This is a genomic window from uncultured Bradyrhizobium sp. (genome assembly GCF_947648125.1).
Taxonomy (GTDB): domain Bacteria; phylum Pseudomonadota; class Alphaproteobacteria; order Rhizobiales; family Xanthobacteraceae; genus Bradyrhizobium.
Genome location: NZ_CANSMR010000043.1, coordinates 1 through 44,934, shown reverse-complemented (window position 1 = coordinate 44,934; position 44,934 = coordinate 1). Strand labels below are relative to the sequence as shown.

Sequence of the window (44,934 nt, the reverse complement as noted above, 5' to 3'; positions counted from 1 at the left end):
CACCTCTCCCGCTTGCGGGGGAGGTCGCATCGCATCGAAGATGCGATGCGGGTGGGGGCTCTCTCCGCGATGTGACTCGCGGAGAGAGCCCCCACCCCAACCCTCCCCCGCAAGCGGGAGAGGGAGCGAACCGCCTTCGCGGTGCTATTCGACCTAATCTCATCGCGTTCTGATGTCGTCGCGATCTACGATTTGAGAATCGAGAGCAGCGTCGAGGTCGACTTGTAGTTCTTGATCGCGGCGTCCTGGAAATCCTGCGTCCAGTTGGCGGCCTGGCGTTCCTCCCCGCTCATCGAGGAATATTGCTTGAGAATACCGAGGCTGAACTGGCGCGGATCGCCGGCGGACTGGCTCTGCTTCAGCGCATCGAGCACCGCAAGACGCGTCCGCGTGTTGAGTTCGTGCTTGGCCGCGAAGATCTCCTCGCCCGAAAACTTCTTGTCCTGGTTCAGCGAGATCGCCGACAGCGAGCGGTTGTCGAGCGAGGACAGATCGGCGAGCTGTCCGGTCTTGCGTCGGGAATCGTACACCAGTTCCTTGCCGCTCTTCGCCGCCTCGGTCTTCTGCCGATCGAGGAAGGCGCGCGCATCGCTCGCCACGCTGCCGAAGTCGCGCGGCTTGCCCGTCGTGGGCGACGTGGTCCCCGCCAGCGCGGCCGCAACCGGGTCGCCTGAAATTCCCGTCGGCGCCTTGTTCGGATCCTGCTGCGTCGCCTGAACCCCCTTCAGCACCGCGGCGCGCTGGCTGGCCCAGGTTGCGGTGGCCTTTTCCTCATCGCTGGCACCGTCGAGATAGTCGAGCGCCGACTTGTAGCTGACGCTGTAGTCGCCGGTCAGGCGCGTGGTCGCAAGCGACGGCGCGAGCGCTTTGTCGAAGCGCTGCTTCAGCTCGGTGGCGGCGACCGCCTGCTCGTCCGGCGTGAACTTGCCGCCATTGTTGGTCGAGATCGCAAACAGCGAGCGGCGATCCAGTGTCGAGAGATCGATCGTGGTCTTGCCGTCGACGATCGGCTTCTTCACCCCCGCGACGGTGTAGAGCCGGTCGAGCGTAACGCGCGCGTCATTGGTGACGGTCGCAAAATCCGGCAGCGGCGCCTTGGCGAGCTGCGCGCGGGCGGCATCCGATAGCGTGAGGTTGGTTGCAGCGCTCGATGTGGCGGACGCCGACAGGTCGCCGGCGGTGCCATCGCCTGACAATGTCGCCGCCAGCGAGGGCGTCGCGGCGGCCCGCGCATAGGCCGAGCCATATTGGGCGTAGGGATTGGGCGTGGTACCGATCGAGGTCATCGGGGAGGTCCCTGCATTGGCGCGAGGGGCGATTTCTTAAGAAATCGTTGACTCGCCAGGACCCTCGCAGGGCATGGTTAATAAATTGCAAATTATTTCCAGATATTTCTGGCACGACACATCTCGCGACGGCAGCCCCTTACCTGTCGACGACCCAGGCGTGGCGGCGCTGCGTGAAAACCGACTGCGACGGCGCCGGAAAATCCGGGTCCGCAAAGGCGCCGACCGCAACGCCGATCAGATCCGGCGCGCGACCGGGCTCCCAATAGACCGACGATCCGCAATTCGGGCAGAAATGAAACACCACCGGAGACCCGCTGCCGCCGATGCGGCTGTATTCGCGCGCCTCGCCCTGCGGCTCGACATCGGCGCGCGGAAAGAACGCCGCGACGCCATAGGTGCTGCCGGTCCGCTTCTGGCACTCCAGGCAATGACACAGCGATATCGTGAGGGGCTCGCCCTGACAGGTGACGCGGAGCTGTCCGCAGGCGCATGTCGCGAGCCGCGCCATTATCGCCTGCCCTTGCTGGCGACCAGCCGGTGAATGACCTTGCCAGACGAGGCGCTGACGACCTCAGCATCGAGCAGCAATTCGGCCGCCGCCAGTTCAGCCCGCACCAGCGCGGTATCGAACGCCGCATAGAGCCGGCCGTGCGCATCGCGGGCATCGTCGCCGGCGGTGACGCGCCAGCTCAGATAGAAGATACCGCCGGGCTTCACGAGTTCGAACATACGGCGCACCGATGGCGCGATCAGCGGGTGATCCAAATGCATGATTACGGTCTCGCACAGCACATTGTCGAAGCTGTCGGCGGCGATGCCTGACAGATCGGGCAATTCGGCGCGCACAAAGCGCAGCGCCGGATGGCGGGCACGGGCCTCCGCGAGCAGGCCCTCGGAGGCATCGAAGCCTTCGGCCGGAAAGCCGTTGGCATTGAGCCATGCCACCTCGCGGCCGCTGCCGCAGCCGATATCGGCGGTCGCACCGCCCTTGATGAAGAATTGCCCGACGATCTCCTGCAGATCGCGAGGTGCCGGCTGGTCGTGCCAGTCCTGCGCAAACGCCGCCGCCTCCTTGTCGTAAGCGGCGAGCGTTGCACGGTCCATCGGTCAGCCCTCGATCCGGGAGAAATCCGCCACCGCGCGCGTCGCGGCGCGGATCTCGTTGAGCAGCTTCAGGCGGTTTTCGCGCACCTTGGGGTCATCGTCGTTGACCTTGACCTTGTCGAAGAACGCATCCACCGCCGGACGCAGCTTCGCCATCGCGCTCATCGCGCCGGCGAAGTCTTCTTTTGCAACCGCGGCGGAGGCCTCGGCCTTCACCTGGTCGATCGCCTTCGCAAGAATCTTCTCTTCGTCGAGCTTGTAGAGCGCGGCGTCGGGCGCGCCATCAAACGTACGCTTGTCCTTCTTCTCCTCGATGCTGAGGATGTTGCTGGCGCGCTTGGTGCCCGCGAGCAGGTTCTTGCCGTCATCACTGTCGAGGAATTTGCCAAGCGCCTCGACGCGGCGAACGACGAGCAAGAGATCGTCCTGGCCGCCGAGCGAGAACACGGCATCGACGAGATCGTGACGTGCGCCCTGGTCGCGGAGCTGGACCTTCAGGCGGTCGGCGAAGAAGGCGAGCAGGTCGTTCGGCAGTGTTCCGGCATCAGCCTTGACCGACAACCCGAGCAACGCGGATTTGGCCGCCTTCAGGATCGGCAGACGCAACGTGTTTTCGACGATCAGCCTGATTGCGCCCAACGCCGCACGACGCAGCGCGTACGGGTCCTTCGACCCGGTCGGCTTCTCATCGATCGCCCAGAATCCCGCCAGCGTATCCAGCTTGTCCGCCAGCGCCACAGCGACGCTGACCGGATCAGTCGGCACACGATCGGTCGGCCCCTGCGGCTTCCAGTGCTCCTCGCTTGCGGCGGCGACGGAGGCATCCTCGCCCTGCGCCAGCGCATAATACTTGCCCATCAGGCCCTGCAACTCCGGGAATTCGCCGACCACTTCGGTCAGCAAATCCGCTTTCGCGAGGCGCGCGGCGCGCTTGGTCTTCTCGACATCGGCGCCGACCAGCGGCGCGATCTCGGCGGCGAGCCGTTCGATCCGCTTGATGCGTTCGGCCTGGGTGCCGAGCTTCTCGTGGAACACGATCTGCTCGAACTTCGGCAGCCGGTCTTCCAGCTTGGTCTTGAGATCGGTCTCGTAGAAGAACTTTGCGTCCGACAGCCGCGGCCGGATCACGCGCTCATTGCCGGCGACGATGGTCTTGCCGCCGTCGGGCGCCTCGATGTTGGCGGTCAGCACGAACTTGTTGGTCAGCTTCCCCGTCTTGGGGTCTTTGACCACGAAGCACTTCTGGTTGTTGCGGATGGTGGCGCGGATCACTTCGTCCGGGATCGACAAGAATTCCTTCTCGAACGATCCCATCATCACGACCGGCCATTCGACGAGGCCGGAGACCTCATCTAGCAGCACCTGATCCTCGACCAGCTCGAGGCCCTGCGCGAACGCAAGTTCCTTGGCGTCCTCGAGGATGATGTCCTTGCGGGCCTGCGGATCGAGGATGACCTTGGCGGCCTTCAGCTTGGCCTCGTAATCCTCGAAGCGACGCACGCTGATCGCGCTAGGTGCCATGAAGCGGTGGCCATAGGTGGTCTGCCCGGCCTCGATGCCGTCGACCGAGAACTTGACGATGTCAGGCTCCTCGGTCTCCAGACCGAAGGTCGCGGTGATGGCGTGCAGCGGGCGCACCCAGGTCAGCGAGCCTGACTTGGCCGAGCGCGCGCCCCAGCGCATCGATTTCGGCCAGGGGAAGGTGCGGATGATCACCGGCAGCATCTCCGCGATGACGTCGATCGCTGCGCTGCCCGGCTTTTCGATCAGTGCGATGTAGAAATCGCCCTTCGGATCTTTCTGGATCTTCGCTTCATCCAGCGACTTGAGACCGGTCGCTTTCAGAAAGCCCTGCACCGCCGCATCCGGGGCGCCGATCTTCGGGCCGCGACGTTCGGTCTTCAGATCGGGCTGGCGCGCGGGAATGCCGTGCACGGTGAGCGCAAGCCGGCGCGGGGTCGCGAACGCCTTGGCGCCTTCATAGACGAGGCCCTCGGCGACGAGCTTGTCAGTCACCATGCGGCGCAGATCGTCGGCCGCCTTCGCCTGCATGCGGGCGGGGATTTCTTCGGAGAACAGTTCGAGGAGGAGATCGGGCATCAGACCGCCCTGCCCGTTTCAGTGTGGATCCAGGCCTCGCCGCAGGCCTTCGCCAGATCGCGCACACGCCCGATATAGCTCTGCCGCTCCGTCACCGAGATGACGCCGCGGGCGTCGAGCAGGTTGAACACGTGGCTCGCCTTGATGCACTGGTCGTAGGCCGGCAAGGCCATCAGATGTTCCTTGTGGTTGCTCCCCTCGCGCCAGCCGGCGGCGAGATATTTGCGGCAGGCCTCTTCGGCCATCCTGAACTGCTCGAACAACATCGCGGTGTCGGCGTATTCGAAATTGTGCCGCGAATATTCCTGCTCGGCCTGCAGGAAGACGTCGCCATAGGTGACCTTCTCGGCGCCCTCGCGGCCGTTGAAGTTGAGGTCATAGACGCGGTCGACGCCCTGCACATACATCGCGAGGCGCTCGAGCCCGTAGGTGAGTTCGCCCGCGACCGGCGCGCATTCGACGCCCGCGACCTGCTGGAAGTAGGTGAACTGGCTGACTTCCATGCCGTCGCACCAGCATTCCCACCCCAAGCCCCAGGCGCCGAGCGTCGGGCTCTCCCAGTCGTCCTCGACGAAGCGGATGTCATGGACGGAGGAATCGATGCCGATCGCGGCCAGCGACTTCAGGTACAGGTCCTGAAGGTTCGGCGGCGACGGCTTCATGATCACCTGGAACTGGTAGTAGTGCTGCATCCGGTTGGGGTTTTCGCCGTAGCGGCCGTCCTTGGGCCGCCGCGAGGGCTGCACATAGGCCGCGTTCCACGGCTTTGGCCCCAGCGCGCGCAGCGTGGTCGCGGGATGGAAGGTGCCGGCGCCCATTTCCATGTCGTAGGGCTGCAGGATGACGCAACCCTGCTCGGCCCAGAATCGCTGGAGAGCCAGGATGAAGCCCTGGAACGAACGTTCCGGGCGCATGTGGTCAGGCAGGGCGTCCATCGTCTCTACAGGTCTCGCGAGGGGGTTTTGAAGCGCGCGGGACCGTATCGGCGGCAGCCAATGGAATCAAGGCGATGCCGGAAAATCCGGCACCGCCATCTTGCGGTTTTCAGAGCAAACTAGCCCGGGCGATAGGCCCCGGTCACGGGGTCGCGGCGCAGGGTCTTGATTTCGCTCGCACGCGTGGTCTCGGCCACGCGGGACAATCGCGCCTCTTCCAGTTCCTGGTTGATCCGGACGGCCGTCTTGTATGCCCAGCGGACCACGGCCAGGCCACCCAGGACGCCTGCGAATGCAATCAGCGGCGGCATCGGTCGATCCTTGTCGTTCACGTCTGTCAGGCCCCCAATGGCAGGCATTCTCGCGCAAGGCGGCCTGCGCCGCAATCGCGGTTTTGGGGCAAAATGGCGCGCTCAAATCCCCGTGTTCACAGCCCGAATCTGGCCCAAATTGCCCGGGTTTCGACCGCTGAGATCAAATCGTCCGGCAAGCTTGCGAGCCCGTCCAGCGCCGCCATCGAGCCCGCGCCGGGCGCCCGCCGGCCGAGCAGGCCGGACAGCATGCCGCTCGCGGGCGCGATCACCGGGGTTAGCACCTTCTCGCCATAGCGGGCCCGCAGCGTCGCGCGCAGGTCGCCGATGCCATCGGCAAGCCCGAGCCCGATCGCGGTCTCGCCGGCCCAGTATTCGCCGGTGAACAACTCCTCGTCGGGCCCCTTCAGGCGGCTGCCGCGGCTCTGTTTCACCAGCGCAATGAAGATCGCATGGATCTCGCGCTGGATCGACTTCAGCCGGGCGACGTCGTCGGGGTTTTCGGGAAGGAACGGATCGAGCATCGCCTTGTGGCTGCCGGCCGTATAGAGCCGCCTCTCGACCCCGATCTTCTTGATCAACCCCTCGAGGCCGAAGCTGCCGCCGACCACGCCGATCGAACCCAGGATCGAGGACGGGTCGCAATAAATCTCGTCGCCGGCACAGGCAATCATGTAGCCGCCGGAGGCCGCGACGTCCTCGACGAACACCAGCACCGGCAGCTTCTTCTCGGCCGCCAGTTGCCGGATGCGCAAATAGATTTGGCGCGACTGCACCGGCGAGCCGCCCGGCGAATTGATCACCAGCGCCACTGCCTTGGCATTCCGAGTGCCAAAGGCGCGCTCCAGCATCTTGGCGACGCCCGCGAGCGACATGCCGGGCCGCAGCGGTGTCACCGCGCCGATCACGCCCGACAGCCGCACCACCGGCACGACGGCCATGCCGCGCCTGAACCGCGCCGGAAGCACCCCCTGCACGCGCTCGAGCAGTCCCGAACGTCCTCCAGAACGTGCTCCAGAATGTCCTTGGCGATCACTTAGTTGTTCACTCATGCCGTTACCTCGAATTAACCACTTTTTATCACGCCAGTGTCATTGGATTTCGTGGAACGCGTTTTGCATTTTGTCATTGGGGTTGCAACGCGCGGGCGAAGAGGGACCCATGAAGATCTACCTGCTGATTTTGCTGATCGGTACGCTCCTCACGGCGATCCACTTCACATCCAGGCCGGATCGCCAGTCGGAAACGGCCTCGCAGTAGCTTTGTGCCAGTGACGACGCGGGCAGTCCGTCTGCCCGTCAGCGCCGCGCCAGCGGCAATTCTCCCTTTCCAGCCAAAATCTCCTGCACCCATTTATTGGGCACACCTGGCTCTTCATTGAGCAACAGCGCGGCATGCAGCCGCGTCGGCGCACGGCCGCCCTTGGTGGCCCGCACCAGGATTCGGATCGCCGGCGACGTCACGTCGCCATGAACCGGCAGGATCTCGAGGCTGCCAAAGCCGCGGTCCAGCGCAGCCAACACCTCGGCAATCCCGTCGGCCCGCCAGATCATCGCAAGCTGCCCGTTCGACTTGAGGATCCGCCGCGCCACGTGAACCCAGCTAGCCAGCGTGGTCGGGGTCGCGACATGGGCGCGCTGCCGCACGCCGTCCGGCGAGGCACGGTGCCTGGTGGAATCGTTGAACGGCGGGTTCATCAGCACGACGTCGGCGGTGTCGGGCGTAAGGCCGAGATCATCGAAGGCGGAGGCGCCGGCCGCGACATCGAGCACGATCACGTCGGCCATGATCGCGTTGGCGCTGGCGTTATTCCGGGCAAGCTCGGCCAATGCAGGGTCGATTTCGACCAGAACCAGATCGATCCCGCTGACCCGCCGCGCCACCGCCAGCCCGGCGGCGCCGACGCCAGAGCCGAGATCGACGACCCGGTCGCCTGATCGCGCCGGCGTCGCCGCGGCCAGCAGGATCGCGTCGTGGCCGGCGCGATGGCCGCTGCGCGGCTGCCGCAGCCGCAATTGCCCGCCGAGGAATCCGTCTTCGGTGATCTCAGCGGCCGGAGACTGGTTTTTTGACGCGTTTTCTTCACGCGAACCGGGGCCCACTTCGCTTGAAAACGCTCTAGTCATCGGCCCGCAATTCGTGGCCAAGGCCGGCATCGGTCAGGAGCTGGCGGGCCTCGTGGTTGTCGTCCTCGTGCACCAGGATCCGCCGCGGCAGCACGCCGAGCGAGCCCTCGATGATGCTCATGTTCTGGTCCAGCACCAGATGATGGATGTTAGCGCTGTCGAGCAGCGCGCCGACGGCGGAGACCAGCACCACGTCATTGGTCCGTACCAATTCCCGCAAAATCCACTCTCCTCTCCGCCCGGCTGTGCGGCCAATGCGTCACATGTCAACAACTTCGTGGCCTTGCCGCATACCTTCGCAGTTTCTATTGTTATAGCTGAGCTAGTGCGAATTCGGCAAAATTGGAGACCAGCGTGGCGGTTATTGTACCCTTCGAAAGCCCGTCCAATGCTTCGATCGACGGGCTGGTGGGACTTGTCGCCGCCGACATGGAGCGCGTCAACGCGACCATCCTTTCGCGGACCGGCTCCGAAGTCACCATGATCCCCGAGGTCGCCAATCATCTGATCTCCTCCGGCGGCAAGCGGTTGCGCCCGATGCTGACCCTGGCGATGGCCCAGCTCGCCGACTATTCCGGCGACGGCCATATCAAGCTCGCCGCCGCGGTCGAGTTCATGCACACCGCGACGCTGCTGCATGACGACGTGGTCGACGAGAGCGAGCTGCGCCGCGGCAAATTGTCCGCGCGGATGCTGTGGGGCAACGAGGCCAGCGTGCTGGTCGGCGACTTCCTGCTCGGCCAGGCGTTCCGGATGATGGTCGAGGTCGGCTCGCTGCGCGCGCTCGACATTCTCTCCGCGGCCGCCGCCACCATCGCCGAGGGCGAGGTGATGCAGCTTGCCGCCGCCAAGAACACCGCGACCACCGAGGACGAGTATCTCGCCGTGATCCGCGGCAAGACGGCAGAGCTGTTCGCGGCGGCCTGCGAGGTCGGTCCCGTGATCGCCAACCGGCCCAAGGCCGAGCAGACCGCGTGCCGCTCGGTCGGCATGAACCTCGGCATCGCCTTCCAGCTCGTCGACGACGTGCTCGACTATGGCGGCAAGTCGGCCAAACTCGGCAAGAATGTCGGCGACGATTTCCGCGAGGGCAAGATCACGCTTCCCGTGGTGCTCGCCTTCCGCCGCGGCAACGACACCGAGCGCCAGTTCTGGATCCGCGCGCTGGAGCGCGGCGAGATCGGATCAGCCGATCTCGATCACGCGATCGGATTGATGACCAAGCACCGCGCGCTGGAGGACACCATCAGCCGCGCCCAGCACTACGGTGCGATGGCGGTCGACGCGCTGGCGCTGTTCCCGTCCTCGCCGATGAAGACGGCGCTTGAACAGGTCGTCGCGTTCTGCCTCGCGCGCTCGCATTAAGTTCGCAGAACATACCCGCGCCCGCATACACGGTGTCGTCCCTGCGAAAGCAGGGACCCATACGCCGCGGCGAGAGTTGTGAACGGCAGTCGTCGTTCCGGCGTGTTCAAGCAATAACCACTCGTGGTTATGGGTCCCTGCTTTCGCAGGGACGACGATGAGGATGAGGCGCAATTCAAGATATCAAACAGCGCGGTGTCATCACCCGCGCATGCGGGTGATCCAGTATTCCAGAGACAGGGTGCTTGAACCGAGGGGCCGCGGCGTACTGGATCGCCCGGTCGAGCCGGGCGATGACAGGTAATGTACGGCGCGCCCACCGGTGCTGGCACCATCGAAGCTGTCGTCCCTGCGAAAGCAGGGACCCCGCGGCGGATGTCGTAGGCGGGATTCGTCGTTCCAGCATCACGCACAATCCGCATCGGTGGTTATGGGTCCCTGCTTTCGCAGGGACGACGCCAGAGTTTGCTGCACCTGTGCGCACGCTACTCCTCGACCGGCACCCAGATCTCGAGCCCGCCGTTGCCGCTGTTCTTGTCGAACTTCTCGTCGTAGCGCTCGAAGTTCGGCGCGTCCGCGACCTTCATGCCGGATTGCGGCAGCCAGCGATTCCAGATCGTGTTGACGGTGCGGCGGATTGTCGAGATGTGGTCGGCATGGGTGAACACCACATACTTCTGCGCCGGAATCCGGACGCGCGCGAACTCGCGCGGCAGGTCGGAGAAATCGGCAACCTCGACACCTGCGATGTAGTCGAAATTGCCGGCATCGTCGCCGTTGCAGCAGACACCATAGGCAACATCACCGACCTGGCGGGGAATATGCACACATTGCTGGTGGAAGCCGTGCCACTGGTTAGGAATGCCGGCGGTGCTGTCATTGGCGTGGTTGTAGCGCTCGCCGACACCAGCGACGAGAAAGGCCCTGCCGGTCGCGATGCGCGGCGGATCGATGTGATCGAGAGCGGTCGAGATCATGGTGATCGGCTCCTGGAGCTTGAGCTTGGTCAGGCACGTCGTCGCGCGCACCGTCTCCGGCGTGACGCCGAAATGGTCGCGAAACGCGCGAGTGAATGCCTCGTGGGAGCCGTAATCCGCATCCAGCGCGAGCGCGAGAATGTCGGGCGCACCGGCCGCAAGCTCGCGCGCGGCCTCGCTCAACCGCCGGGCCCGCACGTAGCGCATCACCGAAAATCCGGTCGCCTCCGCAAACGCCCGCACCAGATGGAAGCGCGAGACCCCGGCAACAACAGCGATATCATCGAGCGTCAGCGACGTGCGCAGGTGGCTTTCGATGTACCAGAGCGCCTTCTGGGCTGGATTCATGGACGACGGCCTTCCTGCAAAGCTCGGGCATCATGCATGGCTGCGGCGCGCGGCATTTGACAGTCCTTGCTGCGCGGCGGCGAAACCGTGATTCCGCTCTGCGAAATTTTACCGCAAAGCCGTCGCTGGCAACACCGCTGCAATCGTGCATACTCGCAGTTGCATCGATCCGACGGCTCACCAAGCTGCCCGAAAATCAAGACTGCACGAGCCGCGGCCAGCATGTCAGGGAGGACAATGATGCACCACCACCGCCTGAGCTATGTCAACTGCGTCAAGTCTGCGGCGCTTGCGGGGCTTTTGACGATCGCCGTCGCCAGCGCAGCCAACGCCCAGAAGAAATACGATCCGGGCGCGACCGACACCGAGATCAAGGTCGGCAACATCATGCCCTATTCGGGCCCGGCATCCGCCTATGCCACGATCGGCAAGACGGAAGCGGCCTATTTCAACAAGCTCAACAGCGAGGGTGGCATCAACGGCCGCAAGATCAACTTCGTCTCCTACGACGACGGCTACAGCCCGCCGAAGATGGTCGAGCAGGCCCGCAAGCTGGTCGAGAGCGACGAGGTGCTCTTGATCTTCAATCCGCTGGGGACGCCGGGCAACACCGCGATCCAGAAATACATGAACGCCAAGAAGGTGCCGCAGCTGTTCGTCTCCACCGGCGCCGCCAAGTGGAACGATCCGAAGAATTTTCCGTGGACCATGGGCTGGCAGCCGAGCTACCAGGTCGAGGCGCGCATCTATGCCAAATACATCCTGCAGAAATATCCCGGCAAGACCATCGGCGTGCTCTACCAGAACGACGATTTCGGCAAGGACTATCTGATCGGCCTGCATGAGGGGCTCGGTGACGCGGCCAAGAAACTGATCGTCGTCGAATCCTCCTACGAAACCACGTCGCCGACGGTGGATTCGCAGATCGTGCAGATCAAGGGCGCCAACCCCGACATCTTCGTCAACATCGCAACCCCGAAATTCGCGGCGCAGGCGATCAAGAAGGCCGCCGAGCTGGATTGGCATCCGGTCCAGTTCCTGACCAACGTCTCCGTCTCGATCGGCGGCGTGATGAAGCCGGCCGGCTATGAGGCGAGCCAGGACATCCTGTCGACCCAGTATCTGAAGGATCCCGCGGATCACGAGTGGAAGACCGATCCGGCCATGAACGACTGGCGCGCTTTCATGACCAAGTGGTATCCCGAGGGTGACCAGAACGACGCCTCGACCGTGTTCGGCTACGGCGTCGCCAAGGGGCTGGAGCAGGTGTTGCGACAATGCGGCGACAACCTCACCCGCGAGAACCTGATGAAGCAGGCGGCGAGCCTCAACTTCGAGATCGGCATCTATCTGCCCGGCACCAAGATCAAGACCGGGCCGGACGACTACGCACCGATCGAGCAGTTGCAGATGATGCGCTTCAAGGGCGAGAGCTGGGACCGGTTCGGCCCCGTCATGAGCGGCGAGAAGAGTTCGTAGCAGCCTTCTCCACAGCTTCGGAGTTCGTGATGCCCGGCGCCACGCCGGGCATCCACGTCTTCGACACGATTCACGAGCAACACTTGTCACGAGCAAGACTCGCGACAAGCAAGGCTTTACAACCAAGACTCTACAAGCAAGACCTGCGATGTGGCTGGAACCCAGGCGAGCCGAAGCAGCGCCATCCAGGCTGCCGCGTCCGGCCATCACGAGCTCAAGGACATCCTGCTACATCCTGCGATCGGAAGGACAACAACAATGAAAATCACCGACGTCCGCGCCCACCATATCCGCATTCCCTATGACGCTGGCCCTGCGAGCTTCCGCCAGGGCGCTTCCGCGATCTCGGCGCTCGACATGGTGCTGGTCGAGGTTTCGACCGATGCAGGCCTGACCGGCTGGGGCGATGCTTTCGCCTATGTCTGCCCGAAGACGAGCTGCGCGGCGGTGGCCGAGATGATCGCGCCGCAGGCCCGCGGCCTCGAGGTGCCTGATGCGGCCAGCATTCCCGCCGCGATGGAGCAGATCCAGCGCAATTTGCATCTGTTCGGCCGCTACGGCATCACGATGTTTGCGATCTCCGCGCTCGACATCGCGCTGTGGGATCTCGCCGGCAAGGTGAAGGGCGTGCCGCTGCATCAATTGATCGGCGGCGCCAAGCGCAGCACGATTCCGGCCTATGCGAGCCTGATGCGGATCGGCAATCCCGCGCACATCGCCGCCGAATGCAAGAATGCGATCAAGCTCGGTTACGCCGCGATCAAGCTGCACGAGACCACCGTGCCCGCGGTTGCCGCGGCGCGCGAAGCGATCGGCCCCGGCGTGCCGCTGATGGTCGACATGAATTGTCCGCTTGATGGACCGGCGGCGATCCAGTTCGCCCGCGACTGCAAGCAGGCCGCGCCGATGTTCCTGGAGGAGCCGGTCTGGCCGCCGGAGGATTTTGCGACGCTCGCCGAGGTTCGAAGAGAAGGCCGGCTCGATATCGCCGCCGGCGAGAACGCCTGCACCGTGCATCAATTCCGCCAGATGATGACGGCGGGCGCGGTCAGTCACGCCCAGCCCTCGGTGATCAAGGTCGGCGGCGTCACCGAATTTTTGCGCGTGGCCGTGCTCGCCGACGAGTTCGGCGTCCAGGTGATTCCGCACTCGCCCTATTTCGGGCCGGGCTTCCTTGCCACGCTGCATCTGATGGCGATCCGCGACGAAGGCCTGATCGAGGTGTTCTTCATGAAGCGCCCCGCCTGCCTGTGGGGCGACCGCATCGACGTCGACGCCCGTGGCCATGTCGCCGTGCCGCAGGGCCCCGGGCTCGGCTACGAGCCGGATCGCGATGTGATGGAGACGTATCGGGTGGCGTAGAAGGCGCGCTGCGAGCCACGACAATGGTGCGCCCCCTCTCCCGCTTGCGGGGGAGGGCTGGGGTGGGGGCTTTCTCCACGAGTCATTGCGTGGAGAGAGCCCCCACCCGGATCGCATCTCTCGATGCGATCCGACCTCCCCCGCAAGCGGGAGAGGTGAAGCGAGGTCGCGGATGGAATTCTTCTACTTCGTCCCGTCCTTCGCAACAGACGCCGCATCCTTTGCCGGCGGTGCGTCAACCTTCTTCTTCATATCCTCGGTCAGCTTGACCTGCGCCGCCTGCAGATCGGTGACGAGCTTCTGCAAGGTCGCGATTGTGCTCTTCAAGCTCTCGATCTGCCGGTTGGCGGCGTCGAGCTTCCGCTGATGATCCGACGTGAGCTTGCCGATCGTCTTCTGCAGGAAATCGACGTTGCTCTGCAGGCAGCTGGTGCGCCGCTCCATGGTTTTCTCGACGGTGCAGATCTCGATGCCGGGAACGTCCTGCGCATGCGCGGTTCCGACGACGCCGAGTGCAAGCGGCACGAGCAAGGCAACAACGAAGCGCGCGATCATCGACATCCCCAATCACATGCGTCATTCACAGATTTGTGCTCGCGACGCAGAAAGCCAGGCAGACATACCACACTGAAACCGCATTCAAGCGGTGTGCTTCACTCATTACGGGGACTCGTGGGGACGGGGGCCTTCGGAACTTGTTTGGTTCGACCCCTTTTGGCTCGACCTTGGGCAGTGGAGACAGATCGTATGGCTACGCGCGAAAAACGTCTGGCGCAATTCGACGGCAATGGCGAACCTTCGCCGGAACAACGCGTGGAAGTGCTTTGTGAGGATCACAGCGGAACGTATCAGCTGCCGTTCGCCTGCCGTTTCATCGACGGCCAGTGGCGCAACGACACGACCGGCGGCGCGCTGGAGGTCAATGTCATTGCCTGGCGCATGCCGCGCGTGAAGCAGGCGGGCATGGCTTGACGCGCCATTGGCGCGCGCTGTTTCAAAACGCGACGCGCACGCGCAGGCGTTTTAAGATTTGGAACGCGGATGGAACGAACCGCGTCCGAATCACTGATCGAGCAATGTACTCCGTTGTTCACGGCTAGATGTGGTCATCAGGCCGAGGCGGCGCACCACATACAGAAGCATGACGATCGGCCGCAGCCAGCGGCCGACGACAAAGGTTAATTCCTCGGCTGACGACATTTGCGGCCCCTCCTCGCGATCATTTCCACGGCGTCACCGGCGGCACCGTCTCGGTTGCCGGCGGCACATCCACGGTCTTGAAATCGGCGGGGCTGACGATCTCGAGGTATTCCATGTCCTTCGAGTAATCGAACAGATAGTGGGTGATGCCGGGCCGCTGATGGATCACGTCGCCGGCCTCGACCAGCGTCTCCTTGTCCTCGTACATGAAGCGCGCCCAGCCCTTGGTCATGATGACGATCTGAAAATCGCACAGATGCTTGTGCCAGCCGGTGCCCTCTTCCGGCGGCAGGTCGGGATTGGCCTTGACCAGATGGCAGATCACCTGCCCGCCGGTAGCGTCGGCGATGCCGAGATCGCGATACAGGAAGAAGTCGCGCAGACCTCCGCCCTTGAACTCGGTGTCACCGGGTTTGACGTGGGAGAATTTGCTGACGATGGCGTGCTGGTTCATTTCAAGCCTCCACGGTTCTCGTGTTCGCGAGATCGCGGCGCGGCTCAGCGTCCAAATTTTCGGCAGCGTCGCATCGTCGCGGTCACAGCTCGCACATTGCTATGCGAAATCCTTGCCAGCCCGGTTGTGCCGCGGCGATCGGTCTCGCCGGGCACGGCCATCGCGGCGGAAGCATTTGGAGCAAGACCTGAATTTGCGTTCGGCACGCGCTGCGCCCGATCGCCGCGCGGCGCCCGTGCCTGACGCCGACGGCACGTCCATTGAGCAAGGCTTGCCTGGAGCTTGAGCCGCCGGCGCCGGCAGGCCCGGCGCACGCTGCCTAATATTCGACCTCGAGCTCCTCGACGTCGGCAGGCTCGGCCTTCGCGGCCTCGATCCATTCCAGCATCTCGGGCATCGCCATGATGGTCGTGGCATACGCCGCCAGAACCGGGTCGAGCTTCACGTCATAGGTCATGAAGCGGGTCACGACGGGCGCGTACATCGCGTCCGCCATGGTGCGGCGTTCGCCGAACAGGAACGGCCCTCCTGATTTGCCGAGACAATCGCGCCAGATGGTGCAGACCCGGTCGATATCGGCCTGCGCCCGCGACCAGATCTTGAAGCCGGGAAAATGCCCCTTGAGATTGACCGGCAGCGACGACCGCAGCGTGGTGAAGCCGGAATGGATTTCGCCCGAGATCGAACGGCAATGCGCGCGCTGGATCCGGTCCTCGGGCAGCAGCCCGGCATGCGGCATGATCTCGTTGAGATACTCGCCGATCGCCAGCGTGTCCCAGACGGTCGCGCCCTCGTGGCGCAGGCAGGGCACCAGGATCGACGAAGACAGCAGCAGCAGCTCGGCCCGCGCCGTGGGGTCATCGGGCGCGGTGACCACCTCCTCGAACTCCAGCCCGGCGAATTTCGCCAGCAACCAGCCGCGCAGCGACCAGGACGAATAATTCTTGCTGCTGATGGTGAGTGTCGCCTTCGCCATATCAGTCCCTCACGCCCTGAACGCGTCCTGACCCCCGGACACCGCGCGCCGGTCCAAACCGCCGCGCCCCCGAAGCCGTTCATTTTTGCAGCAAGCCACGTGCCAATTTGCCGGGCAGCCCGCCCCCTCTCTGGCGTCGATATTGCATATCCAGCCTAGCCAGGGGCGGATGCGTATGATGTCAATGATGTACCAAGCCTACCAGAACCACATGGACCTCACGGCGCCATGGCGGACCGGGGCTGCAGCGGCGCTGAAATACCTCAATTTGGTACCGCAGGGCGCCGCCGACCGGGTGTATGGCCGGCTCGCGGCGGCGCTTGAGCTGATCTCGCGCTCCACCCTGACCTACGCCCGTCCCGACTACGCCATCGGCAGCGTGTCCGCCGGCAACCGGGAATACCAGGTGACCGAGGAGGTCGCCTATGCGACGCCGTTCGGCTCGCTGCTGCATTTCAGGAAGGTGGATGGACCGGAGCAGCCGCGGCTCTTGCTGGTGGCGCCGATGTCCGGCCATTTTGCCACGCTGCTGCGCGGCACCGTGAAGACGCTGCTGCAGGACCACGACGTCTACATCACCGACTGGCACAATCCTCGCGACATCCCGCGCAAGGAGGGCCGGTTCGGGCTCGAGGACTACACCGACCACCTGATCGACTTCCTCGGCCAGCTCGGCCCGCGCGCGCATATGGTGGCGATCTGCCAGCCGTCGGTGTCGGCGCTGGCGGCCGCCGCGATCATGTCGGAAGACAATCATCCGGCGCGGCCAGCGTCGCTGACCCTGATGGCCGGGCCGATCGACACCAGGATCCTACCGACCAAGGTGAACGAATTCGCCAAGAGCAAGCCGATCAAATGGTTCGAGGACAATCTGATCAACTACGTGCCGATGCAGTGCAAGGGCGCGCTACGTCAGGTCTATCCCGGCTTCGTGCAGCTGACGGCGTTCGTCTCGATGAACCTGGAGCGCCACATCAAGCAGCACATCGACCTCGCCGACCATCTCGCCAAAGGCGAGACCGCCAAGGCCGAAGTGATCAAGACCTTCTACGACGAGTATTTCGCCGTGATGGACCTGCCGGCGGAGTTCTATATCGAGACGGTACGCGACGTGTTCCAGGAGCATCTCTTGCCGCAGGGCATGCTGATGCATCGCGGCCGCCCGGTGAACCCGGCGGCGATCCGGCGCATGGGCCTGATGACGGTGGAAGGCGAGAAGGACGACATCTGCTCGATCGGCCAGACGCTCGCCGCGCAGGACCTCTGCACCGGCGTGCGCACCTATCGCAAGGTGCACCACATGCAGGCCGGCGTCGGCCACTACGGCGTGTTCTCCGGCAAGCGCTGGAACAACGAGATCTACCCGCTGCTGCGCGATTTCGTGCATGTGAATTCTTGAGGGCGTAACGCTGTTTCCCCGTCATTGCGAGCGAAGCGAAGCAATCCATCTTTCAACATATGCGGAAGGATGGATTGCTTCGTCGCTTCGCTCCTCGCAATGACGGCGGCGCAACCCTAGTCACGCATCTCCTCGCGCAGTAGTCTCCCCGGCCACGACGACCCACGCGCCCCAAGAATCGTCCAGGGAGAAACTCCATGCGCGCCACCTTCCGCACCCTCACGCTCGCCGTCATCGGCGCCCTCGCCCTCGCGTCAGCCGCATCCGCAGCCGAAGTCCATGTCATGATCTCGGGCGGGCTGACCGCGGCCTACAAGGCGCTGGTGCCGGAGTTCGAGCGCAAGACCGGCCACAAGGTGGTGACCGCCTTCGGACCGTCGATGGGCACCACGACCAACGCCATTCCGGTGCGGCTGGCGCGCGGCGAGCCCGCCGACGTGCTGATCATGGTCGGCTATGCGCTGGGCGACCTGATCAAGCAGGGCAAGGTGGTGGCCGACAGCCGCGTCGACCTCGTGAAGTCGCCGATCGGCATCGCGGTCAAATCAGGCGCGCCAAAGCCGGACATCAGTTCGGCCGACACCGTCAAGCAGGCGCTGCTGGCGGCGAAATCGGTCGCCTATTCCGACAGCGCCAGCGGCGTCTATGTCTCGACCGAAATGTTCGGCAAGCTCGGCATCGCCGACCAGATGAAGGACAAGGCACGGATGATCCCGGCGACCCCGGTCGGCGAGATCGTGGCCAAGGGCGAGGCCGAGATCGGCCTGCAGCAGATCTCGGAGCTGAAGCCGGTTGCCGGCATCGACATCGTCGGTCCCTTGCCCGAGCCGTTACAGAAGATCACGGTGTTCTCCGCAGGGATCGCGACCGTCTCGAAGGAGCCCGACGCCGGCAAGGCGCTGATCGGCTTCCTCGCTTCGGCGGATGCGCGCGACGCGCTGGTCAAGAGCGGGCTGGATCCGATTGCCTCCGGCGCGACGCATTAGCGACGACCGGCTCTCCGCGAGCTGGCTTCACCTCTCCCGCTTGCGGGGGAGGTCGTAGCGCATCGGAGATGCGCTACGGGTGGGGGCTCGCTCCACTCGAAGAATCCCTTCGCGGAGACACCCCCACCCCAGCCCTCCCCCGCACGCGGGAGAGGGAGAACAGTCCCTTCGCGGCTAGCCCTACCGCAAATGATGCGCACCGTAGGCGAGCAGCAGCACCACGACGAGCGTCAGCACCAGCGTGGTCGACTTCCAGAACAGCACCGGGTTGCGCTCGATCAGCGGCGTCGATGACGTCGTCAGATATTTTGCGTTGGGATTGCGCAGGTCGAAAAGGAACTCGGAAAAGCTGTCGTAGCGCTTGAGCGGACTGACGCGCACGGCGCGCTCCAGCGTGCCGTCGACCCAGTTCGGAATCTCGCGGCCGCTATGCGCAGCCGGACGGTACACCAGCCGGTTGAAGTCGGCTCGGGTCCGGGCACGCGCGATCTGCGCGCCATAGGGCAAGCGTCCCGTCAGCATCTGATAGGTGACGACGCCGAGCGAGAACAGGTCCGAGCGCGCGGTGCCGCCCTCGCTGAGGAAATACTCCGGTGCGGTGTATTGCTGGGTCCCCAGAATGTCCTCGACGCCCGCCGGCACCGCCTCGGCGACGCCAGAGATTCGCGTCGAGCCGAAGTCGATGATCTTCACCGTACCGGTGTTGTCGATCATGATGTTGTCGGGCCTGACGTCCTGGTGCAGCATCTCCTTGCGGTGGAACGCGCGCAGCCCCTTTGCAATTTGCTCGGTGATGTCGCGCACCGTCTCGAGCGACGGCGCGGGATTGTCTGTTATCCACTGCGTCAGGGTCTGGCCGTCGATGTACTCCATCGCGACATAGAGGAAGTTGCGCTTGCGCTGCGGCAGAAACGGCTTCAGCACATGCGGGCTGTCGATCCGCCGGGCGACCCACTCCTCCAGCATGAAGCGTTTCAGATAGGCGCCATCGTCACGCAGGTCGATCGAGGGGATCTTGATCGTGACCGTGGTGCCGCTCTCCTCGTCGACCGCGAGATAGATGTGGCTGCGGTGCGATGCATGCAGCTCGCGGACGATGCGGTAGCCGTCGAACAGCATCCTTGCATCGAGCAGCGGCGGCAGCGGCAGCTCGGTGGGCTGGCCGAACACCTCGCTGGCGTCGCTGTCGGGCAATTCGTCGATGCGGATGATCTGCGCGGTGAGATTGTCCAGGCTGCCGTTCTCATAGGCCTGCGCGACGATCGACTTCGCGGCAGCATCGAGATCGGCAGCGCCCTCCCTGATGGTCTTGGCGAGCTGCCGCGCCGGGACGTGCTCGTAGATGCCGTCGGTCACCAGCAGGAAGGTGTCGCCACGCTCGAGCGGGAGATTCTGGTAGTCGATCTCGAGTTGCGGGTTCACGCCGAGCGCACGGCCGAGATAGCTCTGCTGCGAGGAGATCACGACGCGGTGGTCGTTGGTCAATTGTTCGAGGCTGTTGCCCGCGACCCGGTAGATCCTGCTGTCGCCAACATGGAACAGATGCGCCGTGGTCGACCGGATCACCAGCGCGCTCAGCGTGCAGACGTAACCCTTGTCCTTGTCGTAGGGGTTCTGGCTGCGCCTGGTCTGCGCGTGCAGCCAGGAATTGGTCGCCTCCAGCACCCGCTGCGCCGAGGTCTTCACCGACCAGGATTCCGAGGTGCAGTAGTAATCGGTCAGGAAGCTCTTGACCGCGGACTCGGCGGCGATGCGGCTGACGCTGCTCGAGGAGATGCCGTCGGCAAGCACCACCGCGATGCCCTTCAGGCCGAGCAGCGGCTCGTCGGGGATCAAGACGCCGTGGAAATCCTGATTGGTGTCCTTGCGGCCCTGATCAGAGAATTGCCCGACCGATATTGTCAGCGCGCGCGGCATCGACCGTCCCAATGCGAATGGGGCCCTCCGTGACAGGAGAGCCCCATAAGCCGCCCGGGATCAAGCCGCGAGGCGCTGGCGCTTCGGCGCCGTCTTCACATGCGTCGTGTAGAGCGTGAGCCCGGTGAAGGCGAGGCCGCCGGCGAGGTTGCCGAGCACGGTCGGGATCTCGTTCCAGATCAGGTAGTCCATGATCGAGAACTTGGCATGCAGCATCAGTCCCGACGGGAACAGGAACATGTTCACGACCGAATGCTCGAACACCATGTAGAAGAACACCAGGATCGGCATCCACATCGCGATGACCTTGCCGGGCACCGTCGTGGAGATCATGGCGCCGACGACGCCCGTGGAAACCATCCAGTTGCAGAGCATGCCGCGGATGAAGAGAGTGGCCATGCCCGCCGCACCATGCGCCGCATAACCCAGCGTTCGCGCCTCACCGACGTTTCCGATGGTCATGCCGACCTTGTCGGGCTCCTGCGTGAAGCCGAAGGTCGTCACGAACGCCATCATGAACGCCACCGTGAGCGCGCCGGCGAAGTTGCCGATGAAGACGAGGCCCCAGTTTCGCAGCACGCCGCCGAGCGTGACGCCAGGGCGCTTGTCGAGCAGCGCGAGCGGCGAGAGAACGAACACCCCCGTCAGCAGATCGAAGCCCAGCAGATAGAGCATCACGAAGCCGACCGGAAACAGCAATGCGCCGACAAGCGGCTGACCCGTGTTGACGTTGATCGTCACGGCAAACCAAGCCGCCAGCGCGAGGATCGCACCGGCCATGTAAGCGCGGATCACGGTGTCGCGCGTCGACATGAATATCTTGGATTCACCGGCGTCCACCATCTTGGTGACGAATTCGGACGGTGCGAGATAGGCCATTCGTAAATTCCCCTTGCGCAATTCGGCCGCGCCGGTTGCCTACCGGAAGCGACGCGGGTTGGTTGAAATGCTCGTCCGTCCGGGGAGATGGGGGTGCAACGATTGCTCGCGGCGCCCGGCGGGGCGCCTTGATCCCCTCACCTCGGCCTGCATTGGCTTCGGCAATCCGGAGGACGGCAGTCGTCATTGACTGGTGCAATCAAAAGCAATGGATGTGCCAACCGGGGGCGCTCACGGATGCGCTTTAAATACGTGTAAATACAATGAGTTAGAGAGGCAACGCAGGAACCGCCCCGCGCGATGGCGCGGAATTATGCAGCATGCCCAGATGACGCCCACGCCCGGATGCGCCGGTCTACTTCACCTCGGTGCGGACCGGGGAGCCCTTCAGCCCGTTATTGTCATAGGCCTTGCGCAGCGTGCCGTTGGCGATCGCATCGGTCATGAACCTGGTGGCGAACGCCGCGGCCAGCGGATGGTTGAGCGGCACCGCAACCGCGGTGACGGTCTGCTTGAAGGTCTCGTCCAGCACGCGGGTGCCCGGAATCTTTTTGGCCATCGCATTGAGCTGATCGCGCGACAACGCGAAGGCGTCGATCTCGCCGCTCTTCAGGAGATTGAATATCTCGTCATAGGTCTGATAGCCCGTGACCTTGGCGTGCTTGAGATGCGCGATCGCGCCGCGCATCGTGGTGGTGGCGTTGACGGCAGCGACCTTGACGCCGTCCTGGTCCAGCGCTGCGAAATTCGCGATCGCCGAGCCCGGCTTGACGATGTAGGTGGCGTCGGCAACCTCGTAGATCGGCCCGAACGTCATCTTGGTCTCGCGCTCGGGGTCCTTGGGCAGGAAGGTGATGTCCCAGCTGTTGCTCGACGCTGCATCGGTGATCTGGCCGGAATTCTGGTGCACGACATACTCAACGGGAACGCCAAGCTGCGCCGCCATCTCCCTGCCGAGATCGACGGGAACGCCGGCATAGCCGTTCTCTGTCTTGGTTGACCAGAACGCGCCGCCCGCCGGGCTGATCGCGATCGCGACCCGGAGCTTTCCGGTCGGCGCGATCTGATCCTTTAAGGCGTCGGCATTGGCTGAAATGGCCATCGTCACTACTCCCAGAACGAGGCCAGCCAGACGCATCAGTCGAGACAACATCGGCCCCCCTCCACGCCGGGTCTTGCGCCCGGCGGCGCGCAACAAACCGCACGAGGCCGCTTTGCGCAAGCGGCGGTTCGCGCAAGGGAGCTATCCGTATCGGCCTATTTGACCCGGATGGTGATTTTTTCGGAGACGACCGGCGGGTTGAATGGATAGTGCTTGGCGTCGCCCAGCACCAGCTGCAAGGTATGCTTGCCGGGCGCCAGATCGAGCTGCGTCTCGGTCTGGCCTGCACCGAAGTGCTGGTGAGACTTGTCCGACGGGATCGGCTCGTTCGGATTCAACGGCTCGTCCACATCGATCAGAAGATGGTGGTGGCCGCTGTTCGGATATTCGTCGCCGGCATGGGTGACGCCCATGTTGCGCAGCCCAAAGCGACACCAGAACGGGCTTTTGAGCCTGGCTCCGTCGTGCGGCCAGATGAAATACAGCTTGGTGTCTTTCCCCGCCGGTTTGTTTTGCGCGGTGGCCGGACTGGCGAGCAATGTCAGTGCCGCAGCGAGCATGATCAAGCCTGCACTTTTCATAACCCCTCCATCAAACCTCGCGATTGCAGGCGTCCCTCAAGGAGACAAAGCGACCCGGAAACCGTGGGTCGGGTAGCGAACATTGGTGTCGTAATTGTCGCGATTGGCGGGACGGACATAGCGTGCGTCGTTCTTCCAGGAGCCGGAACGAATGACATGGGAGCCGCAGTCGCCGCCGGGCCACACTGCACCGTCGGCCGGAGCGCCCTGGTAGTTCCTGTGCCAGCAATCCTCGACCCACTGATCGACACTGCCGCCCATGTCGTAAAGACCGAACGGATTCGGCTTGAAGCTGCCGACCTTGACCGGCTGTTCGGCGGCACCGTCGCCGCCGCCGCAATCCTTGCAACCGGCGTTGCCCGATTGAATCTGGTCGCCCCACCAGTATCTCGATTGCGTTCCACCCCGCGCCGCGTATTCCCATTCGGCCTCGCTCGGAAGCCGGTAAGCCTTCTTCGTCCCCTCGGCGAGCCAGGCCACATACTGTTTCGCATCGCTCCAGCTCACATTGGTGACGGGAACGTCGTCTTTGCCACTGGCTGTGAAGCCGCAAGCCTTGGCCGCCGCGCAGGCATTCCATTCCCGCACGGTGACCGGATATTTGCCCATGGCGAACGGCTTGACCGTCACCTTGCGGATCGGCCGCTCCGAAGGGTCGTCATTGCTTCCCATCGAGAAGCTGCCGCCCCGGAGCGAGACTATTTCAGGCTCCGGCACCGACGCGGCGGGAGTTGCAGAGGGCGCGGCTTGAGGCGAGGCTTGCTGCGTCGGTGCGGCACTTGGGACCGGACTTGCAGCTTGGCCCGGAGCCGGAGCCGGGCTCGGTGCCGGCTGCTGAACGGCCGGCGGTACGGCCGGTGACGGAGGCACCTGCGCCACGTCGATCGGCTTGGTGCGCGGTTGCGCCAGCATGTACCAAAGCACGCCGCCAGCGATGACTGCGACCGCCAGTCCGAGCAGCGTAAGCAGGATGGACTCACGGCGCCGGCGCGTCCTCTGGTACGCGGCAGCGTCCGGCAACACGCGATAGACCCGGACCGGATCGGTGATGTTCTTGACCTTCTTGTCGCCGAGCGATTCGTATCCGCAGACCATCTTGTGCTTGATCTGCTCGTAGATGCCGCCGGAGATGAAGACTTCGCCGGGCGCTGCAATCCCTTCAAGACGCGAGGCCACATTGACGCCGTCGCCGAAGATATCGTCGGCCTCGATGATGACGTCGCCGAGATTGACGCCGATCCGGTACTCGATCCAGTGATCTCTCGCGATCGCCGCGTTGCGGCCGATCATGTTCTGCTGAATCACGATGCTGCAACGGACGGCCTCGACCGGACTGTCGAACATCGCGATGAACCCGTCGCCGGTGGTCTTGACCAGCTTGCCGTGGTGCTCGGAAATGGTGGGCTCGATCAGATCGCGCTCGATCCGCTTGACGCGGTTGTGGGTGCCCTCTTCGTCGAGCTCCATCAAACGGCTGTAGCCGGCGATATCGCCGGCAACGATCGCGGCGAGGCGGCGCGGCATCGTTTCGCCGGGCGGTGGCTTGCCCGGCTTGCCGGATCTGAAGTCGCGAATTTCGCCCATGGCTTCGGCTGCTCCACAAACCACAAATGGCAGTGATCGGCGCAACCGGCGCCTTTAGGTCCTGAGACCGTTGTGGAGAGTATCACACCGCCGGGTCCGGACAAAGTTTACGGACGCAATGGTGCGGTGCGCGGAAAAGCGCCATCTGCTGGTGGTGGATGGCGCTTGGGGCTTGTTTCAGCTTGAATGGTGCAGCAAACCGCCAGCACGTCAACCCACCTGCGTGGCTGGCGTCCGGATCTCGCGCGGCAGGATGATCGCGGCTGCAATCGCCAGCAGGCACAGCGCCGCGAAGGCGCGCAGCATCATCGAGAAGCCGCCCTGGTCATACAGCCAGGCCACCAGGCCGACCGAGGCGCCCGCCGCGGTGAAGCCGACGAAATAGCGCACCGCATAGGCGCGCGAGCGCCATTCCTCTGTCGTGTACTTGCCGACCATGGCATCGTTCACCGTCACCTGGCCGAACGCGCCCATCACGATGCCGATCGAGACCACGATCAGCGGCAGGTTGGACAGGCTCGCCGCCAGATAGAGGAACGGCGTCAGCATGAACGACAGCGGCAGCGCCACCGTCTTCAGCGAATGTTTGTCGAGCAACTTGCCGATGGTGTACTGCGTCATCGCGCCGAACACATAGACCCCGGCGGCGATCACGCCGAGCAGCGCCGGGCTCCTGGTCAGATCGGCGAGCCGTTCGGCGAACAGTTTCGGCAGCGCCACCGTCACCGCGTTGAACGTGGTCGAGATCGCGATCACCACGATCAGCAGCGACAGCACCACGCGCCACATGTCTTCCTTGGCGACCCGCACCTGGGCTGCCGCCTGCCTGGAGCCCTTGCGGTCCTCGTGCACCACCGTCGTTGCAAAGGCGATGCCGACCAGCACGGTGACCGTACCCGGCACGATGAAGGCCCAGCGCCAGCCGAGATACTGGCCGATCACGCCGGTGACCAGCGCCGACGAGGCGACGCCGAGATTGCCCCAGACGCCGTTGATCCCCATCTGGGCGCCGAGCTTCTCGGCATAGGACACGATCATCGCGGTGCCGACCGGATGGTAGATCGAGGCGAAGATGCCGATCGCGAGCAGCGCTGCGCCGAGTTGCAGCGGCGTCTGCACGAAGCCGACCGAGATCATCGACAGGCCGATGCCGACGAAGAAGATCACCATCATGTGGCGGCGGCTCCAGCGATCGCCGAGCCAGCCCGTGATCAGTGAGCCGGCGCCGAAGGCGATGAAGCCCGGCGTCGCATAGGGCAGCAGTTCCGAATAGGCCATGCCGAGCGCCGGGCCCATGATGATGACGGCAGCCGCGAAAATCAGCATCGCATAATGGTCGATGAAATGGCCGGCGTTGACGAAGCTGATCACCCGGCTTGGATTGTTCGTTGGGCTGCTCATGGGCAGATCTTTCACTGGCACGTCTCTCACGCGATTCTTCCATTGCTCGAAAATAGGTTATAGGTGCTTGTCCTGACGGGATGTCGCCAATGACTATCGCTGAGCCGCCAATAAGAGCCCTCCACAAGGACCGGCGCGTCACCGGCGACGGCGTGCACATGGTCGCGCGCAGCTACCTAAAGGGCGTTCGGCTCGACCCGCACATGCACCGCGAGGCGCAACTGGTCTATGCCGCCAGCGGCACCATGCAGGTGACGACGCCGAAGGGCCGCTGGCTGGTGCCGCCGGACCGCGCGGTGTGGGTCCCTGCTTTGCTTCCCCACGCGATCGACGTGCTCGCCGATATCGAGATGCGCACGCTGTATTTCGACCGGGCCTGGCTCGCGCGCGAGAAGCGCAGCGACAGTCTCAGCCATGAATTCGTGGTGCGGGTGTCGCCGCTGGTGCACCAGGCGATCCTCGCACTGTTCGACCGCTCATGCGGACGCGAGCGCACCGACCTCCTGATCAGGCTCGTGATGCTGGAATTGCACCAGGCCGAGGATTCCGCGACCTTCATCCCGCTGCCCCAAGAGCCGCGCTGCCGCCGCGCCGCCGACATCGTGCTGGCCGATCCGACCAAGGACCACGAGATCGATGCGCTGGCGCGCACGGTCGGCACCTCGGCGCGGACGCTATCGCGGCTGTTCTCGGCGGAGACGCAGCTGTCGTTCAAGAGCTGGTGCCAGCGCGCCCGCATCGCCGCCGCGATCGAACGCCTGTCGACCAACGCGAACGTTTCGGTCAAGCAGGTCGCCTCCGACCTCGGATATGCAAGCGTGCCGGCATTCTCCCATGCGTTCCGCCAGGTCACCGGCAAGACACCGACCGCGTTCGCGGAGAAAACGTGAACGCGGTTTGTCACCGGCCGCAGCGATTACGAATTATACCGTTGTCGTCCTGCGACATATTTCCGTACGATCCATGCGCTTGATTGCAGTCCTCCCGACCTTAAATCCCGTGTAAGGTCCGGCTTCACTGAATACGACCCGCTGGATACGAACTGCCCATGGCCAACGCCTTCTTTTCCGATCTGCTCTCGACGATTTCCGAACGCGGCCGCGTCCTGCTCGGCCGTGCCAGCCCGGCCGACGACAAGCAGGATGCGTCCGAACTCCTGGAATTGTGCGAGGCGCTGCTGTCCGGCCGCGGCGAAGCCTCCGGCACGGCGATGGCGCGTGAAGTGCTCGACCGCTACCACCACCTCGATGCCGCCGGCCGCCTGTCGTTCTTCCAGACGCTGGCCCGCGATTTCGGCCCCGATCACGCCAAGCTGGCGCAGGCGATCGAGAGCTGGCGCGCCAAGGCGAATGACAAGGCCGGTGGCGGCGACGCCAGCGATCTGCATTTCGCCTCCGAGCCGCGCCGCCAGGAATTGATCCGCCGGCTCAATCGCGCGCCGGGCGGCACCGGCGAGCTGGTGTCGATCCGCTCGGATCTGCTTTCATTGATGAAGGGCAACAAGGACCTCGCCGCGCTCGACCGCGACGTGGTGCATCTGCTCTCGTCCTGGTTCAACAGGGGATTCCTCGTGCTGCGCAGGATAGACTGGTCGTCGCCGGCCAATATTCTGGAGAAGATCATCCGCTATGAGGCCGTGCACGAGATCCGCGACTGGGACGATCTGCGCCGCCGCATCGATCCGGTGGATCGCCGCTGCTACGCCTTCTTCCATCCGGCGCTGGCCGACGAGCCGCTGATCTTCGTCGAGGTCGCGCTGACCGAGGCCATTCCGGGCGCGATCGCGCCGCTGCTTGCGGAAGAGCGCGAGCCTGTGCCGGTCGAGCGCGCCCGCACCGCGGTGTTCTATTCGATCTCCAACACCCAGCGCGGTTTGGGTGGGATTTCGTTCGGCAGCTTCTTGATCAAGCAGGTGGTCGAGGAGCTGCGCCGCGAATTGCCCAAGCTCGACAATTTCGTGACGCTGTCGCCGGTGCCGGGCTTCATGCAGTGGGTGAAGCAGGCCGATGACGTGCCGCTGTCAGACGAGGACCGTCAGCTGCTGGAAAGCCTCGGCAAGCCCGACTGGTTCGAGAACGCCGAGCTCGCCACGCAGCTGCGCGCCGTGCTGGAGCCGCTCGCTGCCTATTACTTCCTGAAGGCGCGCACGCCGAAGGGCCGGCTGATCGATTCGGTCGCCCGCTTCCATCTCGGCAACGGCGCCCGGCTGGAGCGGATCAATTGGCTGGGCGACCTCTCGCCCAAGGGCCTGCGCGAATCCGCCGGCGTCATGGTCAACTACCTCTACCGCCTCGACGACATCGAGAAGAACCACGAGGCCTATGCCAACAATGGCGAGGTGATCGCCTCGAGCGCGGTGAAGAAGCTGTTGAAGGGCGAAGGCCGGCGGCTGCTGGACATGCGGCTGTCGTAGGCGACAAGCGAGAGCACGATCACAGCCGTCATGAGGCCTGGGCTTGTCGCGAGCCTCATGCCGTTGCGGATCGCGGCCGCAGCCCCGCCGGCAGATGCGCCTCGAGCCAGGCGGCGATCGCACGCTCGTTGCGATGGTAGAGCAGGCCGGCGGCGATCACGGCAATTCCGATCAGCGACAGCGAGAACGGAAACCACAGCGAGTCCTTGAAGACGACGTCGGCGAGATGTCCGAGGTAGAGGCAGATGCCGAACGCGCCGAACACCGCATAGGCGCGCCGCATCAGGATCACAGCAACCGCGACGAGACCGACGTTGAGCAGGCAATAGACCGCTTTCGAGAGTTCGGTTGACCCTTCGGACGCGGTGATTCCGCCCCAGAATGCCATCAGGCCGAACAGATGCAGCCAGAACGCAAAGTCACCATTGCGGCTGCGATAGTCCACGATCCAGGCCACCGCGAGGACGGCCAATCCGAACCACACCGACACCCGGCGCCGCGTCTCGAAGTCGGCATAATTCGTGCCGCTGAACCACGGCGCCAGATCCATCGACATGAACCACAGCGCAAACGCGATGATCGCGACGATGAAGGCGAAGCGGAAGTAGCGCAGCGCGACGAGGCCGGCGGCGACGGTCGCGATCTCCATGAAGATCCAGCTGCCCTTCACCCAGACGTAGAAGTCCTGCACGGTTCCGGGCTTGCCGAACTTGCCCCACCAGCCGAGCTCGTCCTGGATGCCATAGACCGCGAGCGGCGCCATCGAGACCGCGATCGCGACCAGCAAGCCGCCGGGAACCCGCAGATTCTTGCCGTACCAGAGATGGTGACCGGCCACGGCGAAAGCGGTGGCGTAGGCGACCGCGCAGGCGGTCAGCGCCCGCCCGCCCATCTGGGTGAACGCCAGGGTCGAGAACAGGCCCATGGCGCCGATCACGATCAGCGCGCCGGCGTACCAGAGCACATGGGCGGCATCGAACCTGGCCGGCGGGCTTGCCTCGCCGGCCGCACCCTGCCCGTCATGGCTCGCGAGGAAGGCGAGCAGCCGGTCCAGATCAGCCGCGCTGATCACGCCGGCATCGGCAGCGTCCCGGAGATTCTTCGCTGAATATGGCATGCGGCTGTCCTGATGGCCCGGTTCCGGCGCCTCCCCGGTGATCCGGAAAGAGGCGTCTCTCCTGAGTATATCGGAACGTGAGCAACGTTCAATATTTCATTGAGCGACGCTCAATTTGTTTTGCAAGCGGACGCGAGCCTTCCCGGCTGGCCGGATGAGCACCGACTAATCAGCCAGCGCCTTCATTTCCTTGTAGAGATCCGACTTGCCCTCGAAGCCGATGCCGGGGAGATCGGGCATGACGATATGGCCGCCCTCGACGCGCACCCCGTCCGGGAACCCGCCATAGGGTTGGAACAGGTCGGGATAGCTCTCATTGCCGCCGAGGCCGAGGCCGGCCGCGATGTTGAGCGACATCTGGTGGCCGCCATGCGGGATGCAGCGGCTCGGCGACCAGCCGTGGGTCTTCAGCACCTCGAGCGTGCGCTGATATTCGCAGAGCCCGTAGGACAGCGCGCAGTCGAATTGCAGCCAGTCGCGGTCCGGCCGCATGCCGCCGTAGCGGATCAGGTTGCGCGCATCCTGATGGCTGAACAGGTTCTCGCCGGTCGCCATCGCCGCCGGATAGAACTCGGCCAGCGCCGCCTGCAACGCGTAGTCGAGCGGATCGCCGGCTTCCTCGTACCAGAACAGCGGATACTCCCGCAGCATCTTGGCGTAGGCGATCGCGGTCTCCAGATCGAAACGGCCATTGGCATCGACCGCGAGTTGCGCCTCGCTGCCGATCTCCTTCAGCACCGCCTCAATGCGCTCGCGGTCCTCGGCGAGCGGCGCGCCGCCGATCTTCATCTTCACGACGTTGTAGCCGCGGTCGAGATAGCCGCGCATCTCCTTGCGTAAGCTCCCGAGGTCCTTGCCCGGATAGTAATAGCCGCCGGCGGCATAGACGAAGACGCGCGGATTGGCTGATAGCCCGTGACGCTCGGCAAGCAGCCGGAACAGCGGCTTGCCAGCGATCTTCGCCACCGCGTCCCACACCGCCATGTCGATGGTGCCGACCGCGACCGAACGCTCGCCATGGCCGCCCGGCTTCTCGTTCGACATCAGCGTCGACCAGACCTTGTCCGGATCGAGGTTGGTGCCGGAGCTATCGAGCAGCGATTTCGGATCGGCCTCGAGCAGCCGCGGCGCAAAGCGCTCCCGGATCAGCCCGCCCTGCCCGTAACGGCCGTTGGAATTGAAGCCGTAGCCGACCACCCGCCTGCCGTCGCGCACGACATCGGTGACCACGGCGACCAGGCTCGTGGTCATCCTGGTGAAGTCGATATAGGCGTTGCGGATCGGCGAGGAGATCGGCTTTGTCACCTCGCGGACGTCGACGATGCGGACGGACATGATGCTGCTTTCTATGTTGCGTGCCCGCTTCTCTCCTCACGTCATTGCGAGGAGCGAAGCGACGAAGCAATCCATTTCTCAACAAGCGGAGGAATGGATTGCTTCGCTTCGCTCGCAATGACGGTGGAGGAAGCGCCTCAGGACTTCGCCTTATCCCTGAAATACGGCTCGACCGGCCCGTGCACCTTGATGGTCAGCGGATTGCCGTAACGGTCCTTGGCATTGCCGGCGGTCACCCGCACCCAGCCTTCGCTGATGCAGTACTCCTCGACATTGGTCTTCTCGGCGCCCTTGAACCGGATGCCAACATCACGCGAAAGAATCTCCGCGTTGTAATACGGGCTGTTCGGATCGACCGAGAGGCGGTCGGGAAATTGGTCGTTGGTGTCGTCGCTCATAGCAGCGCCTCGATTTCCTTCTTCAATCCTTCGGGCCGGGCGGTCGGCGCATGCCGCGCCACGACCTTGCCGGCGCGATCGACCAGGAACTTGGTGAAGTTCCACTTGATCGCCGGCCCGAGCAGGCCCGACTTCTCACGTTTCAGATGCTCGTACAATGGATGCGCACCTGAGCCATTGACGTCGATCTTGGCGAACATCGGAAACGTCACGGCGTAGTTGGTCTCGCAGAACGCGGCGATCTGCTTCGCATCGCCCGGCTCCTGCGCGCCGAACTGGTTGCAGGGAAAGCCCAGCACGGCAAAGCCGCGCGCCGACAATCCCGCGTGCAGCTCCTGCAGGCCCTTGTACTGCGGCGTGAACCCGCAGGCGCTCGCCGTGTTCACGATCAGCAGCACCTGCCCCTCGAACCGCTGCAGCGGCACCTCGTCGCCGGTGAGCGACTTTGCGGTGAAATCGTAGACGGTTGTCATTTTAGATCACCGGATCGATCGGCGACGACGGCGTGCCGCCGGCCTCGACCGCCTCACCCGCGGCAAGGCAGAGGTCCTCGCGGTAACGGCCGGCGACCAGCTGCACGCCGACCGGAATCCGCCCGACGAGCCCCGTGGAGACGACAAGCCCGGGAAGGCCCATGAAGGGGATCGCGATCTGCGGCAGCTGCGCGTGCCACACCCGCGCGAACGACGCCTCGTCCTTGCAGTCGAGATGATCGGGGAACGGCAGCTCGCCGGAGACCGGCATCAGCAGCACCGGATATTTGTCGAGGAAGGCAAACCATTCGCGGGTTAAGGTCGCCCGGCGGGTCAGCGCCTGCGACAGGTCGAACGGATGCACTTTTGAGCGGACGCCGCGCAGGCAAGCCAGCGCGCCGGGATCGCCCTCGCGTTCCGCGAACGCAAGCTGGGCCTCGTAGCCGTCACCGAGCCAGAGCCGGGTCTGGATCTCGGCCGCCTCGCGCAGGGACGGCGTGTCGGCGATCTCCTCGACGATCCAGCCGGCCTCACGCAACCGCTTGCCGGCATCGGCCACCGCGGCGACGACTTCCGGGACCGGGTTGAGGCCATCGGGATTGAGGCACATCGCAACGCGCTTCTCGCGCGGCGGTCCCTCGAGCGGCACCGGCGCGTACCAGGGATCGCGATAGTCCGGCGCCGACATCGCCGCGAGCGAGATGCGCAGATCGTTGACGGTGCGCGCCAGCGGGCCCGACACCGCGCTGATCTGCGGGCCGATCGGACGCTCCGGCAATGCCGAGTTGAAGGCGGGGATGCGGCCCATGCTCGGCCGCAGCCCGTGCACGCCACAGGCATAGGCCGGATAGCGGACCGAGCCCGCGATATCGGTGCCGTGCGCAATGTGGCCGATGCCGGCCGCGACCGCGGAGCCCGCGCCGCCCGACGAGCCGCCCGGCGTGATGCCGGGATCGCGCGGGTTCTTGGTGTCGCCGTGAATGAGATTGGTGGTGAACCAGCGATAGGACACCGCCGGACAATTGGTGCGGCCGAGCAGCACCGCGCCGGCCTTGCGCAGATTGGCGACCACGGGATTGTCGACCTTGGCGATGAGGTCGCGCTGCGCCTTCAGCCCATTGGTGGTGGCGTAGCCTTCCTGGTCGACATTGACCTTGATCGTGACAGGCACGCCGGCGAGCGGCCCGACCGCCTCACCGCGCGCAATGGCCGCATCGATCTTGGCTGCCTGTGCCAGCACGTCGTCGGGCCGGTGATCGACCACCGCGTTGATCTTGGGGTTGACCGCGTCGAGCCGGGCGAGCCCGGCCTCGGCCGCCTCCTTCGCCGACACCTTCTTGGATTTGATGAGGGAGGCGAGTTCAGCCGCCGACAGACGCCAAAGATCCTGCATAAGAACACTCCGTGTGACGGACGCGTTTTAGCGCCGCACGAAGGCCAAGACCAGACGTCCGCCGCCCGATGTTTCAGCGGACATGCGCGATGTAATAGGCAAGGTCGCCGATCCGCTCCTTGGTGACCGTCTGCATCACGTCGGCCATGGTGGCGTCGTAGCCGTGGCGGCTGTTGTCCTTGTATTCGGCCAGCGTCTTGGCGAGGTAGTCCTCGCGCTGGTTGGCGATGCGGGGGACGTTGTCCTTGCCGGAAAAATCGGTGTTGTGGCAGCTGTTGCAGCGGTTCTGCTGCGCCAGCGCCTGGCCGCGCGCCATCCGTGCCGGATCGCCGGCCTCCACGGGCGGCGCAGGCTTCGGCAAGGTGGCGATGAAATCGGAGAAGGTGCGCAGATCGTCGTCGGTCATCGGTTTCGCCATCTCGTTCATCGGGTCGAATACCCTGAGCTTCTCGCGAAACATGAACAGCTGGATCAGCGCATAGGGCGCCTGCTGGCCGCCGAGCGAGGGCGTGTTCTCGGTTTCCGACGTGCCGTGCTCGCCATGACAGGCAAAGCACGCGACCGTGCGCTCCTGGATGGTCTCGGCGTTTGCGGAGAATGCGATGGAAGCAACTGCCAGGGTGGCGATGATGGTCTTGTGCATTGGCCGCTCCGGGCATGTAGTGTCATTGCGAGGATGCTCGCGACAAAATTGCGAAGCAATTTTGCGCTGGAGCGACGAAGCAATCCATATCGCCACAAGGGGCAGAATGGATTGCTTCGCTTCGCTCGCAATGACGGTGACTGAGCTACATCAGCTTACTGGTTGGCGACCTTCGGCTTGCCGTAGCTGATGCGATAGACCGCGCCGTTCCAGTCGTCGGAGACCAGCAGCGAGCCGTCCTTCAGCAGCATCACGTCGACCGGGCGGCCGACATACTTGTTGTCCTCGAGGAAGCCGGTCATGAACGGCTCGACCGACTTCACGGTGCCGTCCTTGTTCAGCTTGACGACGACGACGTCACCGCCCTGCTTCTGCGACTTGTTCCAGGAGCCGTGACGCGCGACGAAGATCACGTTCTTGTAGGCCTTCGGGAACATGCTGCCGGTGTAGAAGCGCATGCCGAGCGATGCGGTATGCGGGCCCATCAGGCCGACCGGCGGCGTGTAGTCCTTGCAGTCCTTGCCCCAGCCGAGCTCCTGGTCGATGATGTTGCCCTGGTAGCAGTAAGGCGCGCCGAAATCCTCGCCCGCCTTGGTGACGCGGTTGAGCTCGTCCTCCGGCACCGTCTCCGACAGCCAGTCGCGGCCGTTGTCGGTGAAATACATCTGCTTGGTCTCGGGATTCCAGTCGAAGCCGACCGAGTTGCGCACGCCGAGCGCGTAGACCTCGGCGCCGGAGCCGTCGAGATTCATGCGGCGGATCTGACCGTGATCGGCGTCATGCAGCACGTTGTTGCCGGGCTGGCCGACCGGGACATAGAGCTTGTTGTCCGGGCCGATGGCGATGAACTTCCAGCCATGCGCCTCGTCCTTCGGCAGCTTGTCGTAGATGACGGTCGGCTTCGGCGGGTTGTCCAGATTGTCCTCGATCTTGTCGATCTTGGAGACCTGCGACAGCTCGGCGATGTAGAGCGTGCCGTTCTTGAAGGCGACGCCGTTCGGACGGTAGAGGCCGGAGGCGATCACCTTGACCGAGCGTTTGCCGTCCTTGTTGACGATCGCATAGACCTTATCGACGAGCCGACTGCCGACGAACACGGTGCCCTTGTCGCCGAGCGCCAGCGAACGCGCATTGGCCATGCCGGCGGCATAGACCTCGACATTGAAGCCGGCCGGTACCTTGAGCTTGGCGAGCGGCAGCTTGTCGGGCGCGGACGGCAGCGGCGGGGGTGCCACCGGCGCGAGCTTGGCGGCGGCTTCATTGTCCGGACGCCCGATCATGGGCGAGCCCGGCGGCAGCGGCTGCGCGGCCGGCGCGGCACCTGCGGCGGGCGCGACCGCCGGCTGTTGCGCCGCAGCGGAGAGCGTGAACGCTCCCAGCATGGCCCCCGCAAGCAGCAGGCTGCGCGGTGCGAATGAGTGTTTTTTCATGATGATCTCCCTTGGGTGGAAGCCGTTTGTTCATTGCGCCATTGAGGTCGACCGGCGCTATCAGGCTTTCCGTTCATAGTCTTGCGAATTTGTCCGGACAATTGCAATCAGAAACATGCTGACATCGGCCAACGCATGGTTGTGGCCACGCGACACTGTCGGTGTATCTCAGTGCCGGTGTGTCTCAGTGCCTTGTCATCGAGTGGTCCGGGCGATCGAGGATCGCCTCGGTGAATGGAAACTCCAGCACGATCTCGCCCTCGTCGTCGGTCACCTCGATCACCGCGTTGAGCAGCGCACCGTCGGCACCCTCGGTCTTCAGCAGTTCGCGAATCATCGCCCGCGCCATCTCCCACGCGCGATCCGGGTCCCGGAGGATTTCGCCGTCGGGATCGGAGATCAGCTCGTCGCCGATACGGGTATTGAAGAAATAGCGTGGCATCGGCTGAACTCGGCTCGGTTAGTCGCCCCCCGTCACCGGGAAGCACAGAATCGTCATCAGGACCTTCGGAGGATCGGATGGCCCCTGTCTCTTAGTCCAAGATCACCATTCGCCGTGTGGCGAACAACAGGAAAAAGGTCTGATGCCACCGGGTTTTGACTGGAAAAGCGCGCACAAATTTGTGACTGGCCGGAATTCACCCTTCGCAGTGCAGCATGTCCTTGAGCAGAGCGGCTTGCGAAAAATTTAAGTGGCGAACTTTTCGAACCGCAGTAGTTTAACCTGCAGGGCGGAAAGTTCGTCCGGTTGCAACAAGGAGAGCCTAATGGCCTGGAAAGCACCGAAGATCGTCGAAGTGTCGGTCGGCATGGAAATCAACATGTATATGTGCGCCACCCGCAAGTAAGCGGCAGCGCCCTATACACGTTTAGCGTTTTAGCGCAGGTGGACATCCGGGCGTAACGCGCTCCCGAGCATGGGGGTGTGTTTCAAAGCCGGGGTCCACCTCGTAACGTTTCTGGGCCAGCTATTGGGTCAGCGTTTTTGGGTCCGAGTTAAACGTCTCCAGGGGACGGATCATGCTTCGTGTCGTCGTCCTGGGTGCCGCGGCGGGTGGCGGCGTTCCGCAGTGGAACTGCGGCTGTGCCGTCTGCAGGACGGCGCGAAGCGAGCATCCCGAATTGCAGAGCACGCAAGCCTCGATCGCCGTCAGCGGCGACGGCGCGCATTGGTTCCTGGTCAACGCTTCCCCGGATCTCCGTCAACAGCTGATCGCCACGCCGCAGCTGCATCCGAAACACGGCGCCTTGCGCCACAGCCCGATCGCGGGCGTCATCCTCACCAATGGCGAGATCGACGCCGTCGCCGGGCTGCTGTCGATGCGCGAGGGCTCGCCGTTTGCGATCTATGCGCATGAGCGGGTGCTGGCCATCCTCCGCGCAAACAGCATCTTCAACGTGCTGAGCGAAAAGAACGTCGCCCGCCGGCCGATCGCGGTCGACCAGGCCTTCGAGCCCGCCCTGCCCGACGGATCGCCGTCCGGGCTCGAGGTGTTGCCGTTCGAGGTTCCCGGCAAGGGCGCTTGGTATCTCGAGGGCAAGGCGCACCCGGCCGGCGCCGACGGCGTCGGCGATACGCTCGGCCTGCGTATTGCGGACAAGCGCAGCGGCAAATACTTCTACTTCCTGGCCGCCTGCGCCCGGGTGACCGACGACCTGAAATCACGGCTCAAGGGCGCGCCCCTGGTGTTCTTCGACGGCACGGTGTGGCGCGACGACGAGCTGATCGCGGCGGGCCTTGGCAACAAGACCGGCCAGGGCATGGGACATATCGCGATGTCGGGCGATCAGGGCGCGATCGCAAGCCTCGCCGGGCTCGACATCGGACGAAAAGTGTTTTTGCATATCAACAACTCCAACCCGGCGCTGCTTGGGACCTCGGCCGAACGCAAGGCGGCCGAACAGGCGGGCTGGCAGATTCCTTCCGACGGAACGGAGATCGTGCTGTGAATGTCGTGCCTACCAACGCAATGACCGCGCTCTCGATCGGCAAGGGCATCACGCTCGACAGTGCCGAGGAGATGGAATCTGTGCTGCGCACGATCGGCGCGACGCGCTATCACAGCCTGCACCCGTTCCATCGCCTGCTGCACGGCGGCAAGCTCAACAAGGGGCAGGTCCAGGCCTGGGCGCTGAACCGCTACTACTACCAGAGCACGATCCCGCTGAAGGACGCGATGGTGATCTCGCGCTTCCGCGACCGCAACACACGGATCGAATGGCGCCATCGCATCGAGGATCATGACGGCGATCTCGGCAACGAGGGCGGCATCGAGCGCTGGCTGAAGCTGACCGAAGGCCTCGGCCTCGACACCGCCTATGTCGAGTCCACCGAAGGCATCTTGCCGGCGACGCGCTTTGCCGTGGAAGCCTATGTGCATTTCTGCCGCGACCGCACGCCGCTGGAGGCGATCGCCTCCTCGCTGACCGAATTGTTCGCGCCGAACCTGCACGAGGAGCGCATCTCGGGGATGCTGAAGCACTACGACTTCGTCAATCCCGACATCATGAGCTATTTCAGCCGCCGCCTGACCCAGGCGCCGCGCGACGCCGGCTTCGCGCTCGACTACGTCAAGCAGCACGCCAAGACGCCGGCCGAGCGCGAGGCGGTCTGCAACGCGCTGATCTTCAAGACCAACGTGCTGTGGGTGCAACTCGACGCGCTCTATCACGCCTATGTCGACGGCCAGATTCCACCCGGCGCCTTCGTGCCGAAGACGAGCTAGAGACGTAACATGGCCAGCCGCAACATCAGCGTCAGCGAGACCAGCCGGCCGAAACTGCCGCGCCATACCAAGCTGAAATTCGACGAGACGCGGCAGGTCTGGGTGATCCTGGCGCCGGAGCGGGTGCTGGCCCCGGATGAAATCGCGGTCGAGGTGCTGCAGCTCTGCGACGGCGTGCGCAGCGTCGCCCAGATGGTGGACCAGCTCGCGGAAAAATACGCCGCGCCACGCGATGCGATCGCGACCGACGTGATCGCGATGCTGCAGGATCTGGCCGACAAGGGCTTTCTCACCGAAGCGCGCGAGAGCACAGCATGAGCGACACGCTCGCCGGTAACAAGACAACGACAGCAGGCCCGACCGACGGGCTCGCGGTGCTCGAGCAAACGCGCTCGGCGGCTGAGACTTACGGCATCCCGCTCGCGGTGCTGCTCGAGATCACCCACCGCTGTCCGCTGCAATGTCCCTATTGCTCGAACCCGGTCGAGCTCGACCGCGGCTCGACCGAGCTCACCACCGAGGAATGGAAGAAGGTGCTGGGCGAGCTCGCCGAGCTCGGCGTGCTGCAAGTTCATTTCTCCGGCGGCGAGCCGACCGCGCGCAAGGACATCGTCGAGCTGGTGCAGCGCGCCACCGATGTCGGGCTGTATTCCAACCTGATCACCTCGGCGGTGCTGCTGACCAGGGACAAGCTGTCGGCGCTGGCCGATGCCGGCCTCAGCCATGTGCAGATCAGCTTCCAGGGCAATGAACCCATGGTTGCCGATCGCGTTGCCGGCCTAAAGGACGCGCATCGCAAGAAGCTCGAAGTCGCGAAATGGACGCGCGAGCTCGACATGCCGCTCACGGTGAATGCCGTGATGCACCGGCAGAACCTGCATCAACTGTCCGACATCATCCAGATGGCGGTCGACCTCGACGCCGACCGGCTCGAAGTCGCCAACGTGCAGTATTACGGCTGGGCGCTGAAGAACCGCGCCGCGCTGATGCCGACGATCGAGCAGATCGAGGAGACCAGCCGCATCGTGGAGGAAGCGCAACTGCGCCTGAAGGGCACGCTCGCGATCGACTATGTGGTGCCGGATTACTACGCGCAGCGGCCGAAGAAATGCATGGGCGGCTGGGGCCGCCAGTTCTTCAACATCTCGCCGGCCGGCAAGGTGCTGCCGTGCCACGCCGCCGAAAGCATCACCGGGCTCGAATTCGAGTCGGTGCGCTCGAACCATTCGATCGCCTGGATCTGGCAGAACTCGGACGCCTTCAACCGCTATCGCGGCACCGGCTGGATGCCGGAGCCGTGCAAGAGCTGCGAATTCCGCGAGGTCGACTACGGCGGCTGCCGCTGCCAGGCCTTTGCGCTGACCGGCGATGCCGGCAACACCGACCCGGCCTGCGCGCTGTCGCCGCGGCACGCGGAGATCTTCAAGCAGGCCGAGCAGGAAGCCGCCGGCAACAAGAACCGCTTCCTCTACCGCAACTTCGCCGGCGGCACGCTGGAGACGGACGAACACCAGGACAAACCTCATGGCGCCTGATGCCGATGCCGGCAAGGCTGCCAGGCGCGCCGATCCCTTTGCTCCGCTGACATCGGAGTGGCTCGATGTTGGCGACGGGCACAACCTGCACGTCGAGAGCGTCGGACGCGAGAGCGGCATCCCCGCGGTTTATCTGCATGGCGGCCCGGGCAGCGGCTGCCAGCCGGATCATCGCCGGCTGTTCGATCCCGAACGCTTTCACGCCGTGCTGTTCGACCAGCGCGGCTGCGGCCGCAGCCGGCCGAAGGGCAGCCGCGACCACAACACGACGCAGCATTTGATCGCCGACCTGGAGAAGATCCGCGAACGCTTCGGCTTCGCGCGCTGGATGGTGGTCGGCGGCTCCTGGGGCGCGACGCTGGCGCTAGCCTATGCGCAAGCCCATCCCGAGCGGGTCGGAGGGCTGGTACTGCGCGCGACGTTTCTCGGCACCAGCGAAGAGTTGGAGGACGTTTTCCTGCGCGCGTTGCCGCGCTTCTATCCCGGCCTCTCCGAGGACTTCCTCAACTTCCTGCCGGAGAACGAGCGTGCAGCGCCGCTCGCGGCCTATTACCGCCGTATCCTCGATCCTGATATGGCCGTGCATGCGCCGGCCGCGCGCGCCTGGCACGACACCGAACGCACGCTGTCGGAGCACACGCCGAAGCAGACACGGCTCGACCTCAAGGCATCAGGTGCCCTGCCCTCGACGCCGTTCATGGAGGCGCATTACTTCGCTAACGATTGCTTCATGCGGCCGAACCAGCTGATGGATGAGGCCGGCAAGCTCGCCGGCGTTCCCGGCATCCTGGTGCAGGGCCGCTACGATCTGCTGTGCCCGCCCGCCACCTCGCACGCGCTGGCCGCGCGCTGGCCGGGCAGCGAGGTCCGCATCATCGACGGCGCCGGCCACATCCTCTACGACCCCGGCATCCGCAACGCCGTGATGAAGGCGATCGCGGATTTGGCGGCGAAGATCGCAAGATGACAACCGACGTCGGCCCTTCGTTTGTCCAACTCAACGAGGGCACCGCGTGGGGGACCGGGCGAGGACTTGGCTGCCAAACCTACCCGACTTGATGCGCAAGCCAGGCTGCTAGCAGCCTGACCGCCGGTGATCGTGGCTTCTCCACTTGTGCCGTCACAAGGAAGTAGCCTTCGGGAAGTTCTGTGGCTGGGCCATGTGGGCGAAGACGACCCGCGGCGATATGGGGTCGAGCATAAGCCTCGTCCATCATGGCGACCCCGGCGCCGGCCAGAGCCGCATCCATTGCTTGGGCGCGGGTCTCAACGACGACGCTCCGGATCGGCGGCTCCCCTGTTTTGCAGGTCGCACGCCACCAGCGTGTCCAGTCCGTGAAGCGGGATCGCGCCCTGATGACCGTGCTTGCAATAGAAAGGTCGGCCAGATCCGGGCGGGCGACAGGCACAAGCGTTTCGTGGAACAACAGAGTGGCTGACAGGTCCTGCCAGTCCCCAAGCCCATGGCGGATGGCGCAATCAATATCTTCTGCTGCAAGATCGAGCGCCCGCGTCGTCGTGGAAATTGCCAGCTCGATGTTGGGATGCTGATGCTGCCAGTCCGCAAGACGGGGGATCAGCCACAGCGACGCGAAGGTCGCCACGGTGCTGATGCGCAACTGTCCCCGCCGCCGCCGAAGCGGCGCCACCGCCGCCTCGATACGGTCGAGCGCGTTGCCCATCACCATCAGGAGGGACTGCGCGTCATCCGTGAGCACGGCACAGCGGCCAGACTGACGGACGAGAACGACACCGAGTTGTCGCTCCAGTTCTGCGATCCGGTGCGACAGCGCCGAACGCGTCACTCCGAGCGTCTCTGCTGCGGCGCTGAGGGAAGATGCTTTCTTCAAGGCTGCCAGGGCCTGCAAATTCCTTGTCGAAGGTAGGTCCATATCGCTGAAGCTCCGACGCGAAGCGTGAATATATCTCACGCATGGGCGTGCGCGAAGCCACTATGGTGGCCCGCGGAGGTTCTCATGACCAAAGCCATCTTTGATCAGTTCGCGGCTTATAATCGGTGGGCAAACGCTCGCATTTACGCAGCGGCGTTAGCGCTTCCCGAGGAGGCGTATCGGCGGCCGACAGGTGTGTTCTTCGGCAGCCTTCATGGGACGCTCAACCACCTACTCCTCACAGATCGACTGTGGCTTCGTCGACTGACAGGCGAAGGCGAACATCCTGATCGTCTTAATGCCATCATCTTTGATGACCGGCATGACCTTGCCCGTGCTCGCTTTGAGGAGGACAAGCGGATCGTGACGGTTGTCTCAGCTTACGAGGAAGCGGAGTTGAATCGCGTTCATGCCTATAGAACGACGAGCGGGCAACCGCAGGAACAGCGGATCGCCGACATCCTCCAGCATCTGTTCAATCATCAGACGCACCATCGAGGCCAGGCCCACGCTTGCGTATCGATCCTGACCGGCAAGGAACCACCGTCGCTCGACCTTCTCGCGTTTCAGCGCGGCGCGCCGGCGCCGCCTATCTTCGAAGGTCCGCTTTCGAGCTCCCCTCAAATGCCATCGCACGGCTAGCACAGCGATGGACCTTCGCTGGTCACGCGGCCGCCATTGCACTATTTCTGAATAATAGAAGAATACCGCTGAGTTGCCCGACGAGTCAAGTTGCCGTGCCGAATACCGGCAACTGGCTACTTTGCATGGGGTTGTTTTCGATATTTTGGCGGTGCCCACTCAAACCAGGTTCAGATCCTTCGGCTTGATGCCGGTGAAGATGCGTTCGAGGCTGGACTGCTGCAGGCCGTAGACGTGCTGGATCAGGCCGGCGAAGAATGCCTTGTAGTCGGTCAGAACCGGAAAATCGCGGTTCTGGAACAGCGTCGCCTGTGCGACCTGGACCTGCTCGCCGGCCATGCGTCCGCCGTTGATGCCGCCGCCCATCACCCAGTAGACGCTGCCATGGCCGTGGTCGGTGCCGCGATCGCCGTTCTCGCGAAAGGTGCGGCCGAACTCGGAGATCACGACCACGACGGTGTCGCGCCACATCGCGGGCCCGATCTCCTCCGAGAAGCCGGCGAGGCCCCTTCCCAGTTCGCCGAGGCGGTCGGCGAGATAGCCGGTCGCCGCGCCCTGGTTGACGTGGGTGTCCCAGCCGCCGACGTCGACGAAGCCGAGGTTGAACTGCTCGCGCATCAGCCGGCCGATCCGCCGCGCCGACAGCTCGAAGCCGCGCGGCGACACGGCGCCACGGTTGGCCGCCATCATCTCCTCGGAGACCGACTTGTAGACGTCGTCGCGGACCCGAAAGCCTTCCGACACCGAATTGGCGAGATCGCCCTTCGCATACATCTCCCTGATCAGCCGCGCCTGGCGGTCGTCGACACCCGGCTTGCTGACGCTGGCGATGCCGATGTTCGGGATCTGGTTCTGGCCGCGGAAGATCAGCGGCAGCTGGTCGGTGAAGGAGATCGGCTTCACCCGCGTCAGCTCGGTCGCCAGCCGGCTCATGAAGCCGGAACGGTAGTCGCGGCTGCCGCCGACCGCCTGCCCGAGCTCGATCGTGTCCTGGGTCTCGAAATGGCTGCGCGAGAGATCATCGCTGGTGCCGGCAAACGGAACGAAAGCGATCTCGCGCTTGGCCCACAGCGGATAGATCGAATCGCGCAATGCCGGATGCAGCCCCCATCCGGCGTCGAGCGACAGTGCCGCATTCGGATTGCCGGCATCGGGCCGCGCGACCGCAAGCGTCGGGCGCGAGGCGTAGTAGAACTCACTGCCGACGGGCACCACCACATTAGCAGCGTCGTAGGCGCCGCGCAGGAACACGACGAGCAGCCGCGCGTCGGTCGCGGGCGCAGCCCAGACCCGGCCGGCAAGGGTGAGCGAAGCGGAAGCGGCGAAGGCCTTGATCAGTTCACGGCGGTTCATTGGCGAACCTCCCTTTCAGTGCATGAACTCGGGTGACGACAGAAACAGCGTATTCCAGTCCTGCGGCGAGACGGCCTGGTCGAGCGCGGCGAGCGTGGTCGGGCTCAACGTCTGCCTGATGTTGCTGAAATAGAGTCCGTTCATGACGAGCGGAAACGCCGGCTGGTCGACAGCGTTGGGCTCGTTCGGCTTGAACAGCCCGGCCGATCCCGAGCCGATCGCGCGCGCGATCTCGAAACGCAGCATCATCTGGCCGGGACCGTTCCAGGCCGCCGACAGCATCGAATAGCCGTCGGGCGTCTCGTGATTGAACAGGCCCTCGGACAAGCGGTTGAGCCAGCCCTGGATCGGCAGCGTATTGAGGACGACCTTGCTGTCGTAGGCGAGCCGCACCGACGACATCACGTAGAGCATCGGATCCTTGAACTTGGCGCCGCCCTTCAGGCTCGCGGCGAATTCCGGCGCATGAACCAGCGTCGACATCACGGCGGCGATATCGCCGTCGGTCTTCTGGAAGGTCTGCGCCATCTGCTGCACCAGCGCAGGCGGCGGATTGTCCGACACGAAATAGGTCGCAAGCTGCTTTGCGACGTGCGTCGCGGTCGCGGGATGACGGCACAGGATGTCGAGGGCCTCGTCGACCTCGGCGAGACCGCGGCCCTTGATCTGATGGCCGAGGAAGGTCTTGTCGCCGAAATCGTGGCGCGCCGGATTGAACTCGAAGGCGCCCTCGCGGACCAGCTGGGATTGCTGCTCGGGCTTCAGCTTCGGATCCTCCGACTTGAAGTCGATGCCGACGCCGGTGAGGATCCGCGCCAGCGCCTCAACATCGGCCTGGGTATAGCCGGAGCCGACGCCCATGGTGTGCAGTTCCATGATCTCGCGGGCGTAGTTCTCGTTGAGGTGACCGGCCGCGTTATCGGCATTGTCGAGATAACGCAGCATCACGGGATGATGCAGCGTTGCCGACAGCAGGTTGCGGAATTTGCCGAGCGCGTTGGCGCGGATCGCGCGATCCTCATAGTCGCCGACCAGCACGCGGATGTTGGCCTTGTACTGGTGGACGTTGAAGTGGTTGAACCAGAACCAGGTCAGGCGTTCGCGCAATTGATCCGGCGCGTAGAGCGCGTGCAGGATGGTGCGGGCCGCGGCCTGCCTGGCGCGGTCGTTCATGGCCTGCTGATAGACCTGTTGCGCCGCCTTCTTCTGCTCCGGATCGGCGACCTGGTTGGCGGATTTGCCCTGCTGGTCGAACGAGGCGGCAATGTCGAACGGGAAGCGATGCACGTCCGGCATCGCCTCGATCTGCTTCTGGACGGCGGCCGGCAACGCGGTGTTGGCCGGATGCAGTTGCTCCTGCAGCCAGCGTTCAGTACCGACCTCGCGCAGATGCGCCGCGCTCGAGGCGCTGACGCCCCAGGTCAGGCGATCGAGCAGCGCGATGTCCTGCGCTGCGAGTTCGGCCGCCCGCGCCGGCTGGTGGAACACCACCAGCCCCGCGATCGTACCGATCATCAGTTTCGCTGATGTCCGCGATCCGAGTTTGGCCGTGATGCTCATGAACGCTGACCTGCTCGGTTCATAGTGTCATGCCCTCAGTGTTTGCATTTGCCGGGAGGGCATGCCGGCGCGGCTCGGGGTGCTGCTGCGGGCCGTGGCGGCGGTGCCGGACGCGGCGGCGGCGGTGCTGCGCGTTGCGCCTGCACAGC

Annotated in this window: 46 protein-coding genes; 15 read left to right on the top strand and 31 right to left on the bottom strand. The window is 64.3% G+C overall.

The annotated features are described in order from the left end of the window. Positions 1-185: 185 nt before the first annotated feature. The 9 genes from Q0030_RS38050 to Q0030_RS38010 form a co-directional block, all read right to left on the bottom strand. Entirely contained in the window at positions 186-1,286 is a 1,101-nt protein-coding gene (locus Q0030_RS38050) for a hypothetical protein (protein WP_298379456.1), read from the bottom strand. A 139-nt stretch (positions 1,287-1,425) separates the two neighbouring features. After that, entirely contained in the window at positions 1,426-1,797 is a 372-nt protein-coding gene (locus Q0030_RS38045) for a GFA family protein (protein WP_210284192.1), read from the bottom strand. Beyond that, positions 1,797-2,393, bottom strand: coding sequence for a class I SAM-dependent methyltransferase (locus Q0030_RS38040; protein ID WP_298379449.1), 597 nt, complete (start codon positions 2,391-2,393; stop codon positions 1,797-1,799). The genes Q0030_RS38045 and Q0030_RS38040 overlap by 1 nt, the downstream gene beginning before the upstream one ends. Before the next feature lie 3 nt (positions 2,394-2,396). Beyond that, complete coding sequence (gene glyS, locus Q0030_RS38035; protein ID WP_298379446.1) at positions 2,397-4,493, bottom strand: glycine--tRNA ligase subunit beta; 2,097 nt, start codon at positions 4,491-4,493, stop codon at positions 2,397-2,399. Further along, positions 4,493-5,428: a glycine--tRNA ligase subunit alpha gene (locus tag Q0030_RS38030; protein WP_298379443.1), complete on the bottom strand. Its 936-nt coding sequence runs from the start codon at positions 5,426-5,428 to the stop codon at positions 4,493-4,495. Before Q0030_RS38030 ends, glyS begins: the two co-directional genes overlap by 1 nt. A gap of 119 nt (positions 5,429-5,547) precedes the next feature. Continuing rightward, positions 5,548-5,739, bottom strand: coding sequence for a hypothetical protein (locus tag Q0030_RS38025; RefSeq protein ID WP_050403245.1), 192 nt, complete (start codon positions 5,737-5,739; stop codon positions 5,548-5,550). Between the two features lie 116 nt (positions 5,740-5,855). Beyond that, entirely contained in the window at positions 5,856-6,791 is a 936-nt protein-coding gene (locus Q0030_RS38020) for a S49 family peptidase (RefSeq protein ID WP_298379440.1), read from the bottom strand. 246 nt (positions 6,792-7,037) lie between these two features. Further along, positions 7,038-7,865 carry a methyltransferase gene (locus tag Q0030_RS38015; protein ID WP_298379438.1) on the bottom strand — a complete coding sequence of 276 codons (828 nt, stop codon included), beginning with the start codon at positions 7,863-7,865 and terminating at the stop codon, positions 7,038-7,040. Continuing rightward, positions 7,858-8,085, bottom strand: a complete 228-nt coding sequence (locus Q0030_RS38010) for a DUF2007 domain-containing protein (RefSeq protein ID WP_092116072.1) — start codon at positions 8,083-8,085, stop codon at positions 7,858-7,860. Before Q0030_RS38010 ends, Q0030_RS38015 begins: the two co-directional genes overlap by 8 nt. 134 nt (positions 8,086-8,219) lie before the next feature. Between Q0030_RS38010 and Q0030_RS38005 the strand changes: the two genes are divergently transcribed. Then, positions 8,220-9,230 (top strand): polyprenyl synthetase family protein, encoded by a 1,011-nt coding sequence (locus Q0030_RS38005; RefSeq protein WP_097675303.1) that lies wholly within the window; start codon positions 8,220-8,222, stop codon positions 9,228-9,230. Between the two features lie 485 nt (positions 9,231-9,715). On the opposite strand, the gene Q0030_RS38000 is transcribed toward Q0030_RS38005, so the two are convergent. Further along, positions 9,716-10,555 (bottom strand): AraC family transcriptional regulator, encoded by an 840-nt coding sequence (locus Q0030_RS38000; RefSeq protein WP_298379431.1) that lies wholly within the window; start codon positions 10,553-10,555, stop codon positions 9,716-9,718. A 237-nt stretch (positions 10,556-10,792) separates the two neighbouring features. On the opposite strand from Q0030_RS38000, the gene Q0030_RS37995 reads away from it, so the two are divergent. Then, a complete protein-coding gene (locus tag Q0030_RS37995; RefSeq protein WP_298379468.1) occupies positions 10,793-12,034 on the top strand; it encodes an ABC transporter substrate-binding protein in 1,242 nt (413 codons plus the stop codon). Between the two features lie 258 nt (positions 12,035-12,292). After that, the gene (locus Q0030_RS37990) at positions 12,293-13,396 is read left to right on the top strand and encodes a mandelate racemase/muconate lactonizing enzyme family protein (protein ID WP_298379428.1); all 1,104 of its coding nucleotides are present in this window, start codon (positions 12,293-12,295) and stop codon (positions 13,394-13,396) included. 183 nt (positions 13,397-13,579) lie between these two features. On the opposite strand, the gene Q0030_RS37985 is transcribed toward Q0030_RS37990, so the two are convergent. Further along, on the bottom strand, positions 13,580-13,951 hold the full coding sequence (locus Q0030_RS37985; RefSeq protein ID WP_298379426.1) for a hypothetical protein: 372 nt from the start codon (positions 13,949-13,951) through the stop codon (positions 13,580-13,582). Positions 13,952-14,143: 192 nt separating this feature from the next. Between Q0030_RS37985 and Q0030_RS37980 the strand changes: the two genes are divergently transcribed. Next, entirely contained in the window at positions 14,144-14,368 is a 225-nt protein-coding gene (locus Q0030_RS37980) for a hypothetical protein (RefSeq protein WP_029079022.1), read from the top strand. Positions 14,369-14,458: 90 nt separating this feature from the next. On the opposite strand, the gene Q0030_RS37975 is transcribed toward Q0030_RS37980, so the two are convergent. From Q0030_RS37975 to Q0030_RS37965, 3 genes are all read right to left on the bottom strand, one after another. Then, positions 14,459-14,596 (bottom strand): hypothetical protein, encoded by a 138-nt coding sequence (locus Q0030_RS37975; protein WP_171947700.1) that lies wholly within the window; start codon positions 14,594-14,596, stop codon positions 14,459-14,461. 19 nt (positions 14,597-14,615) lie between these two features. After that, on the bottom strand, positions 14,616-15,050 hold the full coding sequence (locus Q0030_RS37970) for a cupin domain-containing protein (protein ID WP_173638102.1): 435 nt from the start codon (positions 15,048-15,050) through the stop codon (positions 14,616-14,618). A 319-nt stretch (positions 15,051-15,369) separates the two neighbouring features. Continuing rightward, a complete protein-coding gene (locus Q0030_RS37965) occupies positions 15,370-16,026 on the bottom strand; it encodes a glutathione S-transferase (protein WP_298379415.1) in 657 nt (218 codons plus the stop codon). Between the two features lie 175 nt (positions 16,027-16,201). Between Q0030_RS37965 and phaZ the strand changes: the two genes are divergently transcribed. Both phaZ and Q0030_RS37955 read left to right on the top strand, forming a co-directional pair. Then, the gene (phaZ, locus tag Q0030_RS37960) at positions 16,202-17,425 is read left to right on the top strand and encodes a polyhydroxyalkanoate depolymerase (RefSeq protein WP_298379465.1); all 1,224 of its coding nucleotides are present in this window, start codon (positions 16,202-16,204) and stop codon (positions 17,423-17,425) included. Positions 17,426-17,622: 197 nt separating this feature from the next. Next, positions 17,623-18,411 (top strand): substrate-binding domain-containing protein, encoded by a 789-nt coding sequence (locus tag Q0030_RS37955; protein WP_298379412.1) that lies wholly within the window; start codon positions 17,623-17,625, stop codon positions 18,409-18,411. 180 nt (positions 18,412-18,591) lie between these two features. On the opposite strand, the gene Q0030_RS37950 is transcribed toward Q0030_RS37955, so the two are convergent. The 6 genes from Q0030_RS37950 to Q0030_RS37925 form a co-directional block, all read right to left on the bottom strand. Then, entirely contained in the window at positions 18,592-20,328 is a 1,737-nt protein-coding gene (locus Q0030_RS37950; protein ID WP_298379409.1) for a bifunctional protein-serine/threonine kinase/phosphatase, read from the bottom strand. Positions 20,329-20,388: 60 nt separating this feature from the next. Next, positions 20,389-21,207, bottom strand: a complete 819-nt coding sequence (locus Q0030_RS37945; protein ID WP_050403146.1) for a formate/nitrite transporter family protein — start codon at positions 21,205-21,207, stop codon at positions 20,389-20,391. A 355-nt stretch (positions 21,208-21,562) separates the two neighbouring features. Then, positions 21,563-22,309 carry a transporter substrate-binding domain-containing protein gene (locus Q0030_RS37940; RefSeq protein ID WP_298379403.1) on the bottom strand — a complete coding sequence of 249 codons (747 nt, stop codon included), beginning with the start codon at positions 22,307-22,309 and terminating at the stop codon, positions 21,563-21,565. 155 nt (positions 22,310-22,464) lie between these two features. Beyond that, the gene (locus Q0030_RS37935; RefSeq protein WP_298379401.1) at positions 22,465-22,890 is read right to left on the bottom strand and encodes a DUF4399 domain-containing protein; all 426 of its coding nucleotides are present in this window, start codon (positions 22,888-22,890) and stop codon (positions 22,465-22,467) included. 36 nt (positions 22,891-22,926) lie between these two features. After that, positions 22,927-24,474, bottom strand: coding sequence for an SUMF1/EgtB/PvdO family nonheme iron enzyme (locus tag Q0030_RS37930; protein WP_298379398.1), 1,548 nt, complete (start codon positions 24,472-24,474; stop codon positions 22,927-22,929). Between the two features lie 210 nt (positions 24,475-24,684). After that, on the bottom strand, positions 24,685-25,875 hold the full coding sequence (locus Q0030_RS37925; protein WP_298379396.1) for an MFS transporter: 1,191 nt from the start codon (positions 25,873-25,875) through the stop codon (positions 24,685-24,687). Between the two features lie 89 nt (positions 25,876-25,964). Between Q0030_RS37925 and Q0030_RS37920 the strand changes: the two genes are divergently transcribed. Both Q0030_RS37920 and Q0030_RS37915 read left to right on the top strand, forming a co-directional pair. Further along, complete coding sequence (locus Q0030_RS37920) at positions 25,965-26,765, top strand: helix-turn-helix transcriptional regulator (RefSeq protein ID WP_298379394.1); 801 nt, start codon at positions 25,965-25,967, stop codon at positions 26,763-26,765. 158 nt (positions 26,766-26,923) lie between these two features. Beyond that, positions 26,924-28,288: a malonyl-CoA decarboxylase gene (locus Q0030_RS37915; protein ID WP_298379392.1), complete on the top strand. Its 1,365-nt coding sequence runs from the start codon at positions 26,924-26,926 to the stop codon at positions 28,286-28,288. 55 nt (positions 28,289-28,343) lie between these two features. On the opposite strand, the gene Q0030_RS37910 is transcribed toward Q0030_RS37915, so the two are convergent. From Q0030_RS37910 to Q0030_RS37875, 8 genes are all read right to left on the bottom strand, one after another. Beyond that, the gene (locus Q0030_RS37910; protein WP_298379389.1) at positions 28,344-29,405 is read right to left on the bottom strand and encodes a hypothetical protein; all 1,062 of its coding nucleotides are present in this window, start codon (positions 29,403-29,405) and stop codon (positions 28,344-28,346) included. Positions 29,406-29,570: 165 nt separating this feature from the next. Then, a complete protein-coding gene (locus Q0030_RS37905) occupies positions 29,571-30,740 on the bottom strand; it encodes a mandelate racemase/muconate lactonizing enzyme family protein (RefSeq protein WP_298379386.1) in 1,170 nt (389 codons plus the stop codon). Positions 30,741-30,877: 137 nt separating this feature from the next. Beyond that, positions 30,878-31,138: a DUF3297 family protein gene (locus Q0030_RS37900; protein ID WP_092116110.1), complete on the bottom strand. Its 261-nt coding sequence runs from the start codon at positions 31,136-31,138 to the stop codon at positions 30,878-30,880. Next, complete coding sequence (locus Q0030_RS37895) at positions 31,135-31,611, bottom strand: glutathione peroxidase (protein ID WP_298379383.1); 477 nt, start codon at positions 31,609-31,611, stop codon at positions 31,135-31,137. The genes Q0030_RS37900 and Q0030_RS37895 overlap by 4 nt, the downstream gene beginning before the upstream one ends. Position 31,612: 1 nt before the next feature. Beyond that, positions 31,613-33,004: an amidase family protein gene (locus tag Q0030_RS37890; RefSeq protein WP_298379380.1), complete on the bottom strand. Its 1,392-nt coding sequence runs from the start codon at positions 33,002-33,004 to the stop codon at positions 31,613-31,615. 73 nt (positions 33,005-33,077) lie between these two features. Then, entirely contained in the window at positions 33,078-33,647 is a 570-nt protein-coding gene (locus tag Q0030_RS37885) for a c-type cytochrome (protein ID WP_298379376.1), read from the bottom strand. Between the two features lie 155 nt (positions 33,648-33,802). Then, positions 33,803-35,077, bottom strand: coding sequence for a PQQ-dependent sugar dehydrogenase (locus tag Q0030_RS37880; RefSeq protein WP_298379373.1), 1,275 nt, complete (start codon positions 35,075-35,077; stop codon positions 33,803-33,805). Positions 35,078-35,261: 184 nt separating this feature from the next. Further along, positions 35,262-35,519, bottom strand: a complete 258-nt coding sequence (locus Q0030_RS37875) for a hypothetical protein (protein ID WP_298379370.1) — start codon at positions 35,517-35,519, stop codon at positions 35,262-35,264. A 325-nt stretch (positions 35,520-35,844) separates the two neighbouring features. On the opposite strand from Q0030_RS37875, the gene pqqA reads away from it, so the two are divergent. The 6 genes from pqqA to pip all read left to right on the top strand — a co-directional run bounded on the left by pqqA (position 35,845) and on the right by pip (position 40,305). Beyond that, on the top strand, positions 35,845-35,925 hold the full coding sequence (gene pqqA, locus Q0030_RS37870) for a pyrroloquinoline quinone precursor peptide PqqA (RefSeq protein ID WP_035635412.1): 81 nt from the start codon (positions 35,845-35,847) through the stop codon (positions 35,923-35,925). 172 nt (positions 35,926-36,097) lie between these two features. After that, entirely contained in the window at positions 36,098-37,027 is a 930-nt protein-coding gene (pqqB, locus tag Q0030_RS37865; RefSeq protein ID WP_298379368.1) for a pyrroloquinoline quinone biosynthesis protein PqqB, read from the top strand. 20 nt (positions 37,028-37,047) lie between these two features. Further along, on the top strand, positions 37,048-37,803 hold the full coding sequence (gene pqqC / locus Q0030_RS37860; protein WP_298379461.1) for a pyrroloquinoline-quinone synthase PqqC: 756 nt from the start codon (positions 37,048-37,050) through the stop codon (positions 37,801-37,803). A gap of 9 nt (positions 37,804-37,812) precedes the next feature. Next, positions 37,813-38,121: a pyrroloquinoline quinone biosynthesis peptide chaperone PqqD gene (pqqD, locus tag Q0030_RS37855; protein WP_298379365.1), complete on the top strand. Its 309-nt coding sequence runs from the start codon at positions 37,813-37,815 to the stop codon at positions 38,119-38,121. Beyond that, the gene (gene pqqE, locus Q0030_RS37850) at positions 38,118-39,338 is read left to right on the top strand and encodes a pyrroloquinoline quinone biosynthesis protein PqqE (RefSeq protein WP_298379361.1); all 1,221 of its coding nucleotides are present in this window, start codon (positions 38,118-38,120) and stop codon (positions 39,336-39,338) included. The genes pqqD and pqqE overlap by 4 nt, the downstream gene beginning before the upstream one ends. Beyond that, positions 39,328-40,305: a prolyl aminopeptidase gene (gene pip / locus Q0030_RS37845; protein WP_298379358.1), complete on the top strand. Its 978-nt coding sequence runs from the start codon at positions 39,328-39,330 to the stop codon at positions 40,303-40,305. The genes pqqE and pip overlap by 11 nt, the downstream gene beginning before the upstream one ends. Before the next feature lie 79 nt (positions 40,306-40,384). On the opposite strand, the gene Q0030_RS37840 is transcribed toward pip, so the two are convergent. After that, complete coding sequence (locus Q0030_RS37840) at positions 40,385-41,230, bottom strand: LysR substrate-binding domain-containing protein (RefSeq protein ID WP_298379355.1); 846 nt, start codon at positions 41,228-41,230, stop codon at positions 40,385-40,387. Between the two features lie 84 nt (positions 41,231-41,314). On the opposite strand from Q0030_RS37840, the gene Q0030_RS37835 reads away from it, so the two are divergent. Continuing rightward, the gene (locus tag Q0030_RS37835; protein WP_298379352.1) at positions 41,315-41,872 is read left to right on the top strand and encodes a DinB family protein; all 558 of its coding nucleotides are present in this window, start codon (positions 41,315-41,317) and stop codon (positions 41,870-41,872) included. Between the two features lie 159 nt (positions 41,873-42,031). Here Q0030_RS37835 and Q0030_RS37830 read toward each other — a convergent pair whose 3' ends face one another. After that, entirely contained in the window at positions 42,032-43,225 is a 1,194-nt protein-coding gene (locus tag Q0030_RS37830) for a DUF1501 domain-containing protein (RefSeq protein ID WP_298379347.1), read from the bottom strand. Positions 43,226-43,240: 15 nt separating this feature from the next. Continuing rightward, complete coding sequence (locus tag Q0030_RS37825; RefSeq protein WP_298379459.1) at positions 43,241-44,740, bottom strand: DUF1800 domain-containing protein; 1,500 nt, start codon at positions 44,738-44,740, stop codon at positions 43,241-43,243. Between the last annotated feature and the right edge of the window lie 194 nt (positions 44,741-44,934).

Bases quoted from the DNA above. Each gene is read 5' to 3' on its own strand.
- Q0030_RS37840 (WP_298379355.1), bottom strand. From the start codon at position 41,230: ATGGACCTACCTTCGACAAGGAATTTGCAGGCCCTGGCAGCCTTGAAG.
- Q0030_RS37935 (WP_298379401.1), bottom strand. From the start codon at position 22,890: ATGAAAAGTGCAGGCTTGATCATGCTCGCTGCGGCACTGACATTGCTC.
- Q0030_RS37945 (WP_050403146.1), bottom strand. From the start codon at position 21,207: ATGGCCTATCTCGCACCGTCCGAATTCGTCACCAAGATGGTGGACGCC.
- pqqB (WP_298379368.1), top strand. From the start codon at position 36,098: ATGCTTCGTGTCGTCGTCCTGGGTGCCGCGGCGGGTGGCGGCGTTCCG.
- Q0030_RS38020 (WP_298379440.1), bottom strand. From the start codon at position 6,791: ATGAGTGAACAACTAAGTGATCGCCAAGGACATTCTGGAGCACGTTCT.
- Q0030_RS37825 (WP_298379459.1), bottom strand. From the start codon at position 44,740: ATGATCGGTACGATCGCGGGGCTGGTGGTGTTCCACCAGCCGGCGCGG.
- Q0030_RS38030 (WP_298379443.1), bottom strand. From the start codon at position 5,428: ATGGACGCCCTGCCTGACCACATGCGCCCGGAACGTTCGTTCCAGGGC.
- Q0030_RS37950 (WP_298379409.1), bottom strand. From the start codon at position 20,328: ATGCCGCGCGCGCTGACAATATCGGTCGGGCAATTCTCTGATCAGGGC.
- Q0030_RS37915 (WP_298379392.1), top strand. From the start codon at position 26,924: ATGGCCAACGCCTTCTTTTCCGATCTGCTCTCGACGATTTCCGAACGC.
- Q0030_RS37880 (WP_298379373.1), bottom strand. From the start codon at position 35,077: ATGAAAAAACACTCATTCGCACCGCGCAGCCTGCTGCTTGCGGGGGCC.
- Q0030_RS37830 (WP_298379347.1), bottom strand. From the start codon at position 43,225: ATGAACCGCCGTGAACTGATCAAGGCCTTCGCCGCTTCCGCTTCGCTC.
- Q0030_RS37905 (WP_298379386.1), bottom strand. From the start codon at position 30,740: ATGTCCGTCCGCATCGTCGACGTCCGCGAGGTGACAAAGCCGATCTCC.
- pqqD (WP_298379365.1), top strand. From the start codon at position 37,813: ATGGCCAGCCGCAACATCAGCGTCAGCGAGACCAGCCGGCCGAAACTG.
- glyS (WP_298379446.1), bottom strand. From the start codon at position 4,493: ATGCCCGATCTCCTCCTCGAACTGTTCTCCGAAGAAATCCCCGCCCGC.
- Q0030_RS37975 (WP_171947700.1), bottom strand. From the start codon at position 14,596: ATGTCGTCAGCCGAGGAATTAACCTTTGTCGTCGGCCGCTGGCTGCGG.
- Q0030_RS37985 (WP_298379426.1), bottom strand. From the start codon at position 13,951: ATGATCGCGCGCTTCGTTGTTGCCTTGCTCGTGCCGCTTGCACTCGGC.
- Q0030_RS37940 (WP_298379403.1), bottom strand. From the start codon at position 22,309: ATGGCCATTTCAGCCAATGCCGACGCCTTAAAGGATCAGATCGCGCCG.
- pqqA (WP_035635412.1), top strand. From the start codon at position 35,845: ATGGCCTGGAAAGCACCGAAGATCGTCGAAGTGTCGGTCGGCATGGAA.
- Q0030_RS37890 (WP_298379380.1), bottom strand. From the start codon at position 33,004: ATGCAGGATCTTTGGCGTCTGTCGGCGGCTGAACTCGCCTCCCTCATC.
- Q0030_RS38015 (WP_298379438.1), bottom strand. From the start codon at position 7,865: ATGACTAGAGCGTTTTCAAGCGAAGTGGGCCCCGGTTCGCGTGAAGAA.
- Q0030_RS37990 (WP_298379428.1), top strand. From the start codon at position 12,293: ATGAAAATCACCGACGTCCGCGCCCACCATATCCGCATTCCCTATGAC.
- Q0030_RS37925 (WP_298379396.1), bottom strand. From the start codon at position 25,875: ATGAGCAGCCCAACGAACAATCCAAGCCGGGTGATCAGCTTCGTCAAC.
- Q0030_RS37900 (WP_092116110.1), bottom strand. From the start codon at position 31,138: ATGAGCGACGACACCAACGACCAATTTCCCGACCGCCTCTCGGTCGAT.
- phaZ (WP_298379465.1), top strand. From the start codon at position 16,202: ATGATGTCAATGATGTACCAAGCCTACCAGAACCACATGGACCTCACG.
- pqqC (WP_298379461.1), top strand. From the start codon at position 37,048: ATGACCGCGCTCTCGATCGGCAAGGGCATCACGCTCGACAGTGCCGAG.
- Q0030_RS37885 (WP_298379376.1), bottom strand. From the start codon at position 33,647: ATGCACAAGACCATCATCGCCACCCTGGCAGTTGCTTCCATCGCATTC.
- Q0030_RS37920 (WP_298379394.1), top strand. From the start codon at position 25,965: ATGACTATCGCTGAGCCGCCAATAAGAGCCCTCCACAAGGACCGGCGC.
- Q0030_RS37910 (WP_298379389.1), bottom strand. From the start codon at position 29,405: ATGCCATATTCAGCGAAGAATCTCCGGGACGCTGCCGATGCCGGCGTG.
- Q0030_RS37875 (WP_298379370.1), bottom strand. From the start codon at position 35,519: ATGCCACGCTATTTCTTCAATACCCGTATCGGCGACGAGCTGATCTCC.
- pqqE (WP_298379361.1), top strand. From the start codon at position 38,118: ATGAGCGACACGCTCGCCGGTAACAAGACAACGACAGCAGGCCCGACC.
- Q0030_RS37970 (WP_173638102.1), bottom strand. From the start codon at position 15,050: ATGAACCAGCACGCCATCGTCAGCAAATTCTCCCACGTCAAACCCGGT.
- Q0030_RS37995 (WP_298379468.1), top strand. From the start codon at position 10,793: ATGATGCACCACCACCGCCTGAGCTATGTCAACTGCGTCAAGTCTGCG.
- Q0030_RS37930 (WP_298379398.1), bottom strand. From the start codon at position 24,474: ATGGGCGAAATTCGCGACTTCAGATCCGGCAAGCCGGGCAAGCCACCG.
- Q0030_RS38050 (WP_298379456.1), bottom strand. From the start codon at position 1,286: ATGACCTCGATCGGTACCACGCCCAATCCCTACGCCCAATATGGCTCG.
- Q0030_RS38045 (WP_210284192.1), bottom strand. From the start codon at position 1,797: ATGGCGCGGCTCGCGACATGCGCCTGCGGACAGCTCCGCGTCACCTGT.
- Q0030_RS37965 (WP_298379415.1), bottom strand. From the start codon at position 16,026: ATGGCGAAGGCGACACTCACCATCAGCAGCAAGAATTATTCGTCCTGG.
- Q0030_RS38040 (WP_298379449.1), bottom strand. From the start codon at position 2,393: ATGGACCGTGCAACGCTCGCCGCTTACGACAAGGAGGCGGCGGCGTTT.
- Q0030_RS37835 (WP_298379352.1), top strand. From the start codon at position 41,315: ATGACCAAAGCCATCTTTGATCAGTTCGCGGCTTATAATCGGTGGGCA.
- Q0030_RS37980 (WP_029079022.1), top strand. From the start codon at position 14,144: ATGGCTACGCGCGAAAAACGTCTGGCGCAATTCGACGGCAATGGCGAA.
- Q0030_RS38025 (WP_050403245.1), bottom strand. From the start codon at position 5,739: ATGCCGCCGCTGATTGCATTCGCAGGCGTCCTGGGTGGCCTGGCCGTG.
- Q0030_RS38000 (WP_298379431.1), bottom strand. From the start codon at position 10,555: ATGAATCCAGCCCAGAAGGCGCTCTGGTACATCGAAAGCCACCTGCGC.
- Q0030_RS37955 (WP_298379412.1), top strand. From the start codon at position 17,623: ATGCGCGCCACCTTCCGCACCCTCACGCTCGCCGTCATCGGCGCCCTC.
- Q0030_RS37895 (WP_298379383.1), bottom strand. From the start codon at position 31,611: ATGACAACCGTCTACGATTTCACCGCAAAGTCGCTCACCGGCGACGAG.
- pip (WP_298379358.1), top strand. From the start codon at position 39,328: ATGGCGCCTGATGCCGATGCCGGCAAGGCTGCCAGGCGCGCCGATCCC.